General features: G+C 34.9%; 54 protein-coding genes and 2 pseudogenes (1 of these 56 running past the window's edge). 18 read left to right on the plus strand and 38 right to left on the minus strand.

Annotation, left to right across the window (positions count from 1 at the left end; translation table 11 throughout):
* Positions 1-309 precede the first annotated feature (309 nt).
* The 29 genes and pseudogenes from EKL99_RS03910 to EKL99_RS04050 form a co-directional block, all read right to left on the minus strand.
* Positions 310-1,266 carry a glycosyltransferase family 4 protein gene (locus EKL99_RS03910; protein ID WP_126576434.1) on the minus strand — a complete coding sequence of 319 codons (957 nt, stop codon included), beginning with the start codon at positions 1,264-1,266 and terminating at the stop codon, positions 310-312.
* Positions 1,267-1,595: 329 nt separating this feature from the next.
* Positions 1,596-2,084, minus strand: a complete 489-nt coding sequence (locus EKL99_RS03915) for a phosphoheptose isomerase (RefSeq protein ID WP_126576435.1) — start codon at positions 2,082-2,084, stop codon at positions 1,596-1,598.
* A 32-nt stretch (positions 2,085-2,116) separates the two neighbouring features.
* Complete coding sequence (locus EKL99_RS03920) at positions 2,117-3,205, minus strand: mannose-1-phosphate guanylyltransferase (protein WP_197037206.1); 1,089 nt, start codon at positions 3,203-3,205, stop codon at positions 2,117-2,119.
* Between the two features lie 98 nt (positions 3,206-3,303).
* Positions 3,304-4,197, minus strand: coding sequence for an NAD(P)-dependent oxidoreductase (locus EKL99_RS03925; RefSeq protein ID WP_126576436.1), 894 nt, complete (start codon positions 4,195-4,197; stop codon positions 3,304-3,306).
* 33 nt (positions 4,198-4,230) lie between these two features.
* Positions 4,231-5,454: a glycosyltransferase family 4 protein gene (locus EKL99_RS03930; protein WP_126576437.1), complete on the minus strand. Its 1,224-nt coding sequence runs from the start codon at positions 5,452-5,454 to the stop codon at positions 4,231-4,233.
* 91 nt (positions 5,455-5,545) lie between these two features.
* A complete protein-coding gene (locus EKL99_RS03935) occupies positions 5,546-6,562 on the minus strand; it encodes an NAD-dependent epimerase/dehydratase family protein (protein WP_126576438.1) in 1,017 nt (338 codons plus the stop codon).
* A gap of 33 nt (positions 6,563-6,595) precedes the next feature.
* Positions 6,596-7,675, minus strand: coding sequence for a glycosyltransferase family 1 protein (locus tag EKL99_RS03940; RefSeq protein WP_126576439.1), 1,080 nt, complete (start codon positions 7,673-7,675; stop codon positions 6,596-6,598).
* A 63-nt stretch (positions 7,676-7,738) separates the two neighbouring features.
* Complete coding sequence (gene wecB / locus EKL99_RS03945; RefSeq protein WP_126576440.1) at positions 7,739-8,863, minus strand: non-hydrolyzing UDP-N-acetylglucosamine 2-epimerase; 1,125 nt, start codon at positions 8,861-8,863, stop codon at positions 7,739-7,741.
* A gap of 13 nt (positions 8,864-8,876) precedes the next feature.
* On the minus strand, positions 8,877-10,130 hold the full coding sequence (locus tag EKL99_RS03950) for an O-antigen polymerase (RefSeq protein WP_126576441.1): 1,254 nt from the start codon (positions 10,128-10,130) through the stop codon (positions 8,877-8,879).
* Positions 10,131-10,229: 99 nt separating this feature from the next.
* Positions 10,230-11,537 carry a glycosyltransferase family A protein gene (locus EKL99_RS03955; RefSeq protein ID WP_126576442.1) on the minus strand — a complete coding sequence of 436 codons (1,308 nt, stop codon included), beginning with the start codon at positions 11,535-11,537 and terminating at the stop codon, positions 10,230-10,232.
* Between the two features lie 222 nt (positions 11,538-11,759).
* Positions 11,760-13,271 (minus strand): oligosaccharide flippase family protein, encoded by a 1,512-nt coding sequence (locus tag EKL99_RS03960; RefSeq protein WP_126576443.1) that lies wholly within the window; start codon positions 13,269-13,271, stop codon positions 11,760-11,762.
* A gap of 75 nt (positions 13,272-13,346) precedes the next feature.
* Entirely contained in the window at positions 13,347-14,195 is an 849-nt protein-coding gene (locus tag EKL99_RS03965) for a sugar nucleotide-binding protein (RefSeq protein ID WP_126576444.1), read from the minus strand.
* Positions 14,196-14,229: 34 nt separating this feature from the next.
* Complete coding sequence (locus EKL99_RS03970) at positions 14,230-15,252, minus strand: polysaccharide biosynthesis protein (protein WP_304983878.1); 1,023 nt, start codon at positions 15,250-15,252, stop codon at positions 14,230-14,232.
* Between the two features lie 106 nt (positions 15,253-15,358).
* Entirely contained in the window at positions 15,359-16,429 is a 1,071-nt protein-coding gene (locus EKL99_RS03975) for a Wzz/FepE/Etk N-terminal domain-containing protein (protein WP_126576446.1), read from the minus strand.
* A gap of 216 nt (positions 16,430-16,645) precedes the next feature.
* Positions 16,646-19,057 carry an SLBB domain-containing protein gene (locus EKL99_RS03980; RefSeq protein WP_126576447.1) on the minus strand — a complete coding sequence of 804 codons (2,412 nt, stop codon included), beginning with the start codon at positions 19,055-19,057 and terminating at the stop codon, positions 16,646-16,648.
* A gap of 1,460 nt (positions 19,058-20,517) precedes the next feature.
* A complete protein-coding gene (locus EKL99_RS03985) occupies positions 20,518-20,895 on the minus strand; it encodes a hypothetical protein (RefSeq protein ID WP_126461333.1) in 378 nt (125 codons plus the stop codon).
* Positions 20,874-21,392, minus strand: a complete 519-nt coding sequence (locus EKL99_RS03990; RefSeq protein ID WP_126576448.1) for an ATP-binding protein — start codon at positions 21,390-21,392, stop codon at positions 20,874-20,876. Before EKL99_RS03990 ends, EKL99_RS03985 begins: the two co-directional genes overlap by 22 nt.
* Positions 21,393-21,424: 32 nt before the next feature.
* Positions 21,425-21,724, minus strand: coding sequence for a helix-turn-helix domain-containing protein (locus tag EKL99_RS03995; RefSeq protein ID WP_126461339.1), 300 nt, complete (start codon positions 21,722-21,724; stop codon positions 21,425-21,427).
* Between the two features lie 2 nt (positions 21,725-21,726).
* The gene (locus tag EKL99_RS04000; protein ID WP_126461342.1) at positions 21,727-22,065 is read right to left on the minus strand and encodes a type II toxin-antitoxin system RelE/ParE family toxin; all 339 of its coding nucleotides are present in this window, start codon (positions 22,063-22,065) and stop codon (positions 21,727-21,729) included.
* Between the two features lie 289 nt (positions 22,066-22,354).
* Complete coding sequence (gene rhuM, locus EKL99_RS04005) at positions 22,355-23,197, minus strand: RhuM family protein (protein WP_126568171.1); 843 nt, start codon at positions 23,195-23,197, stop codon at positions 22,355-22,357.
* Positions 23,198-23,440: 243 nt separating this feature from the next.
* Positions 23,441-23,596, minus strand: a pseudogene (locus EKL99_RS04010) (GDP-L-fucose synthase); the annotation flags it as partial.
* Positions 23,563-23,718: a hypothetical protein gene (locus tag EKL99_RS14505; RefSeq protein ID WP_197037207.1), complete on the minus strand. Its 156-nt coding sequence runs from the start codon at positions 23,716-23,718 to the stop codon at positions 23,563-23,565. The pseudogene EKL99_RS04010 and the gene EKL99_RS14505, both read right to left, overlap by 34 nt.
* A complete protein-coding gene (locus EKL99_RS04020) occupies positions 23,718-24,725 on the minus strand; it encodes a mannose-1-phosphate guanylyltransferase (protein WP_126568169.1) in 1,008 nt (335 codons plus the stop codon). The genes EKL99_RS14505 and EKL99_RS04020 overlap by 1 nt, the downstream gene beginning before the upstream one ends.
* A gap of 329 nt (positions 24,726-25,054) precedes the next feature.
* Positions 25,055-25,480: an adenylyltransferase/cytidyltransferase family protein gene (locus EKL99_RS04025; protein ID WP_126461356.1), complete on the minus strand. Its 426-nt coding sequence runs from the start codon at positions 25,478-25,480 to the stop codon at positions 25,055-25,057.
* A gap of 38 nt (positions 25,481-25,518) precedes the next feature.
* Positions 25,519-26,847, minus strand: coding sequence for a nucleotide sugar dehydrogenase (locus EKL99_RS04030; RefSeq protein WP_197037208.1), 1,329 nt, complete (start codon positions 26,845-26,847; stop codon positions 25,519-25,521).
* A gap of 628 nt (positions 26,848-27,475) precedes the next feature.
* Positions 27,476-28,345, minus strand: coding sequence for an ABC transporter permease (locus tag EKL99_RS04035; protein ID WP_126461360.1), 870 nt, complete (start codon positions 28,343-28,345; stop codon positions 27,476-27,478).
* Between the two features lie 51 nt (positions 28,346-28,396).
* On the minus strand, positions 28,397-28,618 hold the full coding sequence (locus EKL99_RS04040) for a hypothetical protein (RefSeq protein WP_126555360.1): 222 nt from the start codon (positions 28,616-28,618) through the stop codon (positions 28,397-28,399).
* A gap of 238 nt (positions 28,619-28,856) precedes the next feature.
* Positions 28,857-29,609 carry a pirin family protein gene (locus tag EKL99_RS04045; protein WP_126461367.1) on the minus strand — a complete coding sequence of 251 codons (753 nt, stop codon included), beginning with the start codon at positions 29,607-29,609 and terminating at the stop codon, positions 28,857-28,859.
* A 90-nt stretch (positions 29,610-29,699) separates the two neighbouring features.
* Complete coding sequence (locus tag EKL99_RS04050; protein ID WP_126461370.1) at positions 29,700-30,281, minus strand: Crp/Fnr family transcriptional regulator; 582 nt, start codon at positions 30,279-30,281, stop codon at positions 29,700-29,702.
* A gap of 149 nt (positions 30,282-30,430) precedes the next feature.
* Between EKL99_RS04050 and udk the strand changes: the two genes are divergently transcribed.
* From udk to scpA, 6 genes are all read left to right on the plus strand, one after another.
* A complete protein-coding gene (udk, locus tag EKL99_RS04055; protein ID WP_126461373.1) occupies positions 30,431-31,039 on the plus strand; it encodes a uridine kinase in 609 nt (202 codons plus the stop codon).
* Positions 31,040-31,181: 142 nt separating this feature from the next.
* Positions 31,182-31,502 carry a septum formation initiator family protein gene (locus EKL99_RS04060; RefSeq protein ID WP_126456033.1) on the plus strand — a complete coding sequence of 107 codons (321 nt, stop codon included), beginning with the start codon at positions 31,182-31,184 and terminating at the stop codon, positions 31,500-31,502.
* A 127-nt stretch (positions 31,503-31,629) separates the two neighbouring features.
* Positions 31,630-32,994 carry a methylmalonyl-CoA mutase subunit beta gene (locus tag EKL99_RS04065; protein WP_126555372.1) on the plus strand — a complete coding sequence of 455 codons (1,365 nt, stop codon included), beginning with the start codon at positions 31,630-31,632 and terminating at the stop codon, positions 32,992-32,994.
* Between the two features lie 72 nt (positions 32,995-33,066).
* Positions 33,067-33,300, plus strand: coding sequence for a hypothetical protein (locus EKL99_RS04070; protein WP_126461382.1), 234 nt, complete (start codon positions 33,067-33,069; stop codon positions 33,298-33,300).
* Entirely contained in the window at positions 33,290-33,586 is a 297-nt protein-coding gene (locus EKL99_RS04075) for a type II toxin-antitoxin system RelE/ParE family toxin (protein ID WP_126456040.1), read from the plus strand. The genes EKL99_RS04070 and EKL99_RS04075 overlap by 11 nt, the downstream gene beginning before the upstream one ends.
* Positions 33,587-33,620: 34 nt before the next feature.
* Positions 33,621-35,759 (plus strand): methylmalonyl-CoA mutase, encoded by a 2,139-nt coding sequence (gene scpA / locus EKL99_RS04080; protein ID WP_126555375.1) that lies wholly within the window; start codon positions 33,621-33,623, stop codon positions 35,757-35,759.
* 744 nt (positions 35,760-36,503) lie between these two features.
* Here the strand turns inward: scpA and EKL99_RS04085 are convergent.
* The 6 genes from EKL99_RS04085 to dapF form a co-directional block, all read right to left on the minus strand.
* Entirely contained in the window at positions 36,504-37,145 is a 642-nt protein-coding gene (locus EKL99_RS04085) for a peptidoglycan-binding protein LysM (RefSeq protein ID WP_126562977.1), read from the minus strand.
* Between the two features lie 97 nt (positions 37,146-37,242).
* Positions 37,243-38,187 (minus strand): DUF2279 domain-containing protein, encoded by a 945-nt coding sequence (locus EKL99_RS04090; protein WP_370453901.1) that lies wholly within the window; start codon positions 38,185-38,187, stop codon positions 37,243-37,245.
* Entirely contained in the window at positions 38,157-39,197 is a 1,041-nt protein-coding gene (gene mltG, locus EKL99_RS04095) for an endolytic transglycosylase MltG (protein WP_126568163.1), read from the minus strand. Before mltG ends, EKL99_RS04090 begins: the two co-directional genes overlap by 31 nt.
* A gap of 73 nt (positions 39,198-39,270) precedes the next feature.
* Positions 39,271-39,804: a GNAT family N-acetyltransferase gene (locus EKL99_RS04100; RefSeq protein ID WP_126456048.1), complete on the minus strand. Its 534-nt coding sequence runs from the start codon at positions 39,802-39,804 to the stop codon at positions 39,271-39,273.
* A gap of 19 nt (positions 39,805-39,823) precedes the next feature.
* Positions 39,824-40,348 (minus strand): ORF6N domain-containing protein, encoded by a 525-nt coding sequence (locus EKL99_RS04105; RefSeq protein ID WP_126461395.1) that lies wholly within the window; start codon positions 40,346-40,348, stop codon positions 39,824-39,826.
* A 66-nt stretch (positions 40,349-40,414) separates the two neighbouring features.
* Entirely contained in the window at positions 40,415-41,197 is a 783-nt protein-coding gene (gene dapF, locus EKL99_RS04110; protein ID WP_126576449.1) for a diaminopimelate epimerase, read from the minus strand.
* Between the two features lie 225 nt (positions 41,198-41,422).
* Between dapF and EKL99_RS04115 the strand changes: the two genes are divergently transcribed.
* Positions 41,423-42,823, plus strand: a complete 1,401-nt coding sequence (locus EKL99_RS04115; RefSeq protein WP_126461401.1) for a trypsin-like peptidase domain-containing protein — start codon at positions 41,423-41,425, stop codon at positions 42,821-42,823.
* 161 nt (positions 42,824-42,984) lie between these two features.
* A complete protein-coding gene (locus tag EKL99_RS04120) occupies positions 42,985-44,433 on the plus strand; it encodes a glyceraldehyde-3-phosphate dehydrogenase (RefSeq protein WP_126576450.1) in 1,449 nt (482 codons plus the stop codon).
* Between the two features lie 360 nt (positions 44,434-44,793).
* Here the strand turns inward: EKL99_RS04120 and EKL99_RS04125 are convergent, their stop codons facing one another.
* Positions 44,794-46,200 (minus strand): APC family permease, encoded by a 1,407-nt coding sequence (locus EKL99_RS04125; protein WP_126456055.1) that lies wholly within the window; start codon positions 46,198-46,200, stop codon positions 44,794-44,796.
* Between the two features lie 649 nt (positions 46,201-46,849).
* Between EKL99_RS04125 and EKL99_RS04130 the strand changes: the two genes are divergently transcribed.
* The 5 genes and pseudogenes from EKL99_RS04130 to EKL99_RS04150 all read left to right on the plus strand — a co-directional run bounded on the left by EKL99_RS04130 (position 46,850) and on the right by EKL99_RS04150 (position 52,060).
* A complete protein-coding gene (locus tag EKL99_RS04130; protein ID WP_126555390.1) occupies positions 46,850-47,194 on the plus strand; it encodes a hypothetical protein in 345 nt (114 codons plus the stop codon).
* Between the two features lie 1,401 nt (positions 47,195-48,595).
* Positions 48,596-48,940, plus strand: a pseudogene (locus EKL99_RS14615) (MerC domain-containing protein); the annotation flags it as partial.
* 51 nt (positions 48,941-48,991) lie between these two features.
* The gene (locus tag EKL99_RS14620) at positions 48,992-49,210 is read left to right on the plus strand and encodes a GDCCVxC domain-containing (seleno)protein (RefSeq protein ID WP_231507379.1); all 219 of its coding nucleotides are present in this window, start codon (positions 48,992-48,994) and stop codon (positions 49,208-49,210) included.
* 367 nt (positions 49,211-49,577) lie between these two features.
* Positions 49,578-51,113 carry a M20/M25/M40 family metallo-hydrolase gene (locus EKL99_RS04145; RefSeq protein WP_126555397.1) on the plus strand — a complete coding sequence of 512 codons (1,536 nt, stop codon included), beginning with the start codon at positions 49,578-49,580 and terminating at the stop codon, positions 51,111-51,113.
* Positions 51,114-51,499: 386 nt separating this feature from the next.
* Entirely contained in the window at positions 51,500-52,060 is a 561-nt protein-coding gene (locus tag EKL99_RS04150) for a DUF6642 family protein (protein WP_126461601.1), read from the plus strand.
* 281 nt (positions 52,061-52,341) lie between these two features.
* Here EKL99_RS04150 and EKL99_RS04155 read toward each other — a convergent pair whose 3' ends face one another.
* On the minus strand, positions 52,342-52,794 hold the full coding sequence (locus EKL99_RS04155; protein WP_126461413.1) for a DUF4442 domain-containing protein: 453 nt from the start codon (positions 52,792-52,794) through the stop codon (positions 52,342-52,344).
* A gap of 234 nt (positions 52,795-53,028) precedes the next feature.
* On the opposite strand from EKL99_RS04155, the gene EKL99_RS04160 reads away from it, so the two are divergent.
* From EKL99_RS04160 to EKL99_RS04180, 5 genes are all read left to right on the plus strand, one after another.
* Positions 53,029-53,484 (plus strand): DUF4870 domain-containing protein, encoded by a 456-nt coding sequence (locus EKL99_RS04160; protein ID WP_126456247.1) that lies wholly within the window; start codon positions 53,029-53,031, stop codon positions 53,482-53,484.
* A 271-nt stretch (positions 53,485-53,755) separates the two neighbouring features.
* The gene (locus tag EKL99_RS04165; RefSeq protein ID WP_126456245.1) at positions 53,756-54,088 is read left to right on the plus strand and encodes a PadR family transcriptional regulator; all 333 of its coding nucleotides are present in this window, start codon (positions 53,756-53,758) and stop codon (positions 54,086-54,088) included.
* A 2-nt stretch (positions 54,089-54,090) separates the two neighbouring features.
* Positions 54,091-55,824: a PspC domain-containing protein gene (locus EKL99_RS04170; RefSeq protein WP_126562983.1), complete on the plus strand. Its 1,734-nt coding sequence runs from the start codon at positions 54,091-54,093 to the stop codon at positions 55,822-55,824.
* A 2-nt stretch (positions 55,825-55,826) separates the two neighbouring features.
* Positions 55,827-56,567, plus strand: coding sequence for a head GIN domain-containing protein (locus tag EKL99_RS04175; RefSeq protein WP_126456241.1), 741 nt, complete (start codon positions 55,827-55,829; stop codon positions 56,565-56,567).
* Positions 56,568-56,653: 86 nt separating this feature from the next.
* The gene (locus EKL99_RS04180; protein WP_126555406.1) at positions 56,654-57,487 is read left to right on the plus strand and encodes a GIN domain-containing protein; all 834 of its coding nucleotides are present in this window, start codon (positions 56,654-56,656) and stop codon (positions 57,485-57,487) included.
* A gap of 115 nt (positions 57,488-57,602) precedes the next feature.
* Here the strand turns inward: EKL99_RS04180 and trxB are convergent, their stop codons facing one another.
* Positions 57,603-57,671, minus strand: partial view of a thioredoxin-disulfide reductase gene (gene trxB, locus EKL99_RS04185; RefSeq protein ID WP_126456237.1) — the 3' portion only. It continues 876 nt past the right edge of the window; only the last 69 of its 945 coding nucleotides appear in the window; its start codon lies off the right edge, out of view — the gene reads right to left on this strand; the stop codon is at positions 57,603-57,605.

The following is a 57,671-nucleotide window of genomic DNA, read 5'->3' on the forward strand; positions in this document are numbered from 1 at the left end:
TGTTTCTTTTTTGATCAAGCAAAAAAGAAAAGAACATCTATATATACACAAAACATCCTCGCTCTCCACTCCTTTTCACCGCCCTTAAATAAAAAGCATAAAAAACAACATTTAAAATTAAAAGGAGGACTGCCAGTGGCAGTCAGGTAAATAAATACAACCGTTTTTACGCTTTTGATTTGTAGGCTTGATCTTTTGTTTTTTTTGCATCAAGGCAAAAGAAAAAGTTAAACAACGATCACTTATAATTAAAGTGAAGTGAGATAAAAAGTAAAAACTCATCTCATTCTCTCTAACCAAATTAACAGTTTACTGTTTTATATTTTTATGCAACAAATAAAATTTCACACAATAAATAAGCAGCAATGGCACAATAACAAGCCCAAACAAAATAAAATCCGAAACGTTCTGATACAAACCAAGTACCATTACCGAAACAATAACCTGAACTATACCATAAAACGCCGCGATCAATCGGTGTTGAATTTTATATTCATTACTCAAAACCTGATAGAAATGCAACCGATGTGCCTCGAAAATATTGTGTTTTAAATACAATCGGTGCAGGATCGTACAAATAGCATCAACTCCATAAACCGCTAAAAATAAAAGCCAAACCAAAGAATTTGTGACCAGAATAAGTTTCAAAACCAGATAAATTACCCAAAAAGCAATCGCAATACTGCCCACATCTCCGGCAAAACATTTGGCCCTTTTTCTATAATTAAAAAATAGAAAAACCAAACTAGCAAGCATCGCATATAGTATAAAAGCACCATCAATAAATACCTGGATATTTTGATTCACATACAACAATGACCCCATCACCACCAAAGTATACAATCCCGTTATACCATTGATACCATCCATGAAATTATACGCATTAATCAAACCTATGGCTAGAATATAAGCGAATACAATTCCTAAAACGGGAACAGAATTAAAAACACCTAAATCGTAAAAAATTACGCTGATGGCGAGAAAATGAACCGAAATTCTAATTTTATTAGACAAACTCTGAATGTCATCCCAAAAACTAACGACAGTTACCAAAGTAATTCCTGTAAAAAAAAAGCAATTATTTTGGAGGTGCTGTGCAAAATAAAGTAAAGCCGCAAACCAAAAAATGATACCGCCTCCTCTAAGCGTAATTTCAGTATGTGCTGACCGATGATTGGGTTTGTCCACGATGTTGTACCGATCAGCTACTTTGAAATAAAGCAATTCCAGTAGGAATAAAACAACAGTAATTAGTAAGTATTGCATTTTTATAGTGAAAAAGTATTTTTTATTTATTTTTGGAAAACCGCTGTCAATAATTATAATCTAAAAGCTAATAATAATAATAACCCGTAGGGTCCAACTATTTAAAACCTCAGTTTGAGTATTTTTGTGAAGTAAAACGGAACAAAGCTTCTCGATACGCTTCGCACTCGAAGTGACGTGTATCGAGAACCGATTTTAGTACTAATTTTCTAATTATCGATATAATCCCACCCAAAAGCGGGATCACTCGAACTTACGGAAATTTTTATCAATATCTAATTACACCTAATGGTTTAGTACAATGAATACTCTTGTGGTTATTTTATCTCCTATCTCCCAAAATCATCCTGAACCCGCACAATATCATTCTCATCAGATGGATTTTCCACATCGGTATGTTGCCAAATTTCAGCAATAACACTCCAATCTTCAAGCCCTACTAAACGATGGCGTTCTCCTTGCTGTAAAGTAATCGTATCGCCTTTTTTTAATACTTCAAGTTGTCCTTGTACATCATCTTCACTGCGAATAACACCTGCTTCTCCATCAATTAACCGCCATATCTCAGCCCTACGGTGATGGTATTGCCAGGATAATCGTTGATGAGGCGCTACTAACAATATTTTTGGACTCAATTTTCCAGATATCTTAAGAGATGCTACATCCAATCCTTCAAAATAGTGGTTGGCAAATTGCTGTGCTTGATTTTCGTCAATAACAAAAAAACCGCCCCAAGGGCGATTGTTATCATAGTTTGCTATTGTAAATCCCTCTTGTTTTAAGGATTCATTTATTTGATTAAATATGGTAGTTTTCATTTACATTCAACTTTATTAATTATCACTTTTTTTTACTGAAAATCAATACCGAAATTTTCAGTCATTTGCATTGATACTTGTTTAATTTCTTGTTCTTTCTCTTTAGGATAAATTAATAACACATTGGCATCATCAACAATAATATAATTTTCAAGCCCGTCTATAACTACCCCTTTTCCTTTTGGCACTTGTATTAAGCAATTCGTAGTGTTGCTTAAATGCTTTTGAGAAACGGTAACCGAGTTATTAAAAGCATCTTTGTCGGCTATTTCATGCAGGGAAGCCCAAGTACCCAGATCTGACCAACCGATATCGGCAGGAATGGTGTAAACATTGGTAGCCTTTTCTAAAATAGCATAATCTATAGAAATATTCGGGCTTTTAGGATAGTTTTCCGTTATAAATGCTACTTCTGAATTGGTATTATAGACATCATTTCCTTGAATGAATAATTCATGTATTTCGATTGCATGTTGTTTAAAAGCGTTTTGAATACTTTGGGCACGCCAAATAAAAATTCCTGCATTCCACAAATATGCTCCGCTAGCGATATATTCTTGGGCTTTTTCGAGAATAGGTTTTTCAAGAAAACAAGCTACTTTATGAACGCCATCAATCCCTTCTTTCTGGAAATTGATATACCCATAACCCGTATCCGCTCGTGTTGGGCTAATTCCCAAAGTCACCAATGCATCGTTTGTTGCGGTATAATGCAAAGCCTGCGAAATTTTATCCAAAAATTCAGTTTCCTTCAAAATCAAATGATCCGATGGTGCCACCACTATATTGGCATCTGGATTTTGTTTCAAAATTTTGTAGGAGGCATAGGCAATACAAGGTGCTGTATTGTTGCGACTCGGCTCTAATAAAATATTAGCAACAGGAATCCCCACCAATTGTTCTTGTATCAAACCCAAATACTGTTTATTACTCAGTATAAAAATATTTTCTTTAGGACATATTTTCTCAAATCGCTCATAAGTTAATTGCAATAACGATTTTCCTGTGCCCAGAAAATCAATAAACTGCTTGGGAAAGTGGTTGCGGCTTTTAGGCCAAAACCGACTGCCCACGCCACCAGCCATGATTAGGACGTAGGTGCTTTTGTTATTTTCTATCATTGTAATCTTTAATTATAATATCTTATACATTCTCAATTCTTATTAAAATACCAAAAAACTTTAAACACCTGACTATTGACTTGAAACTTTAAACAATTTTAAACCTTAAACCAATCTAAAACTTCTTGTGACTCCCATCCTGCAATTTCTCTTGCTTTTGCATCATCAAACGTCAAATCTGAAGTTATTTTTTTAATTTTTAAGGAATTAATTGGTACTTTATTACCCAATAAATCACCTACATGTCCCATTACTTTAGCAATAAACAAAGGCAAATTATAAGGTTTCTTTTTATTTTTTTGTTTTGAAATTGCATTACTTAGTTCATCAAAATCAGGGTGATGTCCATCGGTCAGATTATATATTCCCCCAACAAGGGCAACTTTAGGGATAAAGGAAGCTACATCTTCCGCTAGTACCATACTTTTCCTCGCTTTTCCACCTCCAATATTAAAATAATATCCTTTATCAATTGCCTTTATCATTGCCCCTAGGTTACCTGGAGGGTTTTCACCTACCAATAGTGGTAAACGCAAAATAGTGCAAACCACATTATTTTGTTTACACCATTTTGTTATTAATTTCTCTGCCTTTATTTTGCTAAAACCATAAGGATCCTTAGCTTGTAGCGGATATTCTTCGTTGATTTTATCACCACTTTCTTGACCATATACGGAAACTGAACTGATAAAAACGAATTGCTTTGGAGCACCAACTTTTTCTAATCCTTTCAATAAATTTTCAGTACCTACGACATTCACTTCATGAAACTGTTTTTTCTCAGCATCCGTTTTAGGCACAGAATGTGCTTTTCCTGCAGCATGAATAACTAATCCAAAATTCTGATTAAAAATAGGGATATCATTTTCTAAAGAAACCAAGTAATCCCCAGATGTTCTGGACAAACTAAAAAGATCATTCGCGATCGATAACTTAATAAAAATCAATTTGCCCAAAAAGCCATTTGCTCCTGTAACTAATACTTTCTCCATAATAAACACTAAAGAACTTTTTTCTTAAAAAAATTACAAATCGTTGATAGTCTTTTTTAAAAGAACAGACCATTTATCACAAATTACTTTTTTGGAAAAACAATCTTGATAAATTCGAAATGAATTTTCTTTCATTTTGGAGATCATTTCCGGATTATTCGCGATATCACATAAAACATTAGCTACCTCGTTAAGATTAGATTTTTCTAAATGAAAACCTAAATTGTATTTGCTAGTCCAAATACAGAGAGCAGAATTCTGAGCCCCAGAAAAAAGTACTGCTTTTCCTATCGCCAATGCTGAAAAATATTTGGATGGAACAGAAATACCAGTCCAATCCTCTTTTAAACTGATTAACATCAAATCTGCCGATGATAATCTTTCTTCTAGCTCTAGATCTGTTTCAACGAAACCTCCAAAACTTATATTTGTATCATTTTCATCAACTTGAGACTTTAAATCTTCAAATCGGTTTCCAAATCCAGCAAAACAAAAACCTACAGAAGCATTCCTTTTGTTTAATTCTCTTGCAAGTTGCAAAAAATTGTCAAATTCATGAGCATTACCAATTGTTCCAGTATACAACAAAGTCAGGTTTGCATTTTTAAACAACTTTTTACGTGTTTCAATGTGGGGTTGTAACATTTCAATTGGCTCTACGAAAGACCAAGGCGGCAAAGTTTCTTCTTTTACTGAATGATTATACTGTCTATAGATATCCCTCATACACGGACCAATATCTACAATTACATCTAACTTTCCATAGCAAAATTTCGCAATACTTTTTAATACTTTTCCCGAAAAACTAAATGATTTTCCTTTTGACACAATAATTGCCTCTGGATATAAATCAAAGCCCCACATTAAAATTTTAGTCTTTCTTTTGAATAATTTAATAAAGGGTACTAACAAATAAACAAAAGGAGGATTCGTACCAATGATAATTGCATCATAACGTCCTATAAAGGGCAATTTAACAATCCAAGATAAAATCAACCAAAATGAAGTAAGTAATCTTTGAATATTCTTTTTTTGATTGAAAGGCGGTATATAAATTCTTCTATATTTTACCCCATTCCAAACACCTTGTTTTGGCGTAATTATATTTTTATGATCTACATAATATCTGTTACCTACCATTGCGGTCACGTCCCAACCTCTAGCAACTAATTCTTCTGAAAGCTCAGAAATATGTCTAGCTGTATTAATTTTATCCGGCCAAAATATATGATTAAAAATTAAGATCTTATTATTCATTATTCAATTTTATACTTCCAAAAAAGTATTGATTTATAAAAAAGAAAGAATTCTAAATAAATTTATTTAGAATTCTTTCTTTTTACTATTATTATTTTTTAGACTTTTCAACTTGTTCATTGATCCATGTAAAAGTTTTTATCATTCCTTTTTCAAGTGATTCTGATACCCTCCAACCAATTTTCTCTTCATACAATTTATTGTCAGAATTACGACCTCGTACTCCCTCAGGACATTTAAATCCATATTTTTGAATAAACTCTTCTCCTGCAATGTTTTTAATTGCAATATTTTTACCGCTAATTTTTATTGCCATTTCAGCTAATTGATTAATCGTAACCATTTCATCTGACCCAATATTTACGGGGCCTAAGAAATCACTTTCCATCATCCTCAGAACTGCCTCAACACATTCATCAACATAAAGAAAACTTCTAGTTTGTAGTCCATCACCCCATACTTCAAAAGAACTTCCTACAGCTGTTTCAGACGCTTTTCTGGACATTGCGGCAGGTGCTTTTTCTTTTCCACCCATCCAAGTCCCCTGTGGACCAAAAATATTATGAAATCTAGCTACTCTTACATCTAATTTATAATTCCTATTAAAAGCAAAATACAAACGCTCACTAAATAATTTTTCCCATCCATACTCTGAATCTGGATTTGCTGGATAAGCCGAAGATTCTTCACAATTCGGATTTTCTGGATCCAATTGATTGTGTTCTGGATACATACAGGCCGAAGATGAATAAAACACCTTTTTAATGTTTTTCTTAACACACTCATGAACCACATTCAGATTGATTAGTGCTGAATTATGCATTACATTAGCATCATTGTCGCCTGTAAAAATATAACCTGCTCCCCCCATATCTGCAGCCAATTGATAAACCACGTCATATCCTTCACCTATAACCAGTTCAACAGCTTTAGGATCACGTAAATCCGCTAAAATAAATTCATTACAAATTTCTTGATGATCAAAATACTCATGATTTTTGATATCTGCGATTCTCACATAACAACCTTCATCTTTCAATCTTTTTCCAAGGTGGCCACCTATAAAGCCCCCACCGCCTAAGATGACAACTCTTTTTTTTGTTTTCATTTTGCTTTTTCTTATTTTATATTAAATTATATATTATGATCTATTTAAATCTAGATAAACTTGCAAGGTTTCTTGATAGCATTTTTCCCAAGAAAAATTACCAACTTGATCAAAGCCTTTTTTTATTATTGCTATTCTGTTTTTTTCAATATGTAATACAGCTTCATTAAAAAGAGAAATTTTTAATTGATCTATTAAAACACCTGCATTACCAGCAACCTCAGGAATTGAAGAATTATTATATGCAATAAACGGGCATCCCGCCTTCATAGCTTCTAATAAAGGAATACCAAAACCCTCATAGGATGAGGGATAAAGTAAAGCAAAAGCGGTATTATATAGCACATTTAACTCTTTATTCTCTATGTTTATATGTAATTCCCAACGATCAGGAATTAATTCATTTAACATCAATATTTCACTATCATTTAAATCACCACCCACAATCTTCAACGAAAAATCTTTTGTTTGAGCAAGGGCTTTTACAGTGAAATCAAAATTTTTATATTTAGCTCTTGAACCAACAAATAAAAAAAAAGAAGAATTATTATTTTCTCTTATTAATTCTGGTATTTTAAAATAATCCAAAGAAACACCATTATAAACAACCCTTATTTCTTTACTTGAAAATTGTGGATAGAAATACAACAAATCTTTTTTGGTGTTTTCTGATATACATATTACAACATCAGCTGCATTAATGGCTTTTTTCTTTTGATAGCAATGAACCCATTTTTTTAGACCTTTACTAAAATACTCATAAGTAAAATCATGAACAGTTACAACCTCTTTAACGTTATTCCTCTTCTTTACAACTTTAGTTAAAGTTCTATAATATGTAGAATGAAAAATAAAATCCTTATTACTTATTTTTAAATTGATTTCTCGATATCTAGAAAAATAATTGGATAGTTTAGTTTTCTCATTAATAAAATGATTTTCTTGAATTTTTAATTCCTTTCTAAAAATATTTTCTTTCTTGCCATTTTCCTCAATAAATAAATGCTCACTATCTGATTGGATTAACATCCTGTTAATTATTTCATACCAATAAACTGAAACACCTCCTGATTTTTGAAGAGAAAAAGCTATTAAGTCAATAATTACATTCATTATGAAGATATTTTGGGTTTAATAATTGATAAAAGAAAAGTTGTGAACAATAAAAAAAAGCTGTTAAGACTTAAACCAAACTTTTTTATTTACGTAATCAGTATAACTATATATTATTCTCAAAACTTTTGTAGAGACACTATCAACATTATAATCTTCAACTAATTTAATATTATCAGCATTCTCTTTATGTTGACTTGTCACTAAATTAATAGCATTTATTACCTTATCAGATTCTAAACCACACATTACAAGAGTCCCTACATCCATTCCTTCAGGTCTTTCATGTGCTTGTCTAATTGTTACAGCGGGAAAATTTAATATAGAAGATTCCTCCGTAATTGTTCCGCTATCCGAAATAACGCATGCCGAATTTTGCTGAATTTTGATATAATCGAAAAAACCTAAAGGATTAAGAAATTTAATATTCTCATTCAAGCTTAAATCTTTAACTTCATTTAATCTTTTTCTTGTTCTAGGATGAGTTGAAACAATTACCGGCTTCCCAAATTTAATTGCAATTGCATTTAACGAATTCAAAAAATTTAGAAAATTCACTTCATTGTCAACGTTTTCTTCTCTGTGTGAACTAACTATAAAATATTCATTTTTATTTAACTTCAAATCTATCAGCACATTAGAATTATCTATCTGTTTTCTATAGTAGCTCAACACTTCTTTCATAGGGGAGCCAGTCTTGATAATCATTTCTGGTTTAAAACCTTCATCTAATAAATACCTTCTAGCATGTTCTGTATATACTAAATTAATATCACTTAAATGGTCGACAATTTTTCTATTAATTTCCTCAGGAACTCTCTGATCAAAACAACGATTACCAGCTTCCAAATGAAAAATTGGAATCTTTCTTCTTTTTGCTGCTATTGCAGATAAACAACTATTAGTATCTCCTAGAAGAACAATTGCATCTGGTTGCTCTTTCAACAATACTCCATCAATATTAGTTATAATATTTCCAATAGTTTGAGCCAGACTATCTCCAACAGAATTTAAAAAATAGTCAGGTTTGCGAATTTCCAAATCCTTAAAAAAAATTTCGTTTAATTCATAATCATAATTTTGTCCAGTATGTACTAAAACATGATCAACAAATTTATCAAGTTCACATATCACTCTACTCAATTTAATTATTTCAGGACGAGTTCCTACTATTGTTAATACTTTCATATTTAAATTTATATTATTTAATTTCCAATTTTTTATTTTGATCACGTTTAAAAAGCTTGATTAAAATCCCTACAATAACCAAAGTAGGTAAAAGATCCTTAAAGACAGGTGTTAAATAGAAAAACACAGAATACTTTAATGTAATAATTGAATACGAGAACAGAAAAGCATATGTTGCAATAGCCCACCACTTATCTCTTCTTCTTAAAAACCATTTGACAATAAAAGCAAAATATACCCCATTTATTAAACCTCGAAAAAAAAGATCAATTTCTCCTCCCCAGATAGCACTCTCTGCTATGGGGCCAATAGTAAAAGGGGGCACTATAGACTCCGGAAAATAATACTTAGCATACCAATACATTGGGTTTAAACTAGTATCAGAATTAAAACTGAATGGAGAGATTAAATCGTAAAAAAACATTGACCATTCCGCTTTAGGAAGCGTTCCTTGTTTTCTTTCAGAATAAAGATGAAAACTGGTTATAAATAAAGCGCCTAATTCCCCTGGAGGTTTAATTCCCTCGCCAGAAATAACTTCTTTGGTGTTTTCTACACTTCCGTCCAACAAACGTATTATTTCAACAATCGAAAAAAAAGCTAGTAAAAAAAAAGCATAAGTAATTAACTTTTTAATACTTATTACTTCAACGATATAATTGTACAGGAAAAAAACTTGCAATAAAATGATAAAAATATATATTCTTGAACCATGTGAATAGAGTAATTCATAAATACATATTAATATAACAGATATAAATATGATCCATTTGTATTTCTTAAAATTTAAGAACATTAACGTAATCACAATAACATAAAAACCACCTTTAAACCTAATTAAAACTGAAACAATTTTCCTCAAGGGTACCGCTAAATGATCGTAACGAGTATAATTATCATAATAGGTTTCAACTGGTGAAGATAATACGCTCAAGAAAAACAAACAAGTGACAATAGTAACAATTAAAGTTATTATTGAAAAATGCATAGAGCTCTTTATTTCTACACACTTAAATTTTTCTTTGCCTCTAAACGTAAAATACCCAATTGAAAAACAAAATAAAAATAAAAAATGTCTCCATAGATGAATACTTAAGTCGGTTGCTGTAATGGACATAGTGTCCAACATAACAGCAATAGGATCTCCTGGTTTGGTTAATCCGTAAACCAAAACAAGCCCGGGGACAATTGTATAGATCACCAACAATGAACAATACACAAAACCTAAATCACAAAATAAACCTTCGCCATTTACTTTTTTTAACATAGAAATGTAAAAAAAGTAAAAAATTATTGTTACAAAAATAGGTATAAAGAGTAAAAACATTAATTCTATTTAAATTTAAATAAACTACAAATTATATCTTTATTCATTTAAAAATTCGCTAGGCAATCGCTCCCCTTTTCTAAAAGACAATATCCTGTATTTAAACGAATTGACTAGCATTTTTCGAAACATCTTAAAACTCAATCTTGGCACAATCTGATGAATATAATTTGCGACATACGAAGCCTCAAAAACATTATAAACCTTATATTCAAGAGCATCAAGATAGAGTAATCTTGGACTAATGGCATTTCCTTCAAGTGGTCGTCTACGATTTTTTTTAGATTTTTTTAATTTTCCAGTGAAAAATTCTTTCAAATTATGATATTCGGCAATTTTGTATAAAATATTTAACTCTCGTAAAACTCTATCTTCTGGAAATAAACCATCTTCTATTTCTGTTAAGGCTATAGACAGTAACTTTTTATAATCGATCGGAGAAAACTCTCCATTCCATCCTGGAAGATCACGAGCCGTCAACAAAAAATCAGCTGTCATAAGAGAAATTAAGGGAGAATAAGGTTGTGAACCCAATTCAGCATGCATAGGCTTATGTGTTGTTTTTTTAAAAAAATCTTCTGAATTTTTTTTTGCCTCTTCAGACTTAGTTAAATATCCTAGTCCTTGAGACGTAGGTGACACTCCATGAATTGACAAAGGTTCGCCAGAATAAACATACTCTTCAACTTCCCCTGCTAATACGATTCCAGAATAACCGTCAGGAGTAGAGCAAGAATAAAACCTTCCCTCGCTCGAACGGCTCTTTACTTTTTCAATTAAATTAGTAGATACAACACTTTTCACATAAATCATTGGTGATTCTATATCTGAAATATAAAATAAGTTATTAGATTGTCTTTCCAGAAAATCCTTCGATTTAATCATTTTTATACCAGAAGTAAACTTACCTTTTCTCAAATGCAGAATTAATTGACCATTCTCCATTTTTGTTTTAGGATAAAAATATGTAGAAGTAGGCCAAGTCAATAATTCTGTTCCAGTTTCAAGTATAATATCACGCATTCGCACAATACTATTTGGCATTAGCCCATCATCGCCACCTAAAGCGATAACAAAACCAGGTTGTACATGATTCAAAGCAAATTCAAAATTATCCAACATTCCAACACCTGCTCCTGGGGATATTAAACGAACTCTAGGATCCTTTTTTGCGATCTCTTCAACAATTTCACGACTATTATCCAAACTACCATCATCGGAAATGATGATCTCAAGATTCTCATAATCTTGATTAGTACATGTTTTAAGTGTCTGCTTCAAATATTGAGCTCTATCTTTAGTTGGAATAATAACTGTAAAATGAATATTGTCTTTTTTATCTGGCATAAATTTTTTTTTATTATTTCTACACGTTTTTATACAAACATGAGTTTGTATTTTTATTTTTTTAATACTGCCGTTTCAACTTACTTCATTAAAGTTACGTTTAAGACATACAAACATTTACTAATTATAAACAGAAAAACTAATAAAATCTTCAAAATTAAATAATTTTAAAAACTAAACTTGAATTTGACTATGATTTATTACCTAAAGAACACTAAAAATTTACGCCCTTTTTAAACTATAACAAAAAGAGGTAAAAATCAAGATAATTCCTGTAACAATAATCCACGTTAAATTCTCAAATCGACCTAGGTCATGCGGTTTTAATAAAAAAGATGCATATGTAATAGGAACTGTAATTAAAACGGGAGGTACAATAACTGTCCGATACCACTTTGTCAATTCTCCTTTAAAAATACGTCTATGCATTAACCATAATCCTAAAGTAATATCCGAAATACCATGAATTAACCAAACTACTGTACCACCAATAATTCCGAAAAAATGAATAGCCAAAAGCATTATTGGTAAGCCAATTAAAATTGAACCAAAAATCATCTTCACATGCAAGCTGGTCCATCCTTGTGCTTGTTGCATAGCCGCAGGTAACCAACCTAAACCTGAACAAAGAATCCCAAGGATTAGAAACCTAAATGTTTTAAGAATAATCCCATCATTAATATTCATCCATGATAGAAAGATATCTTCCGCAAAGAATAAGCAAATAACTCCTAAAGATATTATGATTATTGCGATCATTTTATTGCTAAAAAAATACTCATTTTTCAGTTTTTCATGATCTCCAAAAGAAAACAATTCTGAATATCGAGGAAAAAATGCTCTATAAAAAGGTTGTATACCTAATTGCAAAAGTCCTGTTGCTGTGAATGCAATTGCATACTTTCCAAGTTCTGAAGCAGGAAGTATTTTACTTATTGCGATTCTATCGATATTAGAAATAAGTACTGCCGCAATAGATGTCAATGCCATTCCACTAGAAAATTTGGCAGAATAGCGAAGTAACCCTAAATTAAAAATAGGTTTGTATAAATTTGTACAATTAATACTTCTTCTCAGAAAAAACCGTGCTATAAACGTTTGCAAAACAGCTACCATAATTTGAACTGAAAAGAACCAAATTAAATCATCATGGTAAAATAAAATCAACGATCCCATACCATATCTCAGAGTATTTCCAGAAATCTGAAGAATATTCATAAGTTTATGATTCTGCAAACCTATTAATCCATTTAAGTACAAAACATTGGGAAACTGAAAGAACAAAGTACAGCTCATCAATAACATAATATGAACTATATTAATATTCTTACTAATATCAAATGTAAACCAATGGTTTGAAAAAAAAATCGAAAATATGATTAAGAAAGCAAATATAATAGCCGCAATACCCCAATAAAATATTTCAATTGTCTTTAACAGATCCAACCTGTAAGAATTACCCTCGTTATTTGATTTCGCACCGGCAAATTCTTTAATGATAGTGGCTCCTAGTCCGAAATCAAAGAAGCTCATCATAGCTTGAAAAACTAACCAAATGCTTAAAATACCGTACAACTCCAAACCAAGTTTAGAGATATACCATGGTGTTGACAAAATAATCAACAACGCCAACCACACACCTCCTATAAAGTTCCAAAAAACATTTTTTATCGAACTAAATTTAATAAAATTCCAACTTTTTATTCTATTATAATATAATAACCTAAAATTCATGTTTTTTCTTTATAAAATCGACTACTTTTCTAAACTGTACCAGTCAGGAATTTAATTTCAAGGGCTAACATAAAATTAATAATTTGGATAAAGCGCTTTGTACTTAATAATCCAATCATGCATTTCTTTTACCATTTGATCATAAGAAGGTACTTCAAACAAAAAGTCATTACGAGTATTTCTAAGAGATTTATCCAATTGAAATTTTTCCTCGATTTCAATAACGACTTGATTATTGAAAAAATGTCTATTAAAAAGTTGAAGAAGATCGTATTTCGATATACTTTCATTATTCACTAAATTATACAAACCACATAAGTTTTGTGCAATTGCTTTTTCCATTGCCTTTGCCAGAGTAAGCGTTGTTACGCCAGTCCATATCGCCCCCGAAAAACCATTAATTGAAACTTTCTGCTTCATAAACCAATTAAACAAACCAATGCCATTATGATTCATATCAGGTCCAATAATTGAATTTCTAAAGGTTAAGTTTTTTAAATCATTTACTTCACCTAAAGCCTTTGAGCGATCGTACAGACTTGTCCCATCACAAACGCTGTTTTCAAAATAAGGTCCAGAATTCCCAGCAAAAACGCAGTCTGTACTCATTTGAATTAACTTTGTCTTGCTGTCTTTTAAAGTATCTGCAATTAAATGCGGTAAATAGCTATTTAAATATACAGCCTTCGAAGGATAATTTTCTGCATCTTGATTTAATATACCAATACAATTAATCACAACATCAAAGTTTTCTCCAAATAACATCGATTTAAACTTTTCAGTTTCAAAGACATCTCCGATAATATTATCACAATACAAAAATGGAGTTCTGGAATAAGAGACTACATTATATCCTTTTTCTTTAAAATATAATGCTACAGTATGTCCAGCCATTCCTGTTGCTCCTAAAACTAATATATTCATAATAACCTATAATTTACCTCTATATCTTTTACTCCTAGTTTATTGAATCTACTTCTTTCTTTATCATTTGCAGCTTAAGTAATAAGTTTGTCATTTCACTTATATTTAATTGATCAGTATTATGAGAATGATAATCAATATATTTAGAAACTTTTTCTTCACCTTCGATAACGTATTTATTATAATTTAAATCACGCTCATCACACGGAATTCTATAATAATTACCTACGTCTTCGGCCTTTGCCATTTCTTCTCTAGTTACCAAAGATTCATACAATTTTTCCCCATGACGTGTTCCTATAACACGAATTTTTACTTTACTTTTATATAAATCAATAAGTGATTTAGACAATACATCTAGAGTTGCTGCAGGAGCTTTCTGAACGAATAAGTCCCCATTTTTTCCATGTTCAAAAGCATATAAAACCAAATCAACAGCATCCTCTAAGGTCATCATGAATCGCGTCATATTTGGGTCAGTAATCGTAATATCTTTACCAGATTTAATTTGTTCAACCCATAAAGGTATTACTGACCCTCGACTTGCCATAACATTTCCATATCTTGTACAACAAATTGTTGTTATGCTATTTTCACCTAAAGAACGCCCTTTTGCAATAGCCACTTTTTCCATCATTGCTTTACTTATACCCATCGCATTAATTGGATAGCAAGCCTTATCCGTACTTAGCACAACAACGTTTTTAACTCCATTATGAATAGCAGAATCTAGGACATTATCTGTCCCTAATACATTAGTTTGAACAGCTTGCATAGGGAAAAATTCACACGAAGGAACCTGTTTTAAGGCAGCAGCATGAAACACATAATCAACTCCTGTCATTGCAAGATCTACACTACGCTTATCCCGAACATCACCGATATAAAACTTAACTTTAGGATTCTGTATTTGATGCCTCATATCATCCTGTTTCTTTTCGTCTCGGCTAAAAATGCGAATTTCTTTGATATCAGTATTTAAAAATTTTTTAAGGACTGCGTTACCAAAAGAACCAGTTCCTCCAGTAATAAGTAATATTTTATTTTTTAACATAATTTTGGATTGTTTCAATTTTTCTTTAATCTATTAACACAAATTCTATTATAAAATTTATATATTTTCACTTTTTAATACATAAATTATTATTGATATTTTTTTAAATTTATTTTATTCCCATTTCTTTTATATATCGTCTAATCACTAAATATATAATAGTTAATATCCCTGCTAAAAAAAAACCCAGTACAATTCCTAAAAATTTTCCAAATTTCTCTTTCTCTAAAGGCAAAATAGGTCGATCAATTACTTGGATTAATGGCGTTTCCTTACGCAAGGTTACTTTCGCCAATTCACTTTGTTTGACCAATTCGGTCAAAATAGCCGTGTTAGCTTGTACATCGACCTGTCTTCTAGCGGAAGGGGCGCGACGCACATTCATAGCAGGATTCAATCCAAAAGTATTGTCATTGGCAACCGCCACACCGGTAATCGCTCCGTTGAGTTCACCACGAATAGAGTCCGTTTGCCGTTCCAAAATATCCATATTCAGCCGGGCCTTTTTACTTTTAGTAGTCACATAAAAATCAGAAACTTCTTTGACCAAGGCTTCCGTAAAATACTTGGAGAACAATTCATTAGTAGAAGAGACATCTATGTTAATAATAGCAATCTTTTTATCTTTTTGTCCTACGGATAATCCCGTTTTAGACAAATCTTGATATACCACACCCAAGATACTGTCATGTACTCGGGTAAAATGGGTACGCTTGGTATCGGGTAAAAACTGGATGGTTGCAAATTTTGGTTTGTCATTCCACTTTTCCCTCCAGCCCTGATTTTGTATGTACATCTCCGCCAAAGAAATGGTTTTTCCATCCACTACAACGGGGCTCAACAAGGTTTGCTCCACCATAGCGCGGGACTTGAACAACTCGGTCAAATTAGATCCGGTAAAAATACTTCCTCCACCGCCGCCAAGATCTAAGCCAAGCGAACTCGCCAAACCTAAAGCACCTCCCAAGCCACCGCCTGTCTTCTCATCTTCTAGTGCGAAGGATAGTGTTGCGGTATAAACCGGTTTTTTTACAAAAGAATAAGCTAACCCTAAAGCTGCCCCTATAACTCCTGCTAAAACAATAATTTTCCATTGCCCAAGCAAATACGAAAACCATTCTCTTCCTTTTTCAATAAGTTCTTTTAACGATATTTCATCGTTTGGTATTTGTTCGTTCATTTTTCGGTTTTCTGTTATCCGTTGTCTGTTAATCAGCCTGCCCCGAGTTTTTATCGAGGGGTCACTTCGAGTGATTTTATAAAATAGCGACAGCAGTTGCATAAAATTGTATCGAGAAGTAGATTATTGATTTTTCATTTCCTTTGGATCTGGTTCAAAAATATAAAGTGCTGAATTTTCGATTCCCTTTAGGACTAGAGCAAAAACTAAAGATACCTACTTAAAAGCGGTCAAAATAAGTAACGCTAAACTTGACATTACACTTCCTATTCCTACCCATTCCCCGGCACTCATTTTTTTAACTTCCGGTTTTTCTGGCACTATAATTTGAGAACCTGCAGTCACTTTAGGATACGTTTTTATGAATAAGAAAGAACTTACTACATCTGCTTTACCATTTGGATAAATAATATAGGCTTTTTTCTTCCAGCCCTTGGCATCGATACCACCAACAGCATCTAAGTAATAATTAAATCCTTTTCCTTTTGTATAAGGAATCTCCGAAGTTAACAATACATTACCTGCCACTTTAACCCCTTCATTGTAAGTAGCCACTTCAATCTCATCACCGGGAAACAAAGTTACATTGGTGTTGCTTTTTGGATTTTCAACAATGGCTTTCCAATCCACTGGTATTGTGGCAAATTTTAAATCTTCTTTTAGTTTTTTAGTGAGCTTGTTTTGGATACTGTCTTTTTTACCCAAATTCATATTTACATTTTCCAATGCTTCTATTTGTTCGGCTTGAATGGGTCTCTTGATCTTAACTCCCTCTATATTGGCAACTGATGTCAAGCCACCTGCTCGTGCAACAATATCATAGACTTTGTCTTTTTTAGTTGCCAAAACATATTTCCCGGAATAATGGACCGCTCCGCTGATAGTGACCATCTCTGGTTTATCATACACCGCCATTTTACGGATATTCACCACATCAAAAGGCTTCAAATCAAAGTTCTTTAACTGTTCATTGTTATCAGCCGTAATTTCGATATTAAATAGTTCCGCTTTATTCGGATTGGCATCGTCTATTTCTTCCGATTGAATCATTCTTGCTACCTCAACTCTCTTAGAAGCCGATCCTGTTAATCCACCAGCTTGAACCAATAGATCATTTAAGGTTAAGTTTTCATGATACTGATAAACACCTGGTTTTTTAATCTCACCATCAATGGTTATTTTAAAGTCTTCAACAAAATCTAAAATTGAATACACCGTTACGATGTCTTCTTTAAATAATGCAACATCCGCTTCTAGATCCCCTGCTAAGGCTTTGGCTAAATTTACATTGACTATTTCCGTGGTCAAATCCGATTGTAGTCGAATGATTCTCGCTCTGTTGCTATACGCATCTTCTTTTAGACCTTCCGCCTTTGCAATCAAATCGGAAACACGCATTCCTTCATAAAAAGAATACGTATCCGGTCTAAAAACAGCACCGTCAATTTTGATACGGTTTTCAAAACGATTCAGAATTTTAGTCACTCTAAACACATCCCCGGACAACGGTTTATAAGTATTAAATTCTGCGAATTTTACATCTCGAACTTTAAATTCTTTAGCTGTTTTTTGCAATACATTCACCGAAGCAGTATACGCCAATTCATTGAATCCTGACGCAAAAGACAGTAAATCTGCAAATGTCTCCCCTTTTTTCATTTCAAAAATACCAGGACGTTTTACCTGTCCCTCGACGGTGACCCTTTGATTGTAGGCCGGAATTCGAATGACATCATTATCCTTTAATCCCACATTATCCGATTGATTTCCATTGACAAGGAAGCGGTAAATATCAATGTTTTTGTATACTTTATTATCCCTTAACAATTCAATATTTCTGTAACTGCCGTTTTTTCCCGGGCCACCTCCTAAAAATAACGCATTATAAACGGTTGCCAAAGAAGATATCGAATAATTACCCGGTTGCTTACTGCCAATTATAGTAACTCTAATCGTTCTGATGCGACTTAAAGTCACTGCGACTTGAGATTGTCCTGATCCCACTGTGCTATACACTCTTGCGATTGCACCTTTTATTTTTTGGGTAGCAGCCTCAATCGTCATTCCGGAAACGGAAATCTGACCTACATATTGAATGGTTATTTTACCCTCTGTAGATACCGGAATACTAGCATTAAATTCTTGTACTCCATACACACTAACCTGCACTTCATCACCGGGTCCCAACACGTAATTTACAGGCGTAGCCAATTTTAAATTAGGTTCAAAATTTAAGGTAGGATTATCGAAAAGCTCCGAACCAAAAATTAAAGCATTTAGGGTATCTTTTACTTTCGTATTGACGATTTTTTCTTGTTTTCTATCTTCCGTATCACTGGAATTACTAGTGTTTGAAACGCCTGTTTGCAAGGACAGACCAGCAATTCGAGTTCTTAATTTAGCAAACTCCGAAGCGGGCATTCCTTTGGCTAGAGCCATAGGTTCTGCTTGTTCAATCGTCATATTGTTTGTTTGCAGCTGAGTTTTTATTTTTGCGATGTCGCTATCGATCAAATTATCCACTTTTAAAGTACTCAAATCAGTACTTTTTAACAAGTCCTGTGCAAGTACATGGGAAGATTGGAAAAAAGCAAACAACAATAAAAGAGCAACAATTATTTTTCTCATAAGTAATGTGTAAAAATGTGTATTTTTTTAATTCGAAATATTTTAAGCACTATTTTTTTAAATAAGTAATAGCTAAAATTTAATGTCGTGTTTTACTAAAATTCTAAATTTATTTGTCATAGATTTCACAGATTGGCACAGATTAATTCGCCACGCAGCTTTAAAAATCGTTTTAATTCATCCAATCTGTGGCAGAAAACTCCTTTTAATAATTGCCACAATATATTTTTCGTGCTACTTATACTATTTTTTAAATAACAAGAAACCCGTTGGGCGTAATGAATAAATTTCCATTAATCTTAAAGAAAAAATTGATGCACAGCACGTAATTTTAAAATCTAAGTAATAATCATGGTATAATGTCGTATTTTAAAATCAGGATAAAATTATGTAACAATATAATTTAAAGCTGTTTTACTTAAAGTTAATTCTTTTGACTTTACGACTTTTAAACTTTCGACTTACTTATGTTTCTATGTGGTCAAAAAATTAAACAAATTGAATTACACCCAAGGGGTTAACTAGAATAAAACAAACAACTCTTTATCGTTTTTATTGTAGGAAGTTCTATTTTCTCTATCTTAATTTTATTCTGTACCACAAATCTGTGTCAAAAGTTTTAATTATTAGTTTATTAAATCCTAAAATTATCTCGATTTGTATTTTTTTAATACAATAAATCGGAATTCTCTCTCCAATTGACTATAAAATTCTTAACATCCTGAGACCTTTCTTTTTGCAAAATCAAATTAGTGGTATCCGTTGTTAAGGGAGCTTTTTCCGATTTTTTTTGAAAGCGGTACGATTAAGCAAACGCGTAATTTAGTAAATTCTGAAGCGGGCATTCCTGTCGATAACGCTAGAGGTTCGGCCTGATGAATAGTCATATTGTTGCTTTGCAACTAAGCTCTGCTCTTTTCGAGAGCAGCATCTGATAAATTGTCTACTGACGGAGTACTCCAATCGGCAGTTTTTAATATATCCTGAGCGCTTATCTGGACAAAATGAAAGAGGATTAAAAGGACACTACGGCAGTACCTATTATTTCCATAATTGTTTTTCAAGTATTTTAAATTCTAAAGGGGAACACTATTACCTTATAACGAACCGCTACACCCAATTCTTTATTTTTATAAAAGCTTCGCTGCTCAAAATCCCATTTTACAGTTATTTTGTGCGGCTTGCGCAAAAGTAGCAATTTTTATAGCATTAGAAATAAAAAGGTTTACAATTAATCTTTTCTTAACCGATTAAATCTTTTCCTTTAAATGGTTAATTGGTTAATCGTTTACTATTTCGTTAACCGATTAAACCTTTTTCTCATCGATTAAACGATTAACCTTTTCTTAACCGATTAAACCTTTCCTAACCGATTAAACTTTTCTCATCGATTAAACCTTTTTTCTCATCGATTAACCGATTAAACTTTTCTCATCGATTAAACCTTTTTCCTTTAACGTTTATTTATATCCCAGTTTTTTTCGATTTTCCCATTTCTTTTGCTCTATTTTCTCTTCAATAAATTGATCCATTACAGTATAAATTTCCATCAATTGTACATCGTGTTCTCCAAGGCGTTGTTCCAAATCATTTTTCAATTCCATGATTTGTTCAGAAAGATGACTTTGCAAACTAATTGTTTTTCTGATTTCTACAAAGGCACGCATAATGGCGATATTAGTTTCAACTGCTTTTTTAGATTTTAAAACCGTACTAAGCATTGCAACTCCTTGTTCACTGAAAGCAAATGGAGTTTGAGGGCTAAACTTTATTGATTCTGGTAGGTTATCACAATTTGTGATAAGCTCCTGCCATTCTATTTTATTGAGTTGAAACATAAAATCATCAGGAAATCGATAATCCTATAATAGCCTCCTGTTTTCGGTGCTCCTTTAAATTCGATTTTATTTTCTTTCTTTAATTGATTAATTCCTCTTTCAATAGTCCTTTGGGGAACGTTCAAAAGGGACTTTATGTTTGAAACATTGATGCCGGGATTGCTTTCAATAAGTACCAGAATGTCTTTTACTCCGCCACTTACTCCGCCATTTACTCCAACGGCATATTTATCCTCAGTATTTTTGCGCCAAAGAATGGTCTTGAAAATTTCTTCCTGTAGAAACTCGGGAGCTTTTTTCAAACCTGCCTCTTCACAAAGTCGAATAATGTTGCCTGTTCCTGTTCCCATCCTTTCGATAAAACCCGCAAGATACATAGGCTCGGCCAGTAAAGGATTGGCTGGAATGGAACTGTGCGGCTTTCTAAGTTTGGCAGTAGTTAATCCATAAGGTAAACTTCCCGGATTCCAAATTTCGAGCCGGTCTTTAAAAAGCATGACCTGAACAAATTGTAGTGAGATGTACTGATTTATAAAAATGTCAATCCTATTCGTTTGTTTAATCCTAATTCAAAAAGTCGAATCAGTGTTGAAATTTGAATATTTCCTTTTCCATTTTCAATTTTAGAAATATAACTTTTTTTAGTCCCTGTCTTTTCGGCAAGCTGTTCCTGTGTCATTTTTGCTTCTTTTCTTGCTTGCTTCAGCATTTCGCTGATAATAAACATTTGAGTGTGTTCCTCATATTTATTTCTGCTTTCTGTTCCAATTTTTCCGTGTTCAACTTCAATAAGTTGATCAAAATTAGTTATGTGGCTATATTTGTCCATGTCTAATTTGTTTTAGTTGAAAAATATTCTTTTCTCAATCGTATTGCTTTTTCTAATTCGCTATTGGGAGTTTTCTGAGTTTTCTTTTGAAAGGCATTGAATAATACAACTACGTTTCCTTTGTCGAAACAACAAAATATTCTGTAAATATTGGATTGATATTCAACTCTTATTTCATAAACTCCATCGCTTCCGGACAAATGTTTTAAAAATTTTTCAGGAACTCTGTCAACTTGCATTACCAGTTCAAGAATATTTTTAATTTTAGCTTTTACTTTATCTTCTTGAATTTTATAAAAGTCAAGAAAGTGATTCTCGTAAAAGATTATCTGTCTACTCATCTTGCAAAGTTAATTTAAAAGATAACTTATTTCAACTTATTTAACGTCTATTTTTCTTTCTACACAAATTTTTATCACACTATAGTTACCCTAAAAGGCTGTTTTTTTTTAGCAGGAACGACTGATAGTTTAATTGGTTAATAGTTTACTATTTCGTTAACCGATTAAACTTTTTCCTCATCGATTAACCGATTAAACCTTTCTTAAACGATTAAACTTTTCTCATCGATTAAACGATTAATCTTTTCTTAACCGATTAAACCTTTCTTAAACGATTAACCCTTTCCTACTACTCGTATAATTTTCCAAGCAATGTTGCAGGGTCAATATTCAATTTTGAGAAAGCAAACCATTTTTTGCCTAAGTCTTTAAGTGATGCTCCTATATGATACACTTCCGTTTCATCGATTATCAAAAAACGATCATGTGATTTGGAAAATTGCTTAATTTCGACAAGTTCGTATTGGGAATTGAACCGCTCTAAATCGAGTTTTAACTGTTTAGTAATGTCTTTTGTGTAAATAATAACGCCAACTCCTTTTTCTCTCTTTGACAACTGTATTAAAACAGTTTCGTCTACGAAATTATCAATAAGAAGGATCGATTTTTTTGCAGATTTTATCAGTCTGGAAACAAAGGAATGTGCATCGAAAATTTGTCCATCATAGAAAATCCCTTGATTTAGAGGAAGAGAGGTATTTAACAAAATTTCAATTTTCTGGTCATGCTCAAAAATCTTTTTCTCGATATTTTCAATTCTATTCTGAATCGCATAGCCTTTTAACAAATAGGATTTCAAAGTATTAGTTGCCCATATCCTGAATTGTGTCCCCGTTTTTGACTTCACTCTATAACCGACGGAAATAATCACATCGAGATTGTATAGCTTAACTCTTCGCTTTATCTTTCTAGAACCTTCTTGTTGAACTGTCAAGTATTCCTTGATAGTTGAAAATTCGTCTAGTTCCCCTTCTTTGAAAACATTATTAATATGGAGACTAATATTTTGTTTTGTTGATTGAAATAAATCTACCATTTGTAATTGAGTTAGCCACACAGTCTCATCTTCTATGCGAACCTCAATATGGCTTGACAGCATTTCTGCCTGATAGATAACTATTTCGTTGTGCATTATTTTCTGCTTGCTTGGTTTTTTAAATGGTTAATCGTTTAACTGCTTAATCGTTTACTATTTCGTTAACCGATTATACTTTTTTCTTTAAATGGTTAATGGGTTAAGTGTTTAACTGGTTAATTGTTTACTATTTCGTTAATCGATTAAACCTTTCTTAATCGATTAAACTTTTTTCTCATCGATTAAACGATTAACCTTTTCTTAACCGATTAACCCTTTCCTAACCGATTAAACTTTTCCCTACATCTTAACTTGCTTAAATGCATTTACATTCTCCAAAAACCAATTGTAGGTTCTCTGGATTCCTTCTTCCAGCTGCACCTGATGTTTCCATCCTAGTGCGTGCATCTTGGAGATGTCCATTAGTTTTCTGGGTGTACCGTCCAGTTTGCTGGTTCCAAGGGACCTGTGAGCAAGTATTCCTCTTTCAAGGGCTGTGGTGCCAATTTAGGATAGATGCACGAACTTCCCACCATTCCATTGTGTCCTGCGATATATATTTTTGAGGCGGTGTCCATTACTGTAATAATTCCGGTTTTTCCTGTTCCAATGCATTGTATACATTCTTAACATCTTGAGAACTATTTTTTTGAAGAATCAAATTAGCAGTATCCGTATAGACGAAAATAGTGTTTTTCATTCCCACAAACGCCGTATAATTTGTATTGCCAATCACCATGTTTCCATTGGGATCAACAGGATGCCCCGTTGCCACTAAATAGTCGTACACCGATTCAAAAGAACCCAAGTCCGACCATGAAAATTCAGACACGACCACTTTTATCTTTTTACTGCGCTCCATTACCGCATAATCAATACTGATGGACGGTATATCCATGGATAAAGCCAAATCTAGATTTCCATTGCTGTTGTTGTCCCATGCAATTTTAGATTTTTCATAGACTTCCGGATTATAGGTCTTTAATTCCTCCAGAAAAATGCCTGCTTTGAAACAAAACATCCCGCTGTTCCATAAAAAATTGCCTTTAGAGATAAATTCCCTCGCGGTAACTTGGTTTGGTTTTTCCCGGAAGGAAACCACATCCTCACCCTTGCGCTCAATATACCCGTATCCCGTTTCTGGTTTCGTCGGAATAATACCGAAAGTAACAATAAAACCGTTAGAAGCCTTTTCTACTGCTTCCTGAATCGCCTTATTATAGTGTTCCATATCGCCTATAATATGATCCGAGGGCGTCACGATTAAAACAGCCTCCGGATCAGAAGCTAGTGCAGCAAAAGCGATGGCTGCAGCCGTATTTCGCGGAGTAGATTCAACAATATCAATATATGGAGTATTGGATTTTTCTAGAACGTGCCGACTTAAATGACAGTTATCACTATTTCCTACAACCATAATCTGGTCCACCAAAGTACGATTGCGCTCCACGGTCATTGCAAATAACGATTTACCTTCAAATAAATCTAAATATTGTTTGGGTTGACTTTTGCGAGATAGCGGCCACAATCGGCTTCCCACTCCTCCGGTAAGGATTACATGTGTTACTGCAGGCTGTTTTTTCATAGTGTTTTTTGTGCAATTAGTGCTTATAAGTGATTTGACGCCTCGATTTGGGGTTTACAAAACAGACTATTGGCGACTATTTTAATTATATTTTTATTTAGACAGGAATCAAATTAAATTCCCTTCTTTTCTTTCGCTTCTTTTTTAAAGTTTCGAGTTAATGACTTAAAAAACTTAGTATGAAGACTACTAAACGCAAACTTCTTTGCTGTAATGACTTGAATACTTTAGAGTACAGTGAGAGGATGAAATGTTTGAATTTTAGAACATAAACACGCCCCTAACCTCTATAGCTCCACTTTTCACCACTCAGCATTCACTAAAAAACACTACTTCTCTTTCATCAGTTCTTTCTCTGTGACTTCTTTTCGCAAGCTGCTACTTGAAAAGCGATGGTCTCGTATATTAAAAAAAAGCACGATCCCTTTTTCTTCACAGTAGTTTCGTCCCGTAAAATTCTTGTCTTTATATTCATCTCCTACGATGCGGACATCAATTTTGAACGCACGTAAAATATCCTCCAGATCTTGCTCTGTTGCATAAGGAACTATTTCATCTACATGCTTACAGCCTTTGAGTTGAATATAGCGTTCAACCACAGATTGGGTAGGCCTGTTTTTTTCAGGACGATCGATAGTAGGATCTGTTTGCAGTCCCGCAATTAAATAGTCACACTGTCCTTTTGCTTCCTCTAACATTTTGATATGTCCGGCATGCAACAAATCAAAAGCACTGAATGTTATCCCTATTTTCATGTTTTCTACTATTATGGTTTGAGTCCGAACGGTACTATTTACAATCTCCCATCGACTGCATCCCCTAAAACTCCTTTTACATCATACAACACACTAGTTTCTTTTTGTAACTGTGACAAATCTATCGCTAAAAAGGCAGCATGCGCCACTCCTAACACAATGGCATCAAATTTTTTATTGGGCACTGTAGCGGTTGTTTCTAATTGGTATTCGTGTTGTACTTCTGATGGGTTTGCCAAGGGATCATAAATGGTGATGACAATGCCATAATCCGCTAACGCAGTGATTACATCCACAATTTTGGTATTGCGCACGTCGGGACAGTTTTCTTTAAAGGTGATGCCCAGCATTAAAAGTGCCGCACCATTTATAGAAATGCCCTTTTTGATCATCAATTTTACAATTTGAGACGCTACATATTCTCCCATACTGTCATTTAGGCGTCTTCCTGCTAATATAATTTCAGGATGATATCCAAATTCTTGTGCGCGTTGTGCCAAATAATAGGGATCTACCCCAATACAATGTCCGCCCACTAATCCGGGTTTGAAAGGCAGAAAATTCCATTTGGTGCTCGCTGCTTCCAAAACGGCATGCGTATCAATATTCATTAAATTAAATATCTTGGCCAATTCGTTTACAAACGCTATATTGATATCGCGCTGTGAGTTTTCAATTACTTTGGCGGCTTCGGCTACTTTTATACAAGGAGCCAGATGTGTTCCTGCCGTAATAACAGATTGGTATAATTCATTCACTTTTATTCCGATCTCCGGCGTGGAACCAGAAGTCACTTTCAGAATTTTCTCGACCGTATGTTCTTTGTCTCCGGGATTAATTCGTTCCGGGGAATAGCCGGCAAAAAAATCAACATTGAATTTTAATCCTGAAAATTTTTCTAATACAGGCACACATTCTTCCTCAGTTACACCAGGATAAACAGTGGATTCGTAGATAACGATATCGCCTTTTTTTAAAACCTTTCCAACCGTTTCAGAGGATTTATACAAAGGCGTTAAGTCTGGACGATTATTTTTGTCTACCGGAGTTGGCACCGTGATGATGTAATAATTGCAATCCGCAATAGCAGTGCTTTCTGAAGATACTATTAATCCGTTTGTAACAGACGATTTTTCGACTGCGCTCTGCCTCTCAACTGCGCTCGAGGTGACAAAACTTGAGACTAATACCTTGCGTAATACTTCATCCGAAATCTCCAGTGTAGTATCCGTGCCTGATTGTAAGGATGCTACCCGAGAGGCATTGATATCAAATCCCACAACAGCATATTGAGTTGCAAATAATCGAGCCAATGGAAGTCCGACATACCCTAATCCAATTACCGCTATTTTTATACTTGAATTCATTTTTTTTTAAACAATTACAATTGAATTGTACATTTTAACCTACCGCTTCGCGACTTCAACTCACATTAATGAGCTGAAAAAGTCATAGATAATAGAGGCAAATATAACTAGAATATGTTGCCGTTTTATTTTTTATTTCTCCTCTGAAACACAAGAAAACATAAAAAAAGACACAAATAACTAGCAATCAATACAAACCATTTGCGAAATCCATTTAAACCCAGATGAAAAATCACCTAAATCAGTGACTAAAAAAGAAGCCCTACCAAACCGATTTTAACTATACCGTACCATACTATAAATGTATCGTCTTTTTGTTTTTTGATAAGAACGGATATTTCCTTTTGAACCAGTAAGGCATTACGGTTTGTTACCCTTAAAAACTTACTTTTATTCCCGTTTCGTGTAATTATACCAAACGTCAGTTCGAGTGCGAAGCGTATCGAGAATCGTTTTTAATTTAAAATTTTCTTGTTCTCGATACGATCCTGCCCAAAAGCGGGATCACTCGAACTGACGGAAAATTATCGTCAAAAATTAATTATACCCAACAGCTTAACTTTCTTACTTTTCTTACTGGCTAAAAAATCAATCCTAAAATGAACCCTTTCATCAGGACCGGTGTTCTTTACACTGTATCGATAAAACTTTTTTCGGTTCTGTTAAAAATCAAAACTCCCACTAAGAACACCAGTACCGTAATCAAAAAGGTATATCCCAATCCCAAAACAGATATGTGTCCAACATCCAGCAGCATGTATCGTGTCGTTTCGATCACATACGCCAAGGGATTGTAGGTTATCAGCCAGCCGTAATCCGGCAATTTTTCTTTGATGAGTGCCATTGGGTACATCACGGCGGACAAATACATCAATAATTGCACTCCAAAACCAACCAAATTACTAAAATCTCGGTATTTAGTGACTAAGGAAGAGATAAACATTCCCAGTCCCAATCCTAAAACTCCCATCATAACGATCAGTAGTGGAAAAAACAAAGTCGCTGTATTCATCCCTATGGCAGCTCCTTGGGCATAATAATAGCCGTAAAAACAAATGAATATAAAAAATTGAATTCCAAACTTCAATAAGTTGGAAACAACAATAGACAGCGGTACAATAATGCGAGGGAAATATACTTTCCCAAAGATACCTGCATTACTGCCAAAGGTATTCGAGGTACCATTGAGACAGGCCGTGAAGTAATTCCAAACGGTAATCCCGGCCAAATTAAACAAAAAAGGCGGCACGGTTCCGGTATTGATGCCCGCAACATTATTGAAAATAATAGTAAAAGTAATGGAGGTAAACAGCGGTTGTATAAGGTACCAAAGTGGCCCTAAAACCGTTTGCTTATAGACGGTCACCACATCCCTTTTTACAAAAAGCAGCAGCAAATCTCTATACTGCCACACTTCCTTCAGGTTAAGGGAGAAAAATTTATTTTTAGGTGTTATTTCAAACAGCCAAGTGGTGTTTTTTTGTTCGGAATGGTTCATTGGTTCATGCTAAAATGCTACTTTTTGTTGTTCTTTCCGTGCGAAAAAAGCTCAATTTTCTACTGCTAAACTCAATTGAATTCTTACGAAGCAAATATAAATAATTTGCATTAAGTATTGTTTAAAAAACAACTTGTTCACATAATTCTTTTTTGCTGCGTCAGAATCGTGCGGAACAGTAGCGCCACTTAAATGGTTCTCCAGAAACACTTTCTTTGCTTGCGAATCCTGCAACACACCCACGCCATTCCATGCAGGAACGGCATTTATCAATCGGATTACGGTGGTGGCAATTTATTGACTGGAAACGTTTGAAAACATCATGAGTAATTATACCAAACGTCAGTTCGAGTGCAAAGCGTATCGAGAACCGTTTTTAATTATACCAAACGTCAGTTCGAGTGCGAAGCGTATCGAGAACCGTTTTTAATTCAAAATTTTCTTGTTCTCGATACGATCCCGCCCAAAAGCGGGATCACTCGAACTGACGAATATGATCATCAAAAATCAATTACAATTGCATGGGTACTTCCATCAACAGGATTTCGGCACTAGCGGAATTAGCGGTAATTTTAATAGCATTGGTATCCCAGATTCCTACTCCGTCTCGCTCGTTTAAAGCAATGTTTCCTATGGCAAAATCGCCTTTCAAAACAAAAGCGTAGATTCCGTTTCCGGTTTTTTTTAATGCATACGTGGCAGCAAAATCCTTTTCGAATTTCCCTATATGAAACCACGCATCTTGATGAATCCAAACACCTTCATCCTCAGGATTTGGGGATAGAATTTGTTGGAGTTTATTGTGACGGTCGTTTAAATCTAAAGTAACTTGATCATAACGAGGCGTTACATTTTTTTTATTTGGATAAATCCAAATCTGCAAAAATTTAACCAGCTGGTCTTTATTTTTATTGTATTCGCTGTGAAAAATTCCGGTACCGGCACTCATGGCCTGAATATCCCCTTCCTTGATTACGGTAGTATTGCCCATACTGTCATGGTGTTCTAAATCGCCTTCGAGCGGAATAGAAATGATTTCCATATTGTCATGCGGATGTTTCCCAAAACCCATCCCCTGATTGACTCTGTCATCATTGAGCACGCGCAATACGCCAAAATTCATTCGCTCCGGATTTTGATAATTCGCAAAACTAAACGTATGATAGGATTCCAGCCAACCGTGATTGGCATGACCCCGCGTGTTTCCTTTGTGCAAAACAAAATGCGTAAGTACTCCTTCTGTATTTTTATCTGTATTTTCCATTGTTCTATTCTTTAAAAATATAATGCAAAGGTGCGTCAAAAAAAAGGCAGCTGCATTGAACCAGGACAAGAAATTAAAAATTATGAGACTTTAAAGTTTTGTCATTTTGGTTCTCACTTTACTTAAAAACTCAGCCGAAATCCCCAGATAAGAAGCAATGTAATGCTGGGCAACGCGCTGCGATAGTGTGGGATACTGTTCCAGAAACTCTATGTATTTTTGGGTCGCTGTTTTAGAAATAGTATGAAACAAACGGTCTTGCGTAACGGCCAGACTGCGCTGCATCAGGATGCGGAACGCGCGTTCAAACTTTGGTGCTTTGGCAAATAATTCTTCTTTTGCTTCCGGGCTGAACAGCAAAAAATCACAATCTTCCAACGTTTCGATATACACACGGCTTGGTGCATCTTCGTATATACTAAAAGAAATATCGCTCACCCACGCATTCTCGAGGGCAAATTGCAGAATAACTTCAAAACCATTGTCGTCAATATAATATTTCCGGACACAACCTTTGATGACAAAAGCTTCAAAATGGCACATTTCGCCTTCCTGAAGTAAAACCGTTTTCTTAGCAACGGTTTTATATTCCAGCAAAGAATTGAAAATTTCTAATTCTTTGGGTTCAAAAGTGACATAACGACTTATGTTTTTATTAATTTGGGAATACAATAGTTTCTCGTTTAGAATTTAAAGATAGCTAAATACCCTTAAAAAATGACTCGTAAATATATTAAATTAGCAAGATTTCCTCAAAAAACAAAATCTGCTCTCGATTAAATTCCTATTTTTGTTCCAATAAAAACATAATAAAAAAATTTATGCTCATTATAGGAATTGCAGGTGGTACAGGAAGCGGAAAAACAACCGTTGTACATCAGATTATGAATGAATTACCACAGACAGAAGTTGGTATTATTTCACAAGATTCATATTACAAAGAAAATCACGGACTCTCCTTTGATGAAAGAGCATTGATCAATTTTGATCATCCCCGAGCCATTGATTTTGAGTTGCTAGTGGCCCACCTCAAAGAATTAAAGGAAGGAAATAACATTCACCAACCCGTTTATTCCTTTGTAACCCACAACCGGTCTGACGATACCGTTTTTACTCATCCCAGAAAAGTGATGATTGTAGAAGGAATTTTAATCTTGGCCAATCCCGAATTAAGAGAATTATTTGATGTAAAAATATACGTTCATGCCGATTCTGACGAACGATTAATCCGACGCATGAAACGCGATATAATGGAACGTGGCCGTGACATGAATGAAGTCCTTAACAGATACCAAACCACATTAAAGCCAATGCACGAGCAGTTCATCGAACCAACCAAGGCATTTGCGGACATCATTATTCCAAATGACAAATACAACACGGTAGCCATTGATGTGGTGCGCGCAGTAATAAATCAAAAAATTCTGTGATTTAGTTGTAATTTTAACAGAATAATTAGTAGGAGCTATTTCCCGCTTTCCGTTGCAATCTTTTAGTAGGTGAATCTTCCTTCGTCAATATCACCTACTAAAAGGATTTCCACTATAATCGGGGCTAAAAAAAATAAAAAAAATGACAAATCCATATAAAGACAAACCTTGGTTTAAATTCCTGAGCAACAAATATGTCTGGGTCCTGTTGTTCTTTTCGTCTTGGATGATTTTTCTGGACAACTATTCGTATTTTGATCATCGCATTTTAGACAAACAAATTGAAGATCTGGAAGACAATGCAGAATATTACAAAGACGAAATAAAAAAAGACAAAGAGAATATCAAACAATTAAACAATTCCGAACAAATAGAAAAATACGCCCGAGAAAAATACTATATGAAAAAAGATAGTGAAGACATTTACATCATCGAATTTGAAGGCGACACGATTCAAAAATAAAATCCCATTCCCAACCATTCCCAAAGGGAAGAGAGTGTACAATTTATAGTAATTATTAAAAACAGAACACCAAGTTTCGGTTCCCTCTCCTATGACGAGGACTGGAGTGAGGAAAATGACTAACAAAATGGATACAAACCTTTTCGATGATTTCAACCCCATTTCCTCCAAACAATGGAAACAAAAAATCCAATTTGAACTCAATGGAGCGGATTACAATGAAACCGTAGTTTGGAATTCTCCGGAAGACATTCAGGTAAAACCTTTTTACCACAAAGAGGAGTTTACAAAAGTATTCCCCGTTTCCACAAAAGCAACAGAATTTAGAATTTGCCAAAATATATTTGTTTACGACCTTGAAAAATCAATAGAACGGGCATTAGACACATTGAATCGCGGGGCAGACAGCCTGCGCTTTACAATAGAAAACGAATCAATTAACGTTACCGATCTATTGGAAAAATTGCCTTTAGAGAACGTTACCGTTTATTTTAACCTGGGATTTATTTCAATCGATTTCGTCAAAAAAATTGATGTTTTCGCCAAGAAAAGCAACACTGTAATTTTCTGTAATCTGGATCCTATAGGACAATTAGCCAAAGATGGAAACTGGTTTACAACTAAAGAAAAAAGCAATTTTGACACCCTGAATTTGCTTTCGGCAGCAACAACATCGGTATCGCTACTTAGTATCAACGCTGCGTTGTATCAAAATGCCGGTGCCACTATGGTACAGCAAATTGCTTATAGTGTAGGACAAGCCAATGAGTATTTCAATAGAATTGACGCCATAAATACACCCATTGTTTTTGAAGTGGCCGTAGGAACAAATTACTTTTTTGAAATTGCAAAACTACGAGCGTTGCGCTTGCTTTTTAATCTGATTGCCAAGGAATACAACCATACTTTAGCGTGCAACATCATCGTTTCGCCTACCAAACGTAACAAAACATTATACGATTACAATATAAATATGTTGCGTACCACAACTGAATGTATGAGTGCCATTATTGGAGGAGCGGATGCTATTGCCAATTTACCTTATGATGCTTTGTACCACAAAGACAACGAATTTGGCGACCGCATAGCGAGAAACCAATTGTTGATCCTCAAAAATGAAAGTTATTTTGACAAAGTCAATAATCCGGCAGACGGCAGTTATTATATCGAAAACCTAACCAATCAACTAGCGGAAAAAGCATTGGCTTTATTCAAAGACATAGAGGCAAATGGCGGTTTCCTGAAACAACTTAATGACGGAATCATCAAAAGAAAAATTCAGGAAAGTGCGGATACCGCGCAGGAACTATTTGATTCTGGGAAAGAAATTTTATTGGGAACAAACAAACATCCTAACAAACAGGATAAAATGAAACATGATTTAGAATTGTTTCCTTTTGTAAAAGTCAAACCAAGAAAAACCTTGATTACACCCATAATCGAAAAACGTCTGGCAGAAAAAACGGAACAGGAACGATTGGATCTTGAATAGTAAGCCCGACGCTGTTATTTAATTTAATACCATTGGAAAAGAGTATATTTACTTTGCTAAAAACATAAAATAATGGAACCCATAAGACAAATCGTTAAGGTGAAAAATCACAAAATAAGCATCACACTGCCGAATGATTTTAATGCTGATGAAGTTGAAGTGATTATTCTTCCAAAGTCGAATACTTTAGAAATCCCTCAATGGCAAATGGACCAAGTTAGAGAAAGAACTGAGAAATATCTTAAGAATCCATCTTCAGCTCAAGATATTGATGATTTTCTAAAAGATATTGACGGTGGGTTATAAAATTGTAATTGTAGAGGAAGCTAAACTTGATTTCAAAACAGCTTTGGATTGGTACAAAGGCATTCACCCTAAATTGGGCGATACGTTCTCCAATTCGTTCAAGGAAAGTTTAAAAATAATTAAGTCAAATCCATTACTTTTTCAAATAAGATATGATAAGACCAGAGTAGCTTTAATTGAAAATTTTCCATACTTAATTCATTTCAACAGCTACGAGAACATAATTGTCATTACAGCTATTTTTCATACTTCAAGAAATACTGAAATATGGACTGAAAGGAATTAAAATTTCAAAAAACTATAATCTTTGTACTAAACAAATGAAAAGAAAAGATTTACAACACATACAATTAAAAAGTACAGCGCTAAAACTCGAGCATGAAAATGCTGTGGCTGATGCATTTCTAACTGCAGAAGGAATAGAAGTAAAACCTACGTATTCAGAACAAGATATTAAGAATCTTACTCATCTTGATTTTGGGGCTGGTTTTGCTCCCAATTTACGCGGCCCATACACCACAATGTACGTCCGCCGACCATGGACGGTGCGTCAATATGCCGGATTTTCAACTGCCGAAGAAAGCAATGCTTTTTACAGGAGGAATCTGGCTGCGGGTCAAAAAGGACTATCCATTGCTTTTGATTTACCCACACACCGCGGCTATGATTCCGATCATGAGCGCGTAGTGGGCGATGTGGGGAAAGCAGGAGTTGCCATTGACTCCGTGGAAGACATGAAAGTATTATTTGACCAAATTCCGCTTAATGAAATGTCCGTTTCTATGACAATGAATGGCGCTGTTTTACCTATTATGGCTTTCTATATTGTCGCCGCCGAAGAACAAGGCGTAGCACCCGAGTTGCTTTCCGGTACGATACAAAATGACATTCTCAAAGAGTTTATGGTCCGTAATACCTATATTTATCCGCCAACGCCTTCGATGAAAATCATTGCTGATATTTTTGAATTTACCAGCAAAAAAATGCCCAAATTCAACTCGATTTCCATTTCTGGCTACCACATGCAAGAAGCGGGAGCCACGGCTGATATTGAACTGGCGTACACGCTGGCCGATGGATTGGAATACATCAGAACTGGATTAGCAACCGGAATGAAAATTGATGAATTCGCCCCACGACTGTCCTTTTTCTGGGCGATTGGAATGAACCATTTTATGGAAATTGCCAAAATGCGCGCAGGAAGAATGATCTGGGCGAAATTAGTAAAGCAATTTGAACCAAAAGACGATAAATCATTAGCGTTACGAACCCATTGTCAAACTTCGGGATGGAGTTTAACCGAGCAAGATCCCTTTAACAATGTGGCAAGAACCTGTATTGAAGCAGCAGCAGCAGCTTTTGGAGGTACACAATCTTTGCATACCAACGCTTTAGATGAAGCAATTGCGTTACCAACAGATTTCTCGGCCAGAATTGCCAGAAACACGCAACTTTATTTACAAGACGAAACTAAAATTACTAAAACGGTTGATCCTTGGGCAGGCAGTTATTATGTAGAAAGTCTGACAAATGAAATTGCTGAAAGTGCCTGGAAACTCATTCAAGAGGTAGAAGAACTGGGCGGTATGACCAAAGCTATTGAATCCGGAATTCCGAAACTTAGAATCGAGGAAGCAGCAGCCAGAAAACAAGCGAGAATAGACAGCGGGCAGGATATTATTGTGGGCGTTAACAAATATAGATTAGAAAAAGAAGACCCTTTACAGATTTTGGATGTGGACAATCAAATGGTCCGCAAGCAACAATTGGAACAATTAGACCGAATCAAAGCGACCAGAGCTACTGAAAAAGTGCAGGAATCGCTGAAAAAATTAATCCTTTGTGCGCAAACTGGTGAAGGAAATTTACTGGAAATAGCGGTTGAAGCCGCTCGAAACAGAACTACGCTGGGTGAAATCAGCGATGCGCTGGAAACAGTTTTTGGAAGATACAAAGCACAAATTAAATCCTTTAGCGGTGTGTATAGCAAAGAAATAAAAGACGACAAAAGCTTTGAAAAAGCAAAACAACTGGCAGATGAATTTGCAAAAAAAGAAGGACGTCGCCCTAGAATCATGATTGCCAAAATGGGACAAGATGGTCACGATCGTGGCGCTAAAGTGGTGGCTACCGGGTATGCTGATGTTGGTTTTGATGTTGACATTGGCCCCCTTTTTCAAACACCAGCTGAAGCGGCCAAACAAGCGATAGAGAATGATGTGCACATCCTGGGAGTTTCCTCACTGGCGGCAGGACACAAAACGCTGGTACCACAAGTTATTGCAGAACTTAAAAAATACGATCGAGAAGATATTATGGTCGTGGTAGGTGGCGTAATTCCGGCACAAGATTATCAGTTTCTATTTGATGCCGGTGCGGTTGCCGTTTTTGGCCCTGGCACAAAAATCAGTGAAGCGGCTATTAAGATATTAGACATTTTAATGGACAGTTTCGACTAAAACTACAGCCTATTATTTTGACTCAAAATTTAAGAACATCAATCGAAAGGCTGGTGTTTTTTGTTTTAAATCAGATGCCTATCCGCTAAACGGACTACGTTTACAAAACAGAACTATTTCTAAAAAAGTTAGCTATGAATTACACTAATTTTTATCATTTTTTTTAAAATAAGTAATAACCATGGTATAATGTCGTATTTTAAAATCAGGATAAAATTATGTAACAATATGATTTAAAGCTGTTTTACTTAAAGTTAATTCTTTCGACTTTACGACTTTTAAACTTTCGACTTACTTATTGATAAACAGTAAATTAAATATTTAAAAAAATAACACGTCTTACCTTTAGTCATTTATTACAAGTAACCCGTTGGGTGTAATTAGTTTTTGATGGGAATTTCCGTCAGTTCGAGTGATCCCGCTTTTAGGCGGGATTATATCGAGAACTAGAAAATTAGTATTAAAAACGGTTCTCGATACACGTCACTTCGAGTGCGAAGCGTATCGAGAAGCTTTGTTCCGTTTTACTCCACAAAAACACTTATTATTTTGCTTCTTTTAAGCATTGCAATCGTATCAAATGTTCAAGAAACGGAGAAAGCAAAAATCAAAAATAGAAGGAAACCATCAATTTGGTGGTGCGTCCCAATAGAGAAATCCTTAAGGCTAAATAATTCGACTATGGGATAAAAGAAAAGAGGCCGTCAAATAATGACAGCCTCTTTTTTTAGGATAAAAAAGGAATTAAATGTTTTTTGCCTTTGCATTATTATCCGCAATAATACACGAAGTATCATACCCTCCAAACATTTTCATATAGCTTTTTATAGAACTACCATAAGCGTCTCTAAAATTTCGTTTTCCTTTATTTTTAAAATATTTTTTTACAGAGCCTGCTCCGCCAAGGTGAGCTGCCGCTAATATCCCGGATTCGGTAACGAATATTCCGTTTAATATAGTGCCTTCGTATTTTTCAATTTCTCTTTTCAGCTCCCATTTGTTTTTCGCCAGTAGCGCTAGAAATGCTTTTTCCTGTAATTCAGGACTATTCAAAAAGGCAGACCGATTATAGACTCCAACCGATTTAAGTGTCTCAATACCAAACTGATATTTTCCCATATATCCGAGGGAGTTCACTTTTTTGTATTTACTTTCGGATTCTCTATATCCAATAGCTTCTTTAAAACCGATAAAGAAATTTCCGGTAAAAGGAATGTTTAATTTGGTGTATTCATTTTGTTCTTCAGAAGGAAATAAGTAGTGTGCTCCCTCATCTTCATTAATAAGAAACCAAGGGCTGGTTTCTAGGTTAAACGGTTTAAAACCTGAGCTTAAAAAAACTGTAATCACAGTCAGACCTGTGTAAAAAGACCACTTCTTAATCATAAATTGTTTTTCTTCAAAACGCTGTCCCGTTAAGAAATTTCTATGCGCAAAGATACAATAAAAATAATAAGTCTGATAATCAAGTAGTTAAACTTTTCTAAAAATAAATGAAGTGGTATTTTATATCGTTAAAACGCACGAATTCAATTGTAGGTGCCGGAATTTTAACCGTGTTCAGAACGGAAAAAACAGTCTTTAAAAAATGGGACTGCGTCTTTATTTTCGTCAGATCAACATCAATACTCAAATAAAACTGTCGGAATCTTTGTGGATTTGTGGTTGAAAAAGCGTTATTATCGCTATTTCCGGTCAGCATTCCTTCGGCTCCGTAACCCAAAGCTACATTTAGCCATTTTGGAATCCTGGAGCGTTTTGCAAAAGAGTGCAAATTAACAGAAAGCCAATAGGTTTGTCCATTATAGTCTTTTAGAATTTGCTCTGTAAAAGAACTGCCCAAAACTTCCGGTCTGTAATTGGCATATTGGGTGGTATGAAAAGAGAATTTAGGGGTAATACGCTGTTCATTCCAGATTAATTCCTGAGAAACGTATAAAGCTGTCCCGGAAGCATTGGCAATTATATCGCCATAGGAGGCACCCCACGCAGCAGAATATCCATCCAGAACCTCAACGGCGGTAATAAATGCAAAGCCCAAGCCGGCTCCGTATAGTAGCTGATTTTTTTTAGAAGCCCCACTCCACTGCAGCATTTGGGCACCAAGACGTCCCAGATGATACGAAGAAAATACATGCCCAGATTTGTCCATCTGTAGCCAATCAGTATTGTCATTTATAAAATGAAAATCAGATTTGGGATAATCAGCGTACCAAAGTTGGTTTAAACCGATCAGCGTTCCTGCGGTCAAAGCACCTTCAGCAACAAACACCCCTTTTTGCTTTTTCCTATTCAAAGAATCGGAGGGTTTAAAAAAAGATTCCGCACGCTCTTGGGCAAATACAATTTGGAAACCCACTAAAAATAAAAATAAAATCCCTTTTTTTAATCCCAAAACTATCTTTTTACGCCTTGGCTGTTGATCCAATCCGAATATTTTTTGGCATTTTTATTATGTTCCTCTAATGTGGCAGCAAACTCATGGTATCCAAAACGTTCCACGCTGGCACAAAAATAAATAAACTTGTTTTTCTCAGGATCCAAAACCGCTTCCATGGCTGTAATATCAGGCATAGCGATAGGTCCAGGAGGCAGTCCTACGTTCATATAGGTATTATACGGATGTGCCATTGTCAAATCTTTGTAGAAAACCCTTTTGATAACCTGATCAAAATCGTTTGCTTTCTTCTTTATCGCAAATATTACCGTTGGATCTGCCTGCAATGGCATTCCCGTTCGCAACCGATTGAGATACACGCCGGCTATTCTTGGTCTCTCGTCTTTTTTTACGGATTCTTTGTGAACAATTGAAGCCAGAATAGTCGCTTCGATGGGAGTGAGTCCCTGTTTTTGCGCTTTGGCAACTCTTTCCTTGTTCCAAAAATTACGGTATTCCTTAATCATTTTATCACGGAACTTTTCAGCGGTAGTGTTCCAATAAATCTCGTATGTATTTGGAATAAACAGTACCAAAACAGTCTCTTCATTGAACCCGTTTTCTTTCAAGAAAATAGAATCTTTGAAGGAAGTCAGTAATGACAAGCTATCCGCTTCAATTTGTGAACCTACACGCCCGGCTAAATTCTCAATACGTTCCTGATTATTAAAAGCCAACTTTACTGCTGAATTAAGACGCAATGTTTTTACCAGTTCATAACTGTTCATTCCCTTTTTGAATAAAAAACGTCCCGGAATTACATTATCAGAATAGCCTCGTTTATTGGCCACCATCTCAAAACGATCCAAGTTTTCGACATACGGAGCAATTATTTTTTTGACCTCTTCGTAATTGGAATCCGTTGGCACGTATACGTACACTTCGTTCTCTGAGAATTTGGTGTTAGAAGAAAAAATTTGGCGCAAAATAACCAATCCGTATAGCATCAGTATTCCTATTAAAACAACAGCGGTAATGGTAATAATTTTCTTTAAATTCATATATGGTATTTTTATTGGAAAAGTAGTATTTTTAACTTTAGTTTGAAATTATGATGAATTAAAACTACATTTTTTAAAATTTAGTATTGATCAATTGAAAAACAGCTTCGTCTTTATAAATACCATTCACAAAAGTCCACTCCTTTTTGACGCCTGTCATTTTGAATCCAAATTTAGTAAAAAGTGCTTTACTAGCTTCATTTTCGGTTCCAATATTTGCATATAACTGGTGTAAATTTAGATTATAAAAAGCATATTCAATTAATAATTCCAAAGCTTCGGAACCAATATTCTGTTTTCGATTTTTGCTTTTCTGAATGACAATACCTACTCCAGCCCTGTTATTCTTTGGATCAAAATCAAATAAATCGATCAAACCTAGGGCCGGGAAATCCTGATCCTGACAAATAGCCAATCGCAATTGCTTGGCTTCATAAATATCCTGATGGGCATTTTCTAAATATTGCTTGACCAAAAACCGGCTGAATGGCGTATGCGTATTGCTGACTTCCCAAATGCTCTGGTCGTTTTCTATGGCATATACAAATTCCAGATCATTGGGTTCTAATGCCCGAATGTAGATATTGTCTCCTTTTAATGTTTTCATTTTAAAATTAAGATTTTACTTAATTATTTTTATACCCTATTTTTTTTCTAGGTTCGGTATTATCTTTTTTGTCAATTAGTTCATCAAGATAATTAAACACAAGTTCTATATTTTTAGTGTGATTGGAGAGTTTCTTTTTAATTTCTTCAATTTCTAATTTCATACTCATAGTATCGGTAAGCATCGCTCTTATTTTTGTGAAAACACGTATAATTTGAATATTTACTTTTATAGCAGTAGTGCTGTTAAGTACACTTGACAACATTGCGACACCTTGTTCTGTGAATGCCATAGGCATATACCTTGTTCCTCCCCAACTTGAGGTGCCAATTTGGCTCCTCAAATTATCGAATTCTAACTGATTAAGTTCAAACATAAAATCTTCTGGAAAGCGTTCTATGTTCCTACGAACCTGCCGCTTGAGTTGTTTGTTTTCTACCGCATAAAGTTCCGACAAATCTTTATCTAACATAACTTTTTGATCTCTTATCAAATAAATTTTACTGCTGATAATATCATCCGGAATCATAATTGCTTTAACCATATTTTCTACTTTGTTCGTGAAAATTATTTTTTAACTGAATAAAAATTAAATCCTTTAGCTTCCTAATTAAATAATAATTGTTCCTTTAAATACAAATTCAGCTGGCCCTTTAAGGAAGACTTTGGAAAATTGTCCTTCCTTTTTTTCGAAAGAAACGACTAATTTTCCACCTTCTACATTTAAATCGATCGAAGTAGCATTTGTTTTTCCAATAACGTTCATTGCAATTGCTACTGCTGTTGCGCCTGTTCCGCAAGAAAGTGTTTCATCCTCTACGCCTCTTTCATACGTTCGCATAGAGAAAGTGGCATCGTCAATTTGTTTGACAAAATTGATGTTACTTCCTGCTTTCCCGTACAAATCTCCGTATCGAATAGCAGCTCCGTTTTCCTTGATATTGTAATTTTCCAGATCGTCTACCAGTTGTACATGATGCGGCGATCCCGTATTTAGAAACACATGATCTGTACTGACTTTTACGGCATCAACATCAATCATTTGTAATGATACCAATCCGTCATCGCCAATTGTGGCGTGATGCAAACCATCTGTGGCAATGAAAGTAGCTTTATTCTCAATTACCTGCAGCTTTTTGGCGAAAGCCACTAAACAGCGTCCACCATTGCCACACATGGAACTTTGGTTTCCATCGGAATTGTAATAAACCATTTTGAAATCGGTTACAGGGTCGTTTTCCAATAAAATAAGACCATCACCACCTATTCCAAAACGTCTGTCGCACAAGTGCGCAATGTGTTGTGTATTCTCTTTTGGGAAAAAATTCGAACGATTATCAATCAGGACAAAATCATTTCCTGTTCCTTGGTATTTATAAAATTGTAGTTGCATTTTAATTTCTATTGTGTGCTACAAAAGTACGAACTATTAATGAAATGTTAATCATTGTTAAAGAGCGTTAAACTGTATTTTAGGAAGCTATTTTATTTTTAATTTTACAAGTAAATATCTTAATAAACGAATTTAATTATGAAATCGCCATGACAGAAGCTGTCGCAAACACCAATGAAGATCTGGCGATACCATATTCCTATAAAAAACAAATATTATCTACATATGAAAAAAATTTCAACTCTTTTTTTGGTTTCGTTGTTGAGTGGGGGAGTCACACTTGGCGCTTACAAATTATTATTTGATACCAATGGGTATTTTTCCAGTGAAAAAAATGCCTTGGTAACAGCTGCATCTGATTCGTATGAAACGAAAGTCGGACTGTCTCCCGAGATTCTTGATTTTACCGAGGCTGCAGAAAAAACAATTCATACGGTGGTACACGTAAAAAACGTCTCCCGCAGAACGATTACCAATCCTATTTTAGAATATTTTTATGGGTATAAAGGCGGACAATCCCAGGAACAAGTAGGAACGGGTTCCGGAGTAATCATTTCTGAGGACGGTTATATAGTGACCAATAATCACGTCATCAAAGGCGCATCAGAAATTGAAATTACCTTAAACAACAAAAAATCATACATGGCAAAACTTATTGGAACCGACTCTAAAATGGATATTGCCTTGTTGAAAATTGATGCGAATGAAAAATTACCGTATACTGTTTTTGCCAATTCTGATTCGGTGAAAGTGGGTGAATGGGTTTTGGCAGTTGGAAATCCGTATAATTTAACCTCTACGGTAACAGCCGGAATTGTTTCGGCGAAAGCCAGAGATTTAGGCACCAGCGGAATTCAGTCTTTCATACAAACAGATGCTGCGGTAAACCCCGGAAATAGTGGTGGTGCCTTAGTGAACACGCGTGGTGAACTGATCGGAATCAACACGATGATTTCCTCCATGACCGGTTCTTATGTAGGCTATTCGTTTGCGGTTCCTTCGAATATTGCCCGAAAAATCATTGAGGATCTCATGGAATACGGGAATGTACAACGCGGAATTCTTGGTGTTGAAGGAGGCGAACTAAATAGCATGACTTCTAAAGAACTGGGAATCAATCAAACACAAGGCTTTTACATTAATAAAGTTACCAAAAATTCAGGAGCTGAAAAATCAGGACTTGAAAAAGGAGATGTCATCATCAAATTAGACGAACTAAAGGTGGCTACTTTTGCTGATCTTTCCGGATACATCAATACGAAAAGACCCAATGACAAAATACAGGTTACCTATATCAGAGATGGAAAAACAAGAGTAGCTCCTGTAGTGCTTAGCAAAAATGAATTTTTCAGCGCGGAGTTTAAAGGCATCGAATTAGAAAATATTGAGGCTGCTGACAAGCAGAAATTCAAAATCGATTATGGCGTGCGAATCAAATCCATAAGCAGTCAAAATCTGAAGCAATACGAAGACGAGCTGGTGGGAAATATTATCTTGAGTATTGACAATGTCAAAGCTACGGATGTTGCAACGGTATCCCAACTTTTAAGTAAAAAAGAGGAAAACCAAACCATACGCATCGAAATGATTACTAAAAAGGGAGAAGTCATGCGTGTAATTCTCTAGCGCATTCTTGTTTAAAAAAAAAACAAAGCCATCTTGATATTTCAGGGTGGCTTTTTTATTTTTAAAATAAATCCAAAAATAGCTTACGAAATCGATTGAAATGGGTATTTTTGCGCCAAATTTAAAAAATACAATCCTTTATTTTTCATTAAATTTTCAACATGGCAACTACAACTTTATACGAAAAGGAAGTTTCTTTTCAAGCCGACAGGCGACGTGCAGGAGTAAAACTGATTAAAATTATCAGCGATTTATGGTACGATAAATCCATTGAGATGGTTTTATTTAGAAACCCGCTAATCGACAGGAATGTTAGTGATATTATCAACCTGCATGAATATGCGGCTGAATTTGTAGGCAAACCCATTTCAGTATTTGATTCGGTTAAAATTGCAAAAGCGATTTTAGAATTGAATTTACCGCCTGCAAAATTAGACATTGGAAAACTGACGTACGAATATGGTTTAGAAGAAGATACATATCCTGACGCCAAGTATTTTGTCATTGACAAATTAAAAAATGCCAAAAACTCAGAGGAGATTCAACCAAAAGATGTGGTGCTGTATGGTTTTGGTCGCATTGGTCGTTTATTAGCCAGAGAATTAATGTCGAAAACCGGAAAAGGAAGTCAATTGCGATTGCGTGCCATCGTAACACGCGATAAAAATGATGCTAATTCTCTTGAAAAAAGAGCTTCTTTATTGCGTTACGATTCGATTCATGGTGATTTTCAAGGCTCCGTAACGGCTGATCCTGAAAACAATGCTTTGATTATCAACGGAACCACTGTACACATTATTACGGCAAACGGACCTGAAGAAATTGATTATACGCTTTTTGGAATTGATAATGCATTGGTTATTGACAACACGGGTGCTTTTACCACACACGAAGCACTAAGCCGCCATTTGGTTTCCAAAGGTGTGGAAAAAGTATTGCTTACCGCTCCCGGAAAAGGAGTTCCTAATATTGTTCATGGCGTAAACCACAACGAATACAATCCGGATAAAATCAATATTTTTTCGGCGGCATCGTGCACTACGAACGCTATCACGCCAATCTTGAAAGCTGTTGAGGATACTTTGGGCGTTGTCAAAGGACATCTGGAGACCATCCATGCGTACACAAACGACCAGAATCTTGTGGACAACATGCACAAAAAATACCGTCGTGGAAGAGCAGCCGCTTTGAATATGGTGATTACCGAAACGGGTGCCGGAAGTGCTGTTGCAAAAGCATTGCCTTCATTAGAGGGAAAATTAACGTCGAATGCCATTCGGGTACCGGTTCCTAATGGCTCTTTGGTCGTCTTGAATCTGGAAGTATCCAGAGAAACATCGCTGTTAGAAATCAATGCTATCATGAAAAAATATGCATTGGAAGGCGAATTAGTCGAGCAAATCAAATATTCGATGAATAACGAATTGGTTTCATCGGATATCGTCGGCACATCGCAGCCTGCCATTTATGACAGCAACGCCACCATTGTTTCAAAAGACGGAAAAAATATTGTGTTGTACATTTGGTACGACAACGAATACGGCTACAGCCATCAAGTCATTAGATTGGCTAAATACATTGCCAAAGTAAGGCGTTTTACGTATTACTAGCCTGCCGTTTACAGGTTGTGGATTTGCGATTGTAATTTTTTTTTAGTTTTAGTTTTAGTCCCCTTAGTTTTAAATTTGGAACAACCGCAACCCAGCCTGAATTCAATAGAAAATCCGTCCCGTTAGGAAAAACGAGACGGATTTTTTTGTTCCTATTACACCGAATTGGCACGCAGATGACGCGGATTTTTTATGTGTGTTAATTTGTTATTACTGTGTTGAATTGGCACGCAGATGACGCGGATTAAGCAGATTTTCACTGATTTTAAAATAGTCAAACTTAAAAATCAATATATCATTCCACCTACCATGCACTAAAAACCACTTACTATTCACTTTTCGCTTTTCACTAAAAAGATACTATTCCTTAGCTTTTGTCAAATAATACACCGGAATACCAATCAGCATAATCAAAACACCCCAACCGCTTGTACTGGTTTTGGTATACAACAAGGCGATACAAATTGCTGTCGCGATAATTAGATACAGTGCCGGTAAAAATGGATATCCAAAAGCTTTATACGGTCTTTCGGCATCTGGCATTTTCTTGCGCAGAATAAATATTCCGAGAATAGTCAGAATATAAAATATCAAAACGATGATAACCACAAAATCCAATAAATCCCCATATTTTCCTGTCAAACACAACGCCGAAGCCCAGATACACTGCGCCCAGATAGACCAAGCCGGAACGCTGGCATGATTCAATTCAGCAGCTTTCTTGAAGAAAACACCATCTTGCGCCATCGTATAATACACTCTGGCACCCGCCATAATCAATCCGTTGTTACAGGCAAAAGTCGAAATCATAATCATCACCGCAATTATTAATGTTCCCACCGAACCAAAAATACGTTGCGAAGCCACAACAGCCACACGATCTGATTCGGCCGTAGCAATTTCATACAAAGGCACAACAGCCAAGTACATCAAGTTAGCCAAAATATAAATCACACTCACGATTAAGGTTCCTAAAAACAAACTCAATCCCACGTTGCGTTTTGGATTTTTTATTTCTCCAGCTATAAAAGTTACTCCTTCCCAAGCCACACTAGAGAACATTGAACCTACTAGTGCTGCCGAAATTCCTGATATCAACGCCGTTCCGCTAATAGGCAACCACGAACCCGTTTCCACATTCAGGGCTTGTGACGTCCAGACATTGTTCCAGTTCGCGTCCCAAACTTCTGCTTTGGCAGCCATAAAACCAAAAATAATCAAACCTGCCAACGACAGAATTTTGATAACCGTCAGAACCGTCTGTAAAATCTTAGAGTTTTTTACCCCACGGCTGTTGATGTAACTCAACAAAATTATCGTGAAAATAGACACAATCTGAGCCGCATTGAGTTTAAAATCCCCTATCTCATATAAAATATTCTTATCACTTAAAGGCGCGTATAAATAGGCGGCAAATTTGGCAAAAGCCACACCCACGGCAGCAATGGTACCGGTTTGTATCACCGCAAAGAAACTCCAACCGTACAAAAAACCCACGAGTTTCCCATACGCTTCCTTGATGTACACATATTGCCCGCCCGCTTTAGGAAACATCGCGCTCAACTCACCATAACTCACGGCAGCAATCACGGTAATCGTTCCTGTAAGCACCCACATAGCAATCAACCAACCCGCAGAACCCAGCTGTCGCACCATATCCGAGCTCACAATAAATATCCCGGAACCTATCATAGAACCCACCACAAGCATGGTTCCGTCGAGTAATCCTAATTCTCTTTTAAAATCGTCTGGTTTATGGTCTTCCATGTTTTTTTGGGTTTTGGGTTTTGGGTTTTGGGTTTTGGGTTTTGGGTTTTTAATTGGCTAAAGATATACTTTTTTTGGAAATTTCATAAAAAGGACGGAGAAAGTGACAACAAAGTGAATCGTGAAAAGTGAGTGGTGAGTGGTTAAGAGTGTAGTTGTTCCTTTGGGCGTGACCCTGCAGCAGCTTTGTCGTTCCTCCTCGCCACTTTGGGTCGGGCGGTACGCTGTATCTTTATTTTCTTAAAGAAAGAAAATAAAGGATGCCGCTTCCCTCCCTCACGCAAACCGCACTAACTATAACGTTTGTTTTTTTGTATAAAAACTGTAAGAAAATTTTAATATATTTGAAAGAATATAAAAAAAGACAAGCAATAGCGACAATCTACCTGATTTTGGGTGTATAGACGCTATTTTATAGCGAGTGTATACAAGTTACTGGAGACTTGTGCCGAAATTACGCAGGTAGAAACAATTTGAAAATTAACATTTGTTTCCGCAGAAAATTTATAAAGCAGAAACTTGAAAGTTGGAATTTGACAGCGGAAGCTTGAAAAACAAACAGAAGTGCTAAAATTGGAATCTGACAGCGGAAACCTGAAAAGTTGAAACCTGAAAAAAAGAAGCGCAAAAGTTCTAAACGAACAAATATATGGAATTAAGAAAATTTAGATTTAAGAAAGAATTATTTACAATTGATGGAATAAATAATATTACTGGATTAGTAATTACTTCTGGTCATGGATATGGTTTTAAAACTTATTGTTGCAGAAAGTGTGGAGAAATATTTGTTGCACAGCTTGAATCAGTACAAATTGAAAATATTGAGACATATAAAGAAAATTATTGTCCTAAATGTAACGTTAGATTAAAAGAAAACTTGGTTGAATATCCTGAAAACATTTTTTATGAAAATAGAATATTGAAAAATAATAATGATATTGACAGAACCCATTTTGATAACACTGAAATATTAGAAGCGTATTTATTGAAATAAATATAGCCCTTAAAAAATATATTAACCGTAAATTAGAAGCCTAAAATTGGAGTTTGACAACAGAAACTTGAAAAGTTTAAGGTTTAATTGCTATTTCGACAAAAAAAAGCCTCCAGTAACAACCATTTTGAGCTAGCTGGAGTTTAGTGGAATTATCGTTTCGCATCAAGTTTTCGTTAAGCCGAAAATTAAGAGGTTACGAACTTCCAGCCATCTCAAAGTGGCATAACGTTACTGGCTAGTTATGCCGAAATTACGCAGGTAATTTCGATTTGAAAATAAGCAGTTGTTTCCGCAGAAAGTTTACAAAGCAGTTGGCGGTAATTTTAAGAAATTCGAGAGAATTTAATGACATTTTAAAAAATATAAATTATGATAAAGTTTTGGTTAATTGCTGTTTTTATTATTATTATTTCAACATATATATTGTCGAAATTAACTATGAAATCACAAAGAGAAGAAACTGGTGAACGAATTTGGAGATTTGGGAATGGAAGGTCTGTTTATTGGCGTATTCTAACTTTGTGCAGTTTTGGAATAACTGTTGTAATAATGCTTATTATGCATTGGATAGGAATTCCTATTCTGTAATTAAAAATATTTTAAATAAGCAATTTAAGCCCAAACCCGCTTTAGTACTAGAACAAAGCGTGAAAATTGGACCCGATCGCTCGGACATCTGATTTTTTCGGACAACGATTATATTAATCCCTCGGATATTTAATTTTCGGACAACGATAGGGCGGATTTGCAATCCGAGCCTACAAAGAGAATGATTCAGCAAGAAATTATACTAGTTTAGAGAGTGAATTAGAATTTCTTTTATTAGAATTATTATGATATTATTTACGGGCACGAATTGAAAATCCGCGCTATCATGTTTAATAATTTGGCAAGAAACCCGATAGCGCTGATATGCCACAATAGTTAGCGCAGTTTTGTAAACTGTGCCCACAACATTAAGCAAATAACAAAAAATCGCTACAAAGTATAAAGCTATAACAACATAAGATGTTTGTTGAAATAATATAGAATGGGCTGGTCGTTATTTTTTAATACTTTGTGTGACTTATTTTATTTCATGAATAAACAGTCCGTTTTAAAAAAAAGAATTTTTAGTGTAGTTTAAATCACATAAGTAATAACTATGGTATAATGTCGTATTTTAAAATCAGGATAAAATCATGTAAAAATCTGATTTAAAGCTGTTTTACTTAAAGTTAATTCTTTTGACTTTACGACTTTTAAACTTTCGACTTACTTATATTCACTCAGTGACTACAAAAATACAGTTCGCTTGGAGGTTTTTATCCAGACCCATCGGAAAAACAACTGACCTTGGCACTAAGACTTGCGCGAAAGAGAAACCGAAAGAAAAGTCAAAAAAAGAAAATAAAAAAAATGAAATTTAAACTTATAAATAATATTGACAAACTTGGAACATTTGGACTTTTTCTAACTGCAATTTTCTCACCTTGTTGTTTTCCTCTTTTTGCATTTGGAGCATCAGCACTTGGGCTTGGAAGTTTAGAATTATTCGGAGGTTGGACAATGTGGATTTTTCAAATAATGGTTTTGATTTCAATTATCGGAATATATATTTCGTATAGAAAACATAAATACTTCTATCCATTATTAATTGCAATTTCGAGCGGAATAATTATATTTTCCGGATATTATTTGAGTAAATCTGAAAATTCAACTTATTTAATTTATGCAGGAATGTTTGGACTTTTTATCGCAACAATTGGAAATTATTATCAAAATAAAATATACGTAAATTGTAAAACTTGTGGAATATATGAAGGAAAAACTGTTGAATTGAAATCGACAATCATATGTCCGAAATGTGGATACAAAAAAGACGAAATGATGCCGACAAATGCTTGTGAATTTTTCTACGAGTGTAAAAATTGTAAAACAATATTGCGACCATTAGAAGGAGATTGTTGCGTATATTGTAGTTACGGAAGTGTGAAATGTCCACCAATTCAAGTTGGAACAAGATGTTGCTAAAAACGAGAATAAATGAAATAAATTAGTCCTTCTTTCAACAGTTAGAGTTATGTGGCGTGGCGTGGCACTAACAATGAAACTCGTTTTACACAGTCCATCCCATCCCCTTATTACGGGAGAATCCAGACCCTTCGGACGGATTTGCAATCCGAGCCCATAAAGAGAATGATTCAGCAAGAAATTATACTAGTTTAGAGAGTGAATTAAAATTTGTTTTATTAGAATTATTATGATATTATTTACGGGCACGGATTAAAAATCCGCCTATCCTGGTTATAGGGACCCAAAAGCAGGAAAAATTTATATATATTTGGTAGCAGCCGCCCGCAAAATTAATATTCTAAATACTTAACTAATCCTATTTTATATGACAAAGCTTAATCTAATTATTCCACTCTTGATTTTGACTATACAACTAGTTAACGCACAATCAGTAGAAAGTTTAAAAATAAAAAAATACACACAAAAGAACGCAAACGAAATTATTACTGAATTCTCAGAATTTTTAAGTATCCCTAACGTAGCATCAGAGCCATTAAGCCTTCGTAAAAATGCTGATTTCATCATGTCAATGATGAATCGAAAAGGTATCAAAAATGTGCAGTTATTACATGGAAAAACTAAAAATATTCCGCCAGCCGTTTACGGTGAAGTTCTTATACCGGGTGCAAAGACAACTTTGATTTTCTATGCCCATTACGACGGCCAACCTGTAAATCCTGAACAATGGAATCAAAATCTGAGTCCTTTTATCCCAAAGTTATATACGGCAGCTATTGATAAAAACGGCAGTAACATTCCTTTCCCTTTAGATGGAAAATACAATAACGAATGGAGAATATATGCCAGAAGTGCTTCCGATGACAAAGCAGGAGTTGATGCTATTATAAATGCTTACGACGCCATCAATAAAAGCGGCTTAAAACCGAGTTACAATCTTAAATTCTTTTTTGAAGGAGAAGAGGAAAAGGGCTCAACACACCTAGATGAAATCCTACAAGAGAACAAAGCCCTTTTACAATCCGATTTATGGATAATATGCGACGGACCGGTACATCAGTCTGGGAAAAAGCAAATTTATTTTGGTGTTAGAGGAGATACAAACCTTTACTTTACGGTATATGCCTCAAAAAGGCCATTACATAGCGGACATTATGGTAATTGGGCTCCAAACCCAGCGATGATGCTAGCACAGCTGTTAGCATCAATGAAAGATAACAATGGTCGCGTGACGATAAAGGGGTTTTATGATGATGTAATACCATTAACACTATCAGAGAATAAAGCATTATTGACAGTTCCTTCTGTTGACGAACAGATGAAAACTGAGCTTGGTATAAATAGTGCTGAAATGCGAGATAAAACATTAAGCGAATCGATCAACCTGCCCTCTTTAAACATAAATGGTATGCAAAGTGGTAACGTAGGCAAAATGGCCTCAAATCAAATTCCAACTACTGCTACCGCTGTTATAGACCTGAGGTTAGTATTAGGGAACGACTGGGAAAGACAACAACAAAAAGTAATTGATCATATAATAAAACAAGGCTACTTCGTCACAAGCAACGAACCTACAGATGAAGAAAGAAATTTGTACCCTAAAATTATAAAAGTCATCCGTGATAAAAATGGAATAAATGCGCAACGCACCTCCATGGACTTAGCAATTGTCAAAAAGGTGATTTCTGCAGTTGAAGCCACAACAAAAGACCAAGTTGTACTGCAACCAACTATGGGAGGAAGTCTACCGTTATATTTATTTGAAAAATATCTAAAAACAAACACCATTTCCGTTCCAATAGCGAACCATGACAACAACCAGCATGCAGAAAATGAAAACATTCGACTTCAAAATTTGTTTGATGGTATAGAAACTATGGGGTCATTAATGCTGATAAAATAACTCTAAACGGTAGCTTATCATTAACTTAAATAATGTAATGAGAATACTTTTTAATCCTAATCACTCGGATATTTAATTTTCGGACAACGATAGGGCGGATTTGCAATCCGAGCCCAAAAAGAGAATGATTCAGCAAGAAATTATGCCAGTTTAGAGAGTGAATTAGAAGTGGTTTTATTAGAATTATTTTGATATTATTTACGGGTACGGATTGCAAATCCGCTATCGAAAGCAGTTTTGTAAACTGTGCCCACAACATTGAGCAAATAACAATCACAAATTTTTTAGAAGCTATAAACAAAATAGACTAAAGCACCTCGTTTTAACTATTATTGGAACCAATAAATAATTCGTAACTAATGAACCATCCGAACACCCAGAATTTAATGGATTCTGATACCTTTATTTTCTGCCTGGAAGCCGTTCCTAATACAGAAATTACCACCACAACTGAAGTGATTAAAAACTTAGAGCAATTGGCTTTTGAACAAGGTATAACCAGTATTTACAAAACCTGTGATACCATTGAGGGGTTAGAAGAAAGCTTAAATGCATTGCTTTATGACGACCATAATTTTAAAAATTATGAAATAATCTACTTAGTGATGCCAGGCGAAAGAAATACCATTTGTCTCAATGACTATTACTATAGTTTAGAGGAAATTGCAGAGCTTTTTGAAGGAAAAATGAAAGGAAAAATTTTACATTTTGCAAATGCAAAGGTATTGGACTTAAGTCCGGAAGAAGCACAATACTTTTTAGATATCACCGGAGCACGTGCCGTTTCCGGGTATGGAGCACCATCTAATACATTAACAAGCTGTGCCATAGACAAAGCTTTTTTTAGCTTATTTGAAGAGCAAGATAATGTTGTAGATATTGTTACCGAATTACATGAAAAGCACTTTGCCCTTTGTCAGCTACTCGATTTTAGATTGTATTATTAATCTTGATAGCGCTGATATACAATTAAAAGCGGGGTACCTATCTAATTTCATAAACGCCCGCATTAAAACGCCTACGGGTATTCAATTCATTCAGATCAAAAGCTAAATACACATTCCGGGGTTCAAATTTATTCTGGGTTTTGAACTATTAGATAAAGCCAAAAAACAGTACTCTAATTTCACAAAAAAAGTAACCTATTTAAACCAAAAATTCTAATTCTGCTTAATGGTCACTTCACGAAAGAGATTCGATTGTGAATAAGTGTTTAAAAAAGATTTATTTATTTGGCCCTCACACTCCATTCAAAATCCATTTCGGATACTTGAATTCCTTTTTCATCGGTTCCAATGGATTTCATCCAAAACGTTTGTCCGTCTCCTGTAGCAATGGTTTCTTGAATCGCCTTTTCTATTAAATGGCCGTCATTACAGGTAAAAGTGATTCTACCAGTAGCTTTCTTGGTAAAATTTCCTTTGTTATTCGCAACAAGCATCGAGATTTTTTTGCCGCTTTTTTGAATTTGAAACATTACTAAAGCACCCGTGGCAAGCTCTGCAGCCATGGCTTGCACGGCAAAATACATCGAGTTAAATGGATTTTGGTTTATCCAACGGTGTTTTACAGAAACTATACATTGGTTCTCGTCTATGGTTTTTACGCGTACGCCACAGATAAATGCCGAGGGTAATTTGAAAAACAAAAATTTATTAAGTTTAGAGGCTGTAAGTTTCATAGGTAGCTACTGTTTGTTTTTATGGGAATAGAGTGTCGCCATTCTGTATTATTCTTTGGATTTTGAATTTAGGCGCGTTTATTACCGCTAGGTTTTTTGCTAAATTACAAAAAAATACTATGCGTACATATAAAAATTGTTTGTTAATGTTGTGTTAATTTTTGGTACTATGCGTAACAAGATACTATCTTTTAGATATATATTTGCATAAGAAGTTACTATATACTTTTAATCATGGAAACAACAACTGAAAAAAACATCGCGACATTTACGCATTTAAGTACTTTAACGCAGTATTTCATTCCTTTTGGAAATTATATTTTTCCAATAATTCTTTGGACAACCAAGAAAGAGGAATCTGAATTTGTGGATCACCACGGAAAACAAGTGTTGAATTTTCAATTGAGTTTATTGATCTACTCTTTGGTGCTGATTATGATTGCAATTCCTTCATTTCTTATTTCGGCTTTCAAAAATGTTTCTTTCGAATCATTGATACATCATAACGACATTACACTTTCGAATTTCAACCTTGAAGACAACATTGCACTATTAACGGTTGGATTAATTTGCGTTCTGATTTTCGGACTTTTGAAAGTGGCTGAATTCTTCTTGATTATTTATGCCTCGATTAAAACATCAAACGGAGAAAAATACAAATATCCAATAACGATTCCGTTCCTTAAATAAGGAAGCAGTCAGATTAAAAGAGAACAGACGTAATACATAGAGCGAACAAACTAGCCCTGATTGAAACGACATCCTTTACTTGCTTTCTTTAAGCAAGTAAAGATAAAGTGGAAAGCAGGAATAAGCTCCGAAAAAATAAAAAGAGAATCATGCAATACGAGATTGCTTCGTTCCTCGCAATGACAAATCATCACCCGAGCCAGAAAGGAGAACTGGCACGGCAATCAAAAAATGAACCGTTTAATCAACACTAAAATCAAAAAAAGAAATTATGAACATTGAAAACACAAAAGCCCAGATGCGTAAAGGTGTTCTCGAGTTTTGCATCCTATCCGTTTTAAAAGAAAAAGAAGCCTACACATCGGAAATATTGGACACATTAAAAAACGCAAAATTATTAGTCGTGGAGGGAACCATTTATCCACTGCTGACGCGATTAAAAAACGATGGATTGCTCAACTACCGTTGGGAAGAATCCACTTCAGGACCTCCAAGAAAATATTATGGCTTGACCGAAATTGGACAAACTTTTTTAAACGAATTGAATGGTACCTGGACGGAATTGTCCGATGCCGTAAACCTAATAACCAACCAAAAACAATAGTCATGAACAAAACTGTAAATATAAACCTAGGCGGAATGTTCTTTCACATCGATGAAGATGCATACCAAAAATTGACGCGCTATTTTGATGCTATAAAACGTTCTATATCCAATTCGTCTGGACATGATGAAATCATCAAGGATATTGAAATGCGTGTTTCGGAATTATTAAATGACAAGCAAAAAACAGACAAATACGTTATTGGTTTGAAAGATGTAGATGCCGTTATCGCCGTAATGGGACAACCGGAAGATTACATCATTGAAGATGACTTGAAGGGTTCTCAAAGTTTTAGTGACCACTCAAACAGACGAACTAAAAAACTATATCGCGACAAAGAAAAAGGGATGATTGGCGGAGTAGCCGCAGGATTAGGGCATTATTTTGGCGTAGATGCCGTGTGGATCAGAATCGTTCTTATCTTATTGGTTTTTGCTGGATTTGGAACTGGAATTCTCGCCTACATCATTCTTTGGATTGTAACTCCGGAGGCGGTTACTACCACTGAAAAACTGGAAATGACCGGGGAACCGGTTACCATTTCTAACATTGAAAAAAAAGTTAGAGAAGAATTTGAAAATGTTTCTGATAAAATAAAAAATGTGGATTACGACAAGTATGGCAACCAGATAAAAACAGGTGTCGGGAAAATAGGAAGTTCTTTTAGCGACTTTATCATGACTATTTTTAAAATTTTCGCCAAATTTTTAGGTGTAATTTTGATTATTACAGGAATAACAATACTGTTTTTTTTGTTAATAGGTATTTTCACATTAGGTTCCGGAATTTTTATTGATTTTCCTTGGCAAGGTTTTATAGAAGCAGGTAATTTTACAGATTATCCAATATGGGCTTTTGGATTGTTAATGTTCTTTGCTGTTGGAATCCCGTTCTTCTTCTTAGCATTATTAGGGTTCAAGCTATTGGCCCCAAACATGAAGTCTATTGGAAATATTGCAAAATATACGCTGTTTGCATTATGGCTAATTGCAGTAGCATTAGCAATATCAATTGGAATAAAACAGGCCAGTGCATTTGCCGTAGATGGGAGAGTGGTTAAGAAAGAAACCCTTAATTTAAATCCAAATGACACCCTTTTAATTAAATTCAAACACAATGATTATTTTGCTAAAAATGTGGAAGACCGTAATGATTTCATGGTAACACAAGATTCTACCGGAACAGATATTATTTATTCGAATGAAGTTAGTTTTAAAATCGAAAAAACAGAGGAGAAACTGCCTTATATTCAGATTGAAAAAGAAGCAAGAGGAAAATCGTTATCAGAGGCAAAACGAAGAGCCGAACAAATTAAATACGGTTATAAAATAATAGGCAATCAATTGATTTTAGACAACTATTTACTTACTGATTTAAAAAATAAATACAGAGATCAAGAAATAGAAATAACAGTATTTGTACCTGAAGGAACGTTATTAAAACCAGATGCCTCTGTACAAAATTACGACAGATCTGATGATGAATTTTTCAATTTACACTACAGTTCAGATAATTACATTTACAAAGTAGAAAATTCTCAAATAAAATGTTTAAATTGTCCCGCTGATGAAAACGAGTATAATGATGTATATAGCACCGCTCGAGACGATAGCACGGATGTTACGGTTACCATAAATAACAATGGCGTTACTGTAGAGAAAGACACCCTAAAATCAAACAAAACCAATAAAGGATTGAAAATAAATAAAGACGGGATCATCATTAAAACGAATTAGTCATGTTGAAAATCATCACCTTAATTACAAAGTTCATTCTGGTTGCCTTAACAGCCTTGTTATTCGGTTCGTGCAACCACTCCATTAATTTCAATGCAATAGAAGGAAGCGGAAATATCACCACAGAAAAGCGGCTTGTTGAAGGTGCTTTCAAAAGCATAGAGGTTAACAATGCCATAGATGTCGTTATAGAACAATCTGATAAAATTGAAATAATTGTTCAAGCAGATGATAATTTACAAAAACACATCACTACCAAAGTAGAAAATGGAACACTTGTTATTTCGTGTGATAAAAATTCTTTCATCAACATGAAATCAAAAAAAGTGACAGTAAAAATGCCTGTTATTGATGAATTAGAAGCAACAAGCGGCTCGACTATCACGAGCAAAAACACCCTGAAAGGGGAGAACATCCGATTGAATACTTCGAGTGCAGCATCGATAGATTTAAGCATCGAATCTGACAATATTACTTGTGACACCAGTAGCGGAAGTACCATTACGATTAATGGGAAAGCGCTACAGATTAAAACAACTGCATCAAGTGGTAGTGAAATCAACGCTGATAAATTATTAGCAAATGAAGTTAGTGCCGATGTTTCCAGCGGTGCGTCCATTAGCGTTCATCCTATCGTTAGCTTAAATGCTCAGGCATCCAGCGGAGGAAACATCACGTACGACATACAGCCAAAATCGATTCAGAAAAATACCAGTTCAGGCGGGAGCATCAGCCAAGAATAAGATATACTTTTGTTAAAATATAAAGAAATCATCCATCACAAGTGGATGATTTTTTTATATTTGTGTAGATACTAATTTAAATGACCATGAAAAAATATACTGTTATACTCCTGCTGCTTGTATCAACTACATTGCTATTTGCTCAGAAAAAAGAAAAAATAAAAGGATCAAAAACAGTGACTGTTGAGCAAAGAGAAGTCGGCAATTTTGAAGCGCTGCTGGTCGAAGACAATCTAGAAGTCCATCTGGAAAGAGGAGAAAAAACAGCCCTAAAAATTGAGGCTGATGATAACTTACATGGTATTATTTCTTTGGATTTAAAAGACAACACCTTGCGTATTTATACAACAAAATCAGCTGTTAACTATAAAAAAATGATTGTAAGAGTGACCTATACCAATGAATTAAACCTCATTACCGCCAAAGATGAATCGACCGTCAATGCGATACAGGAGCTTTTGTTAAACACCATTACACTAAAAGCCTATGATGCCTCCAAATTATTCGTGAATGTCAACGCAACGGATTTCTTACTTCAGGCAGATGACAAATCAAAAATAGAACTCAATTTAAAATCTGAAAACAGTACTGTCGAATTAAGCAAAAATGCAACACTTAAAGCCTTAGTTACCACAATTGATTTGAAGGTAGATTTGTACCAAAAATCAGCTGCAACCCTAGAAGGAAATGCCACAAATATGCGGATTCGACTGGATAACAATGCCTCATTCACCGGAAATAAATTCAATACAAAAAATGCGGACATAATAACTGAAAGTTATTCCAACTGCAGTTTATTTGTGGAGACGGCGGTAATTATTGATGCCGCTGGCAAATCTGAAATTCAACTTCTGGGTAGCCCAACAATAGAAATACGGAAATTTACTGATGAAGCTCAATTGGCGAAAAAATTGAAATAATCCTCTCCCCAACCCTCTCCAAAAGAGAGGGAGAAAAACCGGATTGATGTTATACAAAAAGTCCCACTTGCTAAGGCAAATGGGACTTTTTCAATATTAACTTTCCTAACTATGATTATTTAGCGGCCAAATATCTTTCGGCATCAAGAGCGGCCATACAACCTGTTCCGGCTGCAGTTATTGC

Source organism: Flavobacterium sp. ZB4P23, assembly GCF_003970375.1.
In the GTDB taxonomy this organism is placed as follows: Bacteria; Bacteroidota; Bacteroidia; order Flavobacteriales; family Flavobacteriaceae; genus Flavobacterium.

Coding starts and splice junctions, on each gene's coding strand:
- EKL99_RS03910 (WP_126576434.1), bottom strand. CDS start 1,266: ATGCAATACTTACTAATTACTGTTGTTTTATTCCTACTGGAATTGCTT.
- EKL99_RS03915 (WP_126576435.1), bottom strand. CDS start 2,084: ATGAAAACTACCATATTTAATCAAATAAATGAATCCTTAAAACAAGAG.
- EKL99_RS03920 (WP_197037206.1), bottom strand. CDS start 3,205: ATGATAGAAAATAACAAAAGCACCTACGTCCTAATCATGGCTGGTGGC.
- EKL99_RS03925 (WP_126576436.1), bottom strand. CDS start 4,197: ATGGAGAAAGTATTAGTTACAGGAGCAAATGGCTTTTTGGGCAAATTG.
- EKL99_RS03930 (WP_126576437.1), bottom strand. CDS start 5,454: ATGAATAATAAGATCTTAATTTTTAATCATATATTTTGGCCGGATAAA.
- EKL99_RS03935 (WP_126576438.1), bottom strand. CDS start 6,562: ATGAAAACAAAAAAAAGAGTTGTCATCTTAGGCGGTGGGGGCTTTATA.
- EKL99_RS03940 (WP_126576439.1), bottom strand. CDS start 7,675: ATGAATGTAATTATTGACTTAATAGCTTTTTCTCTTCAAAAATCAGGA.
- wecB (WP_126576440.1), bottom strand. CDS start 8,863: ATGAAAGTATTAACAATAGTAGGAACTCGTCCTGAAATAATTAAATTG.
- EKL99_RS03950 (WP_126576441.1), bottom strand. CDS start 10,130: ATGTTAAAAAAAGTAAATGGCGAAGGTTTATTTTGTGATTTAGGTTTT.
- EKL99_RS03955 (WP_126576442.1), bottom strand. CDS start 11,537: ATGCCAGATAAAAAAGACAATATTCATTTTACAGTTATTATTCCAACT.
- EKL99_RS03960 (WP_126576443.1), bottom strand. CDS start 13,271: ATGAATTTTAGGTTATTATATTATAATAGAATAAAAAGTTGGAATTTT.
- EKL99_RS03965 (WP_126576444.1), bottom strand. CDS start 14,195: ATGAATATATTAGTTTTAGGAGCAACAGGAATGGCTGGACATACTGTA.
- EKL99_RS03975 (WP_126576446.1), bottom strand. CDS start 16,429: ATGAACGAACAAATACCAAACGATGAAATATCGTTAAAAGAACTTATT.
- EKL99_RS03980 (WP_126576447.1), bottom strand. CDS start 19,057: ATGAGAAAAATAATTGTTGCTCTTTTATTGTTGTTTGCTTTTTTCCAA.
- EKL99_RS03985 (WP_126461333.1), bottom strand. CDS start 20,895: ATGTTTCAACTCAATAAAATAGAATGGCAGGAGCTTATCACAAATTGT.
- EKL99_RS03990 (WP_126576448.1), bottom strand. CDS start 21,392: ATGCTTTTTAAAGACCGGCTCGAAATTTGGAATCCGGGAAGTTTACCT.
- EKL99_RS03995 (WP_126461339.1), bottom strand. CDS start 21,724: ATGGACAAATATAGCCACATAACTAATTTTGATCAACTTATTGAAGTT.
- EKL99_RS04000 (WP_126461342.1), bottom strand. CDS start 22,065: ATGAGTAGACAGATAATCTTTTACGAGAATCACTTTCTTGACTTTTAT.
- rhuM (WP_126568171.1), bottom strand. CDS start 23,197: ATGCACAACGAAATAGTTATCTATCAGGCAGAAATGCTGTCAAGCCAT.
- EKL99_RS14505 (WP_197037207.1), bottom strand. CDS start 23,718: ATGGACACCGCCTCAAAAATATATATCGCAGGACACAATGGAATGGTG.
- EKL99_RS04020 (WP_126568169.1), bottom strand. CDS start 24,725: ATGAAAAAACAGCCTGCAGTAACACATGTAATCCTTACCGGAGGAGTG.
- EKL99_RS04025 (WP_126461356.1), bottom strand. CDS start 25,480: ATGAAAATAGGGATAACATTCAGTGCTTTTGATTTGTTGCATGCCGGA.
- EKL99_RS04030 (WP_197037208.1), bottom strand. CDS start 26,847: ATGAATTCAAGTATAAAAATAGCGGTAATTGGATTAGGGTATGTCGGA.
- EKL99_RS04035 (WP_126461360.1), bottom strand. CDS start 28,345: ATGAACCATTCCGAACAAAAAAACACCACTTGGCTGTTTGAAATAACA.
- EKL99_RS04045 (WP_126461367.1), bottom strand. CDS start 29,609: ATGGAAAATACAGATAAAAATACAGAAGGAGTACTTACGCATTTTGTT.
- udk (WP_126461373.1), top strand. CDS start 30,431: ATGCTCATTATAGGAATTGCAGGTGGTACAGGAAGCGGAAAAACAACC.
- EKL99_RS04060 (WP_126456033.1), top strand. CDS start 31,182: ATGACAAATCCATATAAAGACAAACCTTGGTTTAAATTCCTGAGCAAC.
- EKL99_RS04065 (WP_126555372.1), top strand. CDS start 31,630: ATGGATACAAACCTTTTCGATGATTTCAACCCCATTTCCTCCAAACAA.
- EKL99_RS04070 (WP_126461382.1), top strand. CDS start 33,067: ATGGAACCCATAAGACAAATCGTTAAGGTGAAAAATCACAAAATAAGC.
- scpA (WP_126555375.1), top strand. CDS start 33,621: ATGAAAAGAAAAGATTTACAACACATACAATTAAAAAGTACAGCGCTA.
- EKL99_RS04085 (WP_126562977.1), bottom strand. CDS start 37,145: ATGATTAAGAAGTGGTCTTTTTACACAGGTCTGACTGTGATTACAGTT.
- mltG (WP_126568163.1), bottom strand. CDS start 39,197: ATGAATTTAAAGAAAATTATTACCATTACCGCTGTTGTTTTAATAGGA.
- EKL99_RS04100 (WP_126456048.1), bottom strand. CDS start 39,804: ATGAAAACATTAAAAGGAGACAATATCTACATTCGGGCATTAGAACCC.
- EKL99_RS04105 (WP_126461395.1), bottom strand. CDS start 40,348: ATGGTTAAAGCAATTATGATTCCGGATGATATTATCAGCAGTAAAATT.
- dapF (WP_126576449.1), bottom strand. CDS start 41,197: ATGCAACTACAATTTTATAAATACCAAGGAACAGGAAATGATTTTGTC.
- EKL99_RS04115 (WP_126461401.1), top strand. CDS start 41,423: ATGAAAAAAATTTCAACTCTTTTTTTGGTTTCGTTGTTGAGTGGGGGA.
- EKL99_RS04120 (WP_126576450.1), top strand. CDS start 42,985: ATGGCAACTACAACTTTATACGAAAAGGAAGTTTCTTTTCAAGCCGAC.
- EKL99_RS04125 (WP_126456055.1), bottom strand. CDS start 46,200: ATGGAAGACCATAAACCAGACGATTTTAAAAGAGAATTAGGATTACTC.
- EKL99_RS04130 (WP_126555390.1), top strand. CDS start 46,850: ATGGAATTAAGAAAATTTAGATTTAAGAAAGAATTATTTACAATTGAT.
- EKL99_RS04145 (WP_126555397.1), top strand. CDS start 49,578: ATGACAAAGCTTAATCTAATTATTCCACTCTTGATTTTGACTATACAA.
- EKL99_RS04150 (WP_126461601.1), top strand. CDS start 51,500: ATGGATTCTGATACCTTTATTTTCTGCCTGGAAGCCGTTCCTAATACA.
- EKL99_RS04155 (WP_126461413.1), bottom strand. CDS start 52,794: ATGAAACTTACAGCCTCTAAACTTAATAAATTTTTGTTTTTCAAATTA.
- EKL99_RS04160 (WP_126456247.1), top strand. CDS start 53,029: ATGGAAACAACAACTGAAAAAAACATCGCGACATTTACGCATTTAAGT.
- EKL99_RS04165 (WP_126456245.1), top strand. CDS start 53,756: ATGAACATTGAAAACACAAAAGCCCAGATGCGTAAAGGTGTTCTCGAG.
- EKL99_RS04170 (WP_126562983.1), top strand. CDS start 54,091: ATGAACAAAACTGTAAATATAAACCTAGGCGGAATGTTCTTTCACATC.
- EKL99_RS04175 (WP_126456241.1), top strand. CDS start 55,827: ATGTTGAAAATCATCACCTTAATTACAAAGTTCATTCTGGTTGCCTTA.
- EKL99_RS04180 (WP_126555406.1), top strand. CDS start 56,654: ATGAAAAAATATACTGTTATACTCCTGCTGCTTGTATCAACTACATTG.